A 57,671-nucleotide genomic window follows, 5' to 3' on the forward strand; every position below is an offset into this window, starting at 1 on the left:
CAGCGCAGCATCGCCGCGCTACGGCGCCGCGCGACTGCCCTTGGCTTCCAGATCCATCCCGTGGGGACAGCTTCATGATAATGGCCCCCTCACGGCAGCCGTCTTCAATTCGTTTCTCTGGAGTCTTCCGAAAAACCCGAATTAAGGTATCCCTTAAATAGTATCCGGCCATTTCCGTCGGGCCGCATCCTGGCTGCCTTCACGGCCGTCTGAGTCACTTTCAGGGCCGGCAAAGTATGCTGCAAGATACAAGGCCAGGTGGTCGACATGGGCTTGCACGACTTCCAGCGCCCGGGCCGCACCCAACTCCAGTTCGCGGCACAGTTCGACAATCTCCTCGCCGTCGCCGACATGCGCCATGGCCCCGCGCATGCGATGGGCGTGACGGCGGATCGCATTGAATTCGCCCTTGCCGGCCGCGGCGGACAATTGCTCGAAATCCTCGCGCATGGTGCGCTCCAGCAACGCCAGGCCCGCGACGTTGTCTTCGATATGGGCGGGGGCAGCCGTCCCGGCGGCCGGGGGCACCAGGGCTGCATGCGCTGGCAGCACGGCACGCAGGCACTCGACCAGGTCGCCCAGCAGGATGGGCTTGGGCAGGTAGCGGTTCATGCCGGCCTCCAGGCAGCGCTCCGCTTCACCCTGGGCGATGCTCGCGGTGAGCCCCACCACAGGCAGCGTCGCACCCTCGGCGCGTAGCCGGCGGCTCAGTTCATAGCCGTCCATCCCCGGCATATGGACATCCGTCAGCACCACGTCGAACTTGTGCCGGCGGTACGCCGCCAACCCTTCTTCGCCGCTGGTTGCCAGCGTCGGCCGGCAGCCAAGGCGCTCGAGTTGCTGCTGCATCAGCAGCCGGTTGTAGGGATGGTCGTCGACCACCAGGATTTCCAGTCCCAGCTGCGGCGTGGGGTCGATGGGGGCTGCCACCGGCGGCGCACTGACCGGCGTCATGCCGGCTGCCTTGCAGAACGCTCGCAGGATTCCGCCCTGGTGATAGGCACTGACCAGCCAGCCGCCGGCGAAGGGTTGCGGTTCCGCCGGACCATCCGCGCGCGCAACGACCACGCCGACATAGCCTGCGGGAATGGCCTCGATATGGCGGGTGGCGACGAACAGCACCATCCCCGGTTCCGGCGCCGGCCCACGGCAGGCAACCGCCCTGCACCCCAGTGCGCGCAGACTGTCGATGGCATTGTCGCGGATGTCATCATCTTCCGACAGCACGGCCACCGGCGGCAGCACCGGCTCCACCGGTCTGCGCGGCGCGCCTTCCGACAGCATCAGCACGACACGGAAGACACTGCCCTTGCCTGGCTCGCTTGCCACGGCAATACTGCCACCCATCAGGGCGGCCAGACGCCGGCAGATCGACAAGCCCAGGCCGGATCCGCCAAAACGCCGCGCCGTGGTCGCGTCGGCCTGCATGAAGGGCTCGAACAGCCGCGCCTGGACCTCGGGGGAAATGCCCGGCCCGGTATCCGCAACCTCGAGCAGGATACCGATCCTGCCAGCTGCGGCCGGGGCTGCGCTTTGCGCGGCACGCTGCAGGCGCACGATGACATGCCCGTCTGACGTGAACTTCAGCGCGTTGCCGAGCAGGTTGCCGATGATCTGGCGCACCCGCACCGGATCACCGATCAGGCAGGGCAATCCCGCCTCAGGATAGGCCGTCAGCGCAAGGCCCTTGCGCAGGGCAATCGGCGCCTGGGCGCGCACCGCCGATTCCAGCAGCTCCACCGGGTCGAATGGCACGGCGTCCAGTTCCATCTGCCCGGCTTCCGCGCGGGAGTAGTCCAGCAGGTCATCCAGTATCTGCAGCAGTACCTGCGACGACGACTGGATGGTTGCCAGCATCTCGCGCTGGCCGTGCGCCAGCGCTGTCAGCGACAAGAGTTCCAGCGTGCCCAGCATCCCGTACAGCGGCGTACGGATTTCGTGGCTCATCGCGGCCAGGAATTGCGATTTGGCGGCGCAGGCCTCGTCCGCCAGCTGGCGCGCGCGCGCCAGGGCGCGGTTCGCTTCGCGTTCGTCGGTGACATCGTGGATGGCACACAGCAGCACTTCCTCGCCCTCGAAGCGGGTGTGGCGGCCAACCACCAGGACGTCGCGCGGCCCCCCTTGCCCGGACGGCACCTGCAACTCCAGCCGGGCGGACCCGGCGCCCTGCCGCGCGAGCATCGCATCCAGCCAGGGCCGCCCTGCCACGCTTGTGTCGAGCGGCAACCACTGCGCGGCCAGGGCATTCTCGGCCCGTACATGCCCGTCGGCCGTACGCACTACCCGCAGGCCGACCGGCGCGGTCTGCATCACGGTACGGTTGAAGCGCTCGCTGTCCTCGATCCGTTGCGCATTGCGCTGCATCGGCATCAATACCCGGCGCCGCACGAAATCGGCACCGGTCAGCACCCCGGCAAAGCCAAGCCCGTAGAGCAGCAGCGCCGCCGCCAGCGCTGCACCGTGGTCCGCCAGCGCCAGCGACAGCGGATACGCGTAGGCCGCGCGCCAGTCGCGGTCCCGGCCCATGTTGCCGATCATCAGGCTGCCTTGCTCGAACCAGTAGGCAACGCCCTGCTGGCTGCCGTCCAACTCACGCGCCACCCGCTCACCCAGCCCTTCCGTGCGCAGCCAGCTCGCGTCGCTGCCCTGGTAAAGCAGGTGCCCGCGGCGATCGAAGAACATCGCCCGCGCGCCCGACGCTGCGTGCAGGGCCCCCGCCACACTGGCGCCGCTCATCAGCACGCGTGCGGGAATGGCGGTCGCGGCATACGCCACGAGATTGCCGGCGGCGTCATGGACCGGCAGGAAGCAACTCAGGATCTCGCCCTGCTCGATGGTGCCCTGGTACGGCCCGACCCACAGCGGTGAGCCGGCCGGCGTCTTGCGTTGCGCCTCGCGGGATCGGTTCGACAGCGCCTTCGCCCAGTTGCTGACGACATCGGCAACCAGCGGCCCGCTCAAGGCCAGCGCACCGGGAAGCGCCGGCGTCACGAACGCCTCGCTCCCGTCGGCAGCCAGGAACACCGAGCGCACGCCCTGTGGCGCCGTGCCCCAGTACGCGCGCTCGAAAATCGCGAAACGAACAATGTGAGAAGCCGTGGCATGGTGCCCCGCCGCTGGCGCTGGAGCGCCCATCATCAGCGTGGCCGGATTGATCAGCCCGGGCACCTCGACGGAGCGGGCACTTCCGGCAGGCACTGCCCGCAACATGGCCTCAAGCTGGCCAGCCGGGCGGTCGCTGCGCACCAGCCGGTACTCCGGCCCGGTGATCTCCGCCATGCGCCGGATAAAGTACTCATGCGTGGCCTTGACCTCCAGCACCGTGCCGAAGTGCAGGCGGCTGGCCGATGCCTGTTCCCAGAGGATGCGCTGGAACAGGCTGTGGAGGAACAGGGCAAGGAAGCTGCTGATCACCAGGATCAGCAGGACAACCACAACGGTGAGCAGGCGGCCGTGAACCTGCTTGTTCGCGCGCGACAGCCAGTTGACCATTGGCGGGCTCCGTCTCGGCAGCCTGCCTGGCGCCGCGAAGCGCGCGACGCGGGAATCAGCTGGCGCCCAGGGTGAGTGAAGAACTGACTTCGGGATTATGCATGACATTGAAATCCGGGTAGTCGACCTGCCCAACTACCGGCGGCCAATGCACTGAGCCCCCGCGAGGCCGGTCCACCGGCACCGCAGGGGCTCATGGGTGAGGATCGGATGACTCGTTCCTACTGATAGTTCATAGTGAACGTCATTGCCGAGTCGGCCGTCCCGCCTGTCACGCGGCTGCCTGTCTGGTAGTAGCGCGCTTTGAGCGGGATCGTGAAGTTCCCCCCGCTCGAGTTGTATCCGGCAAATGCGATCGGTTGGCCCAATGGCAGTACATTGCCTGCGTTGTCCAGAACCTGCACTCCCACCCCGGTCGCGGTCGATGTGGCGGTCAGCGCCACAACCGACTTGCTTGCATCGAGAACGCTGGTAACCGCATCGACCTGATACTTCACGGAGCCGATCCCGGATGGGCAATTATTCAGGGCGATATTGAAAGCGGTGGCCGAAGCCGCGCTGCCCTGGCCTGAAAATTCCTTGCTGTCGTGCGTGCCCAGGTCTGCGGTGACATCCGGGGTAAGGCAGGCGCCGACGCCGATCGTTCCGGTAGCGGATCCGCTGTACATGTTGTTGAGTGGCCAGGTACCGGTCTGGTTGTTCAATGCATAGGACATCGTCACCGCCGGAACTGACGTGACCGTACCAGCACCAATTGGACCGGTCTTGATGAATTCAACCGATGTACCCCATGACCAGGTCAGCTTAGTTCCTGCCGGAATATGACAGGCGATCGTGTAGGCAGAATTTGGGATGGTCTTGTCAAACGGAATATTGCAACCGGTCCCGGAGTTGGCAGCAAAATGGTACTTCGCACCGAGTCCAGGAATATTGGTGGGGTAAACATCCGTGTACCCAGCAACGGGCGCAGACGCGACTGTAAACGTCACAGACGCATCACGATCCTGGTTGCTGTCGCCAGGACAGTTCATTTGATAGGCACTGTAGCCGGTGTCTATCTTGGGGATGACAACCTGCCCAACGCTCGCGTCCCGCGGGATCGTCCTTGGGCCGACGGCCACGCTAAAACTGCCACCCTGGGATTCACATGATGCCGCGGATGCCAAGACCGCCAATCCGCTTAGCCCGCAAAATACCAGCAGCAAGCCGATGATTCGTCTTGGTGTTGCAGCGTTCAATATAGAAAACATAGGAAAGCCCAGAAGCGATAGGTATATCAAGATGGCAGCAGTTCTGTGGCCTTCTCACTGCAATATAAGAGAGCGCCTGGATACCAAATAAGGTAAGCCCTAAATCGAGCTAGAAGAATTCGTCGCTCCTACTGGTAGGTCATAGTGAACGTCATTGCCGAGTTGGCCGTACCAGCTGTCACGGTCGCGCCTGTCTGATAGTAGCGTGCCTTCAGCGGAATGGCATAGCTGCCGCCCGTGCCGGTGCTATAGCCACTCATAGTCTTTGCCGTTCCCAGCGGAAAGACACTGCCGGTATCGTCGAGCAATTGCACGCCGACCCCGGCCGCCGTTGATGAGCCATCCAGCGCGACAACCGAATTGCTGGCATTGACGATAGTCGTCACCGCATCCACCCGATAGCTCACTGAATTCATGCCGGCCGGGCAGTTGTTCAGCGCAATATTGAATCCAATGGGAGACGTGAAAGTTCCAATGCCGGAGAACTCGTCGCGCCTGTGCGTGCCCATATTGACTGTCACGTCCGGCGTCGTGCAGAGGAGGGGGACAATCCTGACATTCGTTATGTTGACGTTGTCCAGCAGTGACGTAACGGTATTGACATCAATCGAAGCGATCTGCGCTACCGTCCCGCCAACAATACCCCCGCTCGGCACTTGCCCTGTCTTGACCAACGCGACCGAGATCTGCACGCCTACAGGGCTACTGTGTGGAGTCGTGTCAGTCACCAAACATGCGACCCCTGCCCAAGAGCTCATTATGGAGGCCCATCCCGTCCAGGCACCCTTGTTGTATGTGCAACCAATGGTATTGAAGATAACGCGGGTGCCGACGATGATACCCACGCCACTTACATTGGTGTTCCATACCGTGTAGCCTATGCCTCCACTGAAATAGGTTTGGCCTGAAGGCGTGGAAAAATTCGGCCCAATGATGCCACGACCACCGTAGAGCCCCGGGCTGGACCAGCTGCACTGCCACGGACTAGCGTTTTGAGCAGAATAGGCCCACGGGGTCAGAAGGGTCCCTGCCGCTGCGTCACGCGGAACTGATACAGTCGCCGGCATGGAGATCGTGAAAGTCTGATTGCCGCCCGTGCAGGTAGCCCACACCCCCTTCGCGCTCAGCAAGAAGAAAAAGACCGACAGCACCTTGTACAGGACGCCACCGCGCCGGGCTTGAAATAGATTAAGAATATTCGTCATCTTGATCTCATGCGCATGCCGTACCAGGCATGCTGTAAAACGAGGCAGGCAAGACTGCCTGCCGGGCTAATCGGCTGACCATTCAGCGGCAAACGGCATCCACGGTCTGGTATGACGAATTCGCTGCTTTGTCGCCCTTCGGCAAGACATAATCCAGCTTGCAAGCCTCCGCAGCGGCACTACCCCACTTCACGTTCAACTGGCCCGCATCCGCCTTCAGGCCACGCGCAATGATGCGACCGCCCTGTGCGACGGTGCCCATGCTCTGGTTCTGCGCATCGAAGACCTCCGCCCCAAACGGCAGCGGCTTGCCATCCGGGCCCTTGGCACGCAGGATCGCTGCACGCCCCGGGTTGTCCGTCTCAAACTTCATCTTCACGATCGCGCCCGCGGTCGGTGCCACGTTCTGCTGCGTGGTCTTCAACTCCACGCTCATCGGGAGCCCCTTCGGGTCAATCTCGATCTGGTTGGTGGAGAACGGCGTCAGGGTCGGCACGACGGCGTGGCCCCAGGGGTCCACGCGCAGGCCGCTGCCATTGGTCAGGCGCGCGCCGGCGGCATCCTTGGCCTCGATGATGGCCATGGTGTCGCCCGCCGTCGGCGTGAACGCCACGCCGCCCGCATAGGCAACGATGCCGCCGCTGATGCCGAGGCCGGCCTGCGAGAAGTTGCGGCCCGTGCTGGCGCTGCCCGTGAACGTCGCCATCGGCGACACGTAGCCGACGTTGGCGCCGATGGTGCCCGAATCCTTGGTATTGCCACCACCGGTGTAGCCGGCGTTCACACCGTAGGTAAAGGCGTTGTCCTCGCCCAGCGTGCCGGTCACCGATTCCTGCAGCGATGTCCCGCCGGTGGAATCGTGGGTCAGGCTGGTCATCGAGTACGGCGCGTGCTGGCCCTTGCCCAGCGGGATGCCCACGTTGAGCATCACCCGGGTATCCCACCTGCCCGAGCCCACGTTGAACTGGCGCGACGCCGAGACACCGTAGTTGATGCGCTTGTAGCTGTTGTTGTAGCCCGCCTGGAACTGGGTGTCGCTGCCACTGCGGTTCCAGTAGTTTTGCGTGGAACCGGACAGGTAGAACGAGCCATAGCCCTGCGGCAGCGCCTGGTTGATGGTCATCTGCAGGCGTCCGCGCTGGATGCCGCCCATGTACATGCCCGCGCCCAGGCCGCGCTGGTCCAGGTCGCGCAGCGCCATGGCGTCGGCCATGCTCAGGTAGCCGCTGCTGGAATAGCGGTAAGCGGCCAACGTCAGGTTGGTGTTGGTTGGCGCCACCAGTTTGCTGTACGACAGCCGCACGCTCTGGCCACTCCGGTTGGACGCGTTCTGCAGGTTGGTCCAGGCTTGCGTCACGTCAGCGCCGAAGGCACCGTAGTCCGTGTTCAGTGCCCCGCCACCCAACACTGCCGCGTAGTCCTGCGCCGCAATGAAGCCGCCGTAGCCGGTCACCATATTGCTGATGCCGTACTGGAACGTCGCCTGCATCAGCATCGGCTTGCTCTGGATCGAGGTATTCCGGTACTGACCGACGGTCATGCTGTAGCGCGCGACGCCCGGGCGCAGCGCATTGACGGCCGCGGCATAGGCCATGCGCGAGGTATGCACGCTGCCATCGGCTTCGGTCACCACGATCTCAAGATCGCCGCCGTAGCCGGTCGGGTAAAGGTCATTGATCTCGAACGCGCCGGGGGCAACTGTGGTTTCGTAGATGATGTTGCCGTTCTGGCGGATCTGCACCCGGGCATTGCTGTTGGCAATGCCATGTACCGTCGGCGCATAGCCGCGCTGCGATTCCGGATACATCCGGTCATCGCTGACGATCTGCACGCCGCGGAAGCCAAAGCTGTCGAACATAGTGCCGTCGGTATAGGCCTCACCGATGACCAACTGGCTTTTGATCGGCGCAATCGAGCGCTGCAGGTTGGTCTGCACGCTCTGGTAGCGCGTGCCCTCCACATCGCCGTGCGTCAGGTTGCCCTGATGGCGCAAGCGCCAGGCACCGAAGTTGAGCCCGGCGTTCACCCCCACGTAGCTCTGCGTGGTCGACATCCCGCTCGAATCGGAGTGATAGACGTTGGCGTTGTACTGCAGGCGCGCCGCCGTGACACCTTCATCCCAGTACTTGGGGTCGACATAGCCGCGCGCCGATCGCGACATGGCGATCTGCGGCACCGAGACATCCAGGCGCTGCTCGCCGTTGTCGAAGCTGGCGGTGGCATCGGGGATCAGGTTGGGCAGCGATACGCAGCCCGCGTCCAGCCGTGCCGATGCCTCCGGCGAGAGCTTGGCCAGGTCGACACCCATGCGCTCGAGCACGGCGCGGTCGAAGCACGGCTGCACATTGCGGCTGTCTTCGCCCATCTGGCGCAGCGTCACTTCGGCACCGCCCAGCCAGGCCTGGTTGACGTACAGTTCTGCGCGATACGTACCCGGCAAGGCCACGTTGCCCTTGTTGAAGCGGCTCACATCGATGCGGCTGCCGCCGGGCTGCTGCAGGAAGGTGTCGTTGAACTCCACTTCCGCTACCAGCGTCGATCCGCCGGTACCGCCGGGCGCTGCCCACGCACCAATGCTTGCGAACAAGGACAATACCACCGCACTGACCGGACGCAGCCGGGACGGGAAGGAAGAGGTCTTCTGGGTTTTCATCGGTTTATGCCGGATATCGGGCCATGCACGGGCAAGACTTGCCCCTGCCGCTTGCGCAGCATCGTCAATCGGAGAAATCAGCCTGGAAGATCGCCGGGCGCGGCCCGGCGTGAGGTCAGCGCGTGATCAGTGCACAGCGGCCTGGGCAGCGCCGCTGCCCAGTGCGGCTTCGCCATCTACGGCGCCGCCGTAGTCATTGATGGCGTGGTAGTGAACCTTGGCCTCGGGGCCCTGCGCAACATCGCCGGTCAGCGGGAACGTCTTGGTTTCGCCCGGGCCGACCATGCCGCCCTCTTCAAACTTCGCGTTCTTGCCGCCGCCAACCAGTTCGAGGCTGGCGAAAGAAACGTGATACTTGCCGGGGTTGCTCGCTTCGAGCGCAGGCTTGCCGCCGGCCTGGGTGACGCGCCAGCTGATGCTGCCAGGGGCATCGTCGGCATTGCCCTTCAGGCCCACGGGGCGGAAGAACAGCTTGATGCGCGAGCGGAAGGCCAGTTGCAGCTTGTTGACATCGGCTTCTTCGGCGGTAGGCTTGGGCGGGACCTCCAGCACATTGAGCCAGAATACGGTCTCGCGGTCCTGCGCCAGCGGCTCGCCGGTGTAGATGATGCGCAGCGTCTGGCCCTTTTTCGGGTCGATGCGCGACACCGGCGGCGTCACGGTGAACGGTACATCTATGGACGACGGTGCTGCCTTCGGGTCGCCCTTGTCGATCCACGCCTGGGTCAACGCCGGCGACTTGCCTTCGTTGGTCAGCTTGATCGTGGTTTCGGTGTCTTTTGCGTTGTAGATGACCCGGGTGCCCGCTATGACCACGGAAGCTTGCGCGTGCAGCGCGCTCATGAGCCCCAGCGCAATAACGCCGGCTGAAATCAGGGACTTGATGGTCGTTTTCATGATGGTAGCGGGGGGACTTGTTCGGGTGAACCGGCAAAACTGTCGTATTCGGAAGGCGCGGAGCGCGCCGGTAACACGCTCCGCACTCTTGGGTACTACGGCTTACTGGTAAGCGACGGTGTACATCACGCTCGAATTGGCGACACCGGCCGTTGCTGCGCCGGTTGCCACGTACTGGGCGGCGTACGGCAGCGTGGCGGCGCCGCTGGTGATGGCAACGACCGTCGAGTTCTGCGATGCATCCGCAAAGCCGGCCTTGATCGCGGTGAAAGTGCCGCCGTTCAGCAGGCCGATCTGCACGTTGGTGGCACCGCCGGTGTTCAGGATCAGGTTACCGGTGGAGGCGTCGGTGGTCGGGCCGGCTTCGAAGAAGGTATGCACATTGCCGGTGTTCGGCGTGCAACCGGTCAGCGCGATCTGGAATGGCGTGCGGCCGGCGGTGTTGCCGGCAACATTCAGCGTCGAGGCCGAAACCGTCGGCAGCGCCACGGTGAAGTCCTTGGAGCCCGAACCGTTGCCGTTGATCGTGCAGGTCTGGGCCGTGATCTTGCCGGTGAATTGAATGGTGCCGTCAGCGGCGTGTGCAAACTGCGCGCCCATGGCGGTACCGGCGACGATCAGAGCGGCGAGGAGCTTGGTATGAGTCATGATGAATGAGTCAGATAAGTTGATGGTCAGTTGGCGATCGGATCATCGGATCCGGCCCCGCCCCGTACCGCCATTCGACTGCCAGACTGGTCTTGCAGCTGCCGGTGGCCCCGGGGACAGCTGAACTATAGGGACGGGGCTTAGTGCCACCAATCAGGCAAGCCTTAGATCTGGCTCAGATTTTTTTCCTTCGGGGCTGAAAGGCGTCGCCGTGGTTCTCAGACGTCACGACGCACGAATCTGGCTTGCGGGCGTATGGCAGATGTGGCTGGGAAGGGCGTGGGCAGTGGCGGGACAGGCAGCCACGGACAGGAGGAATGACGTGCCGCGCCGGGCGACGCCGGCGGGAAACAGCGGCGCTCTGGCCAACGCCATGCGCGCCTCACGGCGCCGTGTCATCCGCCCCCGCACGTGGCCGGCACGTCTCCATAGAGCGCCATCAGCGCACTGGCGATCCCGTTGGTCCAGCCAAACCCGTCCTGCAACGGGTATTCGCCCCCGCCCCCGCCTTTGGCCCGCCCCGCGCCATGTTTGATGCGGTATTTCTCTACCAGCTTGCATTCATGGATATAGAGGCTGGCCACGGTCGCCAGCCAGCGCTGCGCGATCTCGCGCGCCAGGTCGTCGTGGCCATAACGCGCCAGGCCGCGCACGGCCAGCCACTGCAGCGGCGCCCAGCCGTTGGGATGGTCCCATTGCTGGCCCGAGTTGGATTCCGTGGTGGCCAGGCCGCCGGCATCCAGCAGCCGCTCCGTCACCGCCCGGGCCACGGCTTGCGCCTGCGGTGCCTGGGCCAGGCCAAGATAGAGCGGCATCACCGTTGCCGCGGTCAGGCACGGGCGCGGCGCGCCGCGGCACCAGTCATAGTCGACAAAGGCGCCCGCGCTGCCGTCCCACATGTATTGCTGGATGGCCGCCTCGCGCCGCTGCGCCGCGGTACGGTAAGCCTGTGCCGCGGCGTCGCCCGCCTGTTCGCACAGCGTGGCCAGGCGCATTTCCAGGTGCCAGAGCAGTGCGTTCAGGTCGACCGGCAACATCGCCGTGGTCCGGATGGTGGCCAGGTCGGCGGGCTGGCCGGCTGGCGTGGAGGGCGAATCGAGCCAGCGCGAGCTGAAGTCCCAGCCCGACTCCGCCGCGGCGCGCAGGTCGCGGAACACCAGGTGGTGCGGCCGCCCGCTGCGCATCGCGGTCTCTATGTCTTCCAGGAAGGCTTCTTCGCGCGGCCACGGGCGGTCGTCCCAGTAGCGGTTCTGCACGGCGCCGTCCGGCAGGCAGACCACCCGCCGGTGCGCATGGCCGGGCCGCACGCCGTCGGCACCGTCCATCCAGAAGTCGTATTCCCGGCGCAGCTGCGGCAGGAAGTCGATGGCGCTGGCCAGCTGCTCGCGCTCGAGCAGGTCCACCATCAGCGCAAACACCGGCGGCTGCGAGCGGCTCAGGTAGTAGTTGCGCGTGCCGTTCGGCACCAGGCCGTAGTGGTCGATCAGGTAGGCAAAGTTGCGCGCCATCTCCACCATCAGGTCGCCGCGCCCGCTGCCGGCCAGGCCCTCCATGGTGAAGTAGGAATCCCAGTAGTACAGCTCGCCGAAGCGGCCGCCCGGCACCACGTAGCGGTGCGGCAGCGGCAATAGCGACGACTGCGGCGGATGGGCCACGGGCTCGCGCGTCAGCACCGGCCACAGGCTGTCGATATGCTCGCGCAGGGTGCTGGCGGGATCGGACACGTAGTGGCTGTCCGGCACCGTGGCGCGGGTGAAATACGCCTGCACGAAATCGGCCAGCGAGAAGCCGGGCGTGTCGCGCAATTCACGGTAGCGCGCCACGATCAGGTCCGGGTCGCAGTTGGGAATGCAGTCTGGGAAGGTCTTGCTGTCGGCAAACAGGCCGCTGTGCTGGACATCGACAAACAGCTCGCAGTAGCGCGCCGCGGGCGACAGCATGTCGGCGCAGGCGCAGCCGGGCAGCGCGTGCGGCGGCGGGCAGTCGCGGTGCGTGACCAGCGCGGGCCGCGCTGCCGCATGGACCTTGCCGGGCGCGGCAGCGGGCCCCGGCACAGCGCCGGCGCCGTCAGGCGTGGCCGGGGCGGTGTGCGGCACCATGCTGCCGGCAGCCGGGGCTGGCGACGGCGGGATGGCGGGTGCCGGCTCGGACTTGGCTGTCGGCTGCATGGGCGCCTCCTTGTACCGGGTGCTGCCGGCGCATATGGGATAGAAATAGGAGCCGGAAGGTGCGGGGTAAGTTCGCAGCCGCCGCGCAAAGCGGCGCATGTGTCACGCAGGCAGCAAGGCGCAGCGGCTTACACCTCCTTCTCCCCGTGCCCGCCCGCGAGCGCGGGCGGGGCCTCGCGGACCCCCAGCTGCATGAAGATCCAGGCCGACGCGCAGGTGATCAGCCCCATGCAGACAAAGGTCGCATGGAAGGCAGGCAGCACCGCCGCGGTATCGCCGCCGAAGCGGGTCTGGAAGGTCGCCAGCAACGCGCCCGCCGAAGTCACCGCCAGGCTCATCGACAGCATCTGCACCATCGACAGCATGCTGTTGCCGCTGCTGGCGCCGGCGCCGCTCAGGTCCTTCAGCGTGACCGTGTTCATGGCCGTGAACTGGATCGAATTGACCATGCCGAACACAGCCAGCAGCGGAACCAGCAGCCACAGCGGCAGCTGCGGCGTGATCAGCGCGAAGGCCGCCATCACCAGGCCCACCATGAAGGTATTGCCGACCAGCACGCGGCGGTAGCCATGGCGTTGGATCAGCCGCGTGGCCAGGCGCTTCGACGCCATGCCGGCGGCGGTCACCGGCAGCATCATCAGGCCCGCGTTGAACGGCGAATAGCCCAGGCTGATCTGCAGCGTCAGCGGGATCAGGAACGGCATCGAGCCATTGCCGATGCGCGCGAACAGGTTGCCCAGCAGCCCGACGCTGAAGCTGTGGATGCGGAACAGCCGCAGCGCGAACAGCGGCTGCTTGCGGCGGTTGGCGTGCAGCCCGTAGGCGGTCAGCGCGGCCATGCTGGCGATCAGCAGCATCAGCACGGTGGCATGCTGGAACCCCAGCCCCGCCAGCCCGTCGAGCGAGAACGACAGCGCCAGCATGGCGATGGCCAGCAGCAGGTAGCCGGCGATGTCGAAGGGGCCGATGCCGGTCAGCCGCGCATTCGGCATGTAGCGCACCGTCGCCAGTGCGCCCAGCACGCCGACCGGCACATTGATCAGGAAGATCCAGTGCCAGGACAAGGCCTGCGTCAGCCAGCCGCCCAGCGTCGGGCCGATCAGCGGGCCGATCATGCCGGGGATGGCAACGAAGCTCAGCGCCTGCAGGTACTGGTCGCGCGGGAAGGTGCGCAGCACCGCCAGGCGCCCCACCGGCAGCAGCATCGCCCCGCCCACGCCCTGCACCACGCGCGCGCCGATCAGGAAGTTCAGCGTGGGCGCGTAGGCGCACAGCAGCGAGCCCGCCACGAACAGCCCGATCGCGGTCTGGAAGATGGTGCGGGTGCCGAAGCGGTCCGCCAGCCAGCCCGAGGCCGGGATCACCACCGCCATGGTCAGCGAGTAGGCAATCACCACCGACTGCATCCGCAGCGGGCTCTCGCCCAGGCTGTGCGCCATCGACGGCAGCGCGGTGTTGACGATGGTCGAGTCCAGCGTCTGCATAAAGAAGCCGACCGCCACCACCCACAGCATGATGCGGCGGGTGTGGTCGTCGGGCTGGGGCGTGGTCATATGGCGGGCTCCGGTCCGGCCAGCCCCCCCGGTACCCCGGTGTGCGCCGGCCAAAGCCGACACCTTAATTGCCTATCGCGGAACAGGCAAATCACGATCAGGAAGCCGGGGGCTTGCCGGCCGGTGCCCGGTTCGGCACCTGCCTCGACAATTTCCGCACGCAGCCTATCTTAGGGGTGTCAGTCCAGGCGTCATCAGGCAGGGCCAGCCAGCACCCGCCCGCCGATGCGCGTGGAAAAGGCTAGACGCGCATGGAAGAACACTCATCTCCGAGGCAGAATTACGAGGATGCCTTGCTCGGCATCGTGCGAAAGATGTCTGCGGCCATGCACCCGGCAGCGGAGGCCGAAGCCGAAGCAGCGATCTCGCTGGACAGCGCGCTCGAAGGCGACCTCGGCTTCGACAGCCTGACGCGCGCCGAACTGCTGACGCGCCTCGAGCACCGTTTCGATGTCAGCCTGCCGGAGCAGGTGCTGGCCCAGGCCGACACGCCGCGCGCCCTGCTGCGTGCCTTGCTCGCCGCGCAGGACCTGCCGCCAGGCGCCAGCGCCACGCACCTGCGGCAAGCCCGCCCTGCCCCGGCGGCACAGGCGCCCGACGGCGCCACCACCTTGCCGGACGTGCTGCGCTGGCACTTGCGCAGCCACCCGGAGCGCACCCATATCGTCTTGCAGGACGGCGACGGCGCAGACACGCCAATCAGCTTTGCGCAGTTGCAACACCGCGCCGCGGCCATCGCTGCCGGGCTGGCCGCCCGCGGCGTGCGGGCAGGCACGACCGTGGCCATCATGCTGCCGACCAGCCCCGAGTACTTCTACAGCTTCTGCGGCATCCTGCTGGCCGGCGGGATTCCGGTGCCGCTCTATCCGCCGGCGCGGCTGGCGCAGATCGGCGACCACCTGCAGCGCCACGCCGGCATCCTGGCCAACGCGCAGGCGCCGATCCTGATCACGGTGGCGCAGGCCCGGCCGCTGGCTGCCCTGCTCAAGGCCGGCACGGGAACGCTGCAAAGCGTGCTCACGCCGCAGGAGCTGGAGGACACCGCCGGCGCCCCGGTCCAGGCGATGCCGCGCACGCACGACATCGCCCTGCTGCAATACACCTCGGGCAGCACCGGCTCGCCCAAGGGGGTGGTGCTCAGCCATGCCAACCTGCTGGCCAACCTGCGCGCCATGGGCAAGGCCCTGGCAGTCGGCTCGCAGGACGTCTTTGTCAGCTGGCTGCCGCTCTATCACGACATGGGCCTGATCGGCGCCTGGCTGGGCAGCCTGTATTACGCGTACCCGCTGGTGGTGATGTCGCCGCTGGCCTTCCTGGCGCGGCCCGAGCGCTGGCTCTGGGCAATCCACAAGCACCGCGGCACGCTCTCGGGCGGGCCCAACTTTGCCTACGAGCTGTGCCTGCGCAAGCTGGCCAGTACCAACCTCGCCGGGCTGGACCTGTCCAGCTGGCGCTTCGCCTTCAATGGCGCCGAGCCAGTGAGCCTGCAGACCATGCGCGCCTTCCTGGAGCGCTTTGCCCGCTATGGCCTGCGCCCGCAGGCCGCCGCACCGGTGTACGGGCTGGCGGAGGCTTCGCTGGGCCTGACCTTTCCGCCGCTGGGCCGCGCGCTGGCTGCCGACTGCATCGACCGCGCTGAATTCACGCGCGCTGCCGTGGCCGTGCCATCCAGGCCCCTTGGCGAACGCGGGTCCCCTGGCCAGCGCGAGACCCTGGAGTTCCCGTCCTGCGGCCGGCCGCTGCCTGGCCACGAAGTCCGCATCGTCGACGCCACCGGGCACGAACTGGGCGAGCGGCATGAGGGATTGCTGCAGTTCCGCGGCCCTTCGGCCACCAGCGGCTATTTCCGCAATCCCGTGCAGACCCGCCAGCTGTTCGACCGCGGCTGGCTGAACACCGGGGACTACGCCTATATCGCCGCCGACGAGGTCTATATCACCGGGCGCGCCAAGGAAACCATCGTGCGCGGCGGCCGCAATATCTACCCCTACGAACTGGAGCAGGCGGTCGGCGCCATCCCCGGCATACGCAAGGGCTGCGTGGCCGTGTTCGGCAGCCCCGATCCGGAGAGCGGCACCGAACGCATCGTGGTGATGGCGGAAACCACCGAGAAGGATGTGCAGGCGCGCCGCGCGCTGCACCGGCAGGCGCTGCAGACCGCGCTGGACGTGCTGGGCATGCCGCCGGACCATATCGCCCTGGTGCCGCCGCACAGCATCCTGAAGACGTCGAGCGGCAAGATCCGGCGCGCCGCCTGCCGCGAGCGCTTCGAGCACGGACGCCTCGGCCGCGGCGTGCAAGCGCCCTGGCTGCAGATCGCGCGCTTTGGCTGGCGCGCGCTCCGGCCGGAGCTGCGGCGCGGCCGGCAGACCGCCGCGGGCCTGTCCTACGCTCTCTACACCTGGATCCTCTTCGCAACGCTGGCGCCCGTGACGTGGCTGGCAGCGGTTGCGCTGCACCGGCCGGCACTGGGCTGGACGTTCAGCCACCACGCCGCCCGGCTGTTGCTCAGGCTGGGCGCGGTACCCTGGTTCGTGCAAGGGCTTGAACACCTGCCGCGCGACCGGCCCTGCGTCCTGGTCTCGAACCACGCCAGCTACCTGGACGGCATCGTGCTGGTGGCGGCTCTGCCCACGCCGGTGCGCATGGTCGCCAAGCGCGAGCTGCAGGGCCAGCGCATTCCCGGCACCTACCTGGCCAGCATCGGCGCCGACTTTATCGATCGCTTCGACACCGTGCGCGAGCACGAGGACGTGGAGCGCGTGGTGGCGGCGGTGCGTGCCGGGCATTCGGCACTGTTCTTCCCCGAAGGCACCTTCAGCCGCGCGCCGGGGCTGCAGGCCTTCCGCTCTGGCGCTTTCCTGGCGGCCGCGCGGGCCGGCGCGCCGGTAGTACCCATCGCCATTCGCGGCACCCGCTCAGTGCTGCGCGACGGCCAGTGGCTGCCGCGCCGGGGACCGATCGGCGTGGTCATCGGCAGTCCGCTCTGGCCGGACGGCGCAGACTGGCCGGCCGCCATGCGCCTGCGCAACACCGCCCGCGCCGAGATCCTGCACTACTGCGGCGAACCGGATGCGCGGCGCACGACGCGCCGGGATGCAAGGCAGGGCTAGTGTCCTGAGTCGGAAGCTCGTTGCAGAAATAAGTCTGTCGAGAAGGTGCGCGAGCCTAGGAGCGAAGCGCAGCAAGGCTGGAGCCTTGCGAGCATTCGCGACGACGGATCGTGCAGCTTATCGGCAGACTTATGCAACGAACTTGCGATTCAGGACACTAGTGTCCTGCCGCAACCTATGCGCGACTCAGAGCGCAGCGCGCAGGCCCACGAAGAAGCGCCGCCCCGGCGCCGGCTCGAAATACCGCCCATTGGCCTCGTTGACGATCACCGAGCCGATGTAGCGCCGGTCAGTGAGGTTGTCGACGCGGCCGAAGACATAGAGGCGGGTCGGGCCGACGCGGAATTCATAGCCGGCGCGCAGGTTGAACACCGCATAGCCGGGCGCCGCCTGCGTATTGAGGTCGTCGGCGTAGACGCGGCTGTCGACACGCAGCTCGGCCCCCAGCGTCAGCGGCGCGAGCGGTCGCCATGACAGGTCGGCGGCCAGGCTGTGGCGCGCGGTGCCGGGCAGGCGATTGCCGGCGGCCACGGTCTGGCCCTGCGCGTTGACGAAGCTGTCGCCAAAATAAGCATCGAGCCAGGTATAGGCCAGCCCCGCCTCGATCCGGCTGCCGCCGCCCTTGCCCGGCGTGCCCACCTCGCCGAGAAAGCCGCCGCGCCAGCCCAGCTCGAAACCGCGCCGGCGCACGCCGCTGACATTCTGGTAAACCGTGCGCCCGGCGTTGTTCGATTGCGGCACCACCTCGTCATGGCTGTCGGCATCGAACAGCGCCGCCTCCAGCCGCTGCCCCGCCGCCTGCCACTTGATGCCGATCTCGCCCTGGCGGCTGGTGGACGCCTGCAAACCCAGGTTGCTGCCAACGCCGCCGGGGCCATAGGCGACCTCGGTCAGGGTCGGGGTCTCGAAGCCGCGGCCAAGGTTGGCGTAGACATTGAGCGAATCCAGCGCGTGCCACACCACGCCAAGCACCGGGCTGACGTTGTGGTAGGTCGCGGTGCCGCTGTCATCGGGACTGGCCGCATTGATGAAATGGTCGTCGATGCCAAGCCGCACCCGGCTGGCGCGCACGCCGCCCACCAGTTGCCAGGCCGGGTGGAAGGTCCAGTCGAACTGCGCGAAGGCGCCGAGATCGGTCGCGGTATCGGTTTCATCGCGGCGCAGCGCGCCCTGCGTGCCGTTCTGGTTGACGTAGCCGTTGCGGCCGTCGCGCATGCCGTTGGCTTCAAGCCCGGCGCTCCACAGCAGGGGCAGGCCGGCGGTGGTGGTGGTGCGCCGGGTCCAGGACAGCGCGGCGCCGCCGTAGGTGCGGCCCAGGTCGACAATGCCGCCGGCCGAACTGGGCGCGGCGCCGCTGAGGCCCAGCCGCTGGTACAGGTTGCGCGTGCCGCCGTAGAGCCGTGCCGACAGGCTGTCGGTCTCGGTGAGCTGGTGGTCCACGACCACGCCGGCCTGGGTCTGCTCGACGCTCTTGCCGGTATCGAACTGGACCGCGGCGGGCACGGCCTGGCGCGGGCTGGCATCGGCCTGCGCGCGCGTCAGCCCCAGCGGGTCCTGGGCCAGCGGCTGGTTGAAGTAGTTGAACTGGCCGGTCACGCGCGTGCCGCTGGCCGGCTGCGCCACCACCCTGGCATTGAGCTGGTAGCGGCGCGCCGCGCTGTGCTCGCGGTAGCCGTCGGTCTGGTAGGTCCAGGCATCAATGGAGCCGCCGAGCCGGTCATTGCCGCCGGCCAGCGCCACGCCGGCCTGCCACTGGCCGTCCGAGCCCAAGCCTGTGGACGCGCGCCCGGTAAAGCCATCCTTGGGCGGATCGGGCGTGAACACCTGCACCACGCCGCCCGACGCATTGCCATACAGCTGGGCGAACGGACCGCGCAGCACCTCGACGCGGCCGGCGTTGGCAAGGTCGGCGGTGGAGGCCTGCCCCTGCCCGTCGGGCATGGTGGCAGGAATGCCGTCGACATAAAGCCGCACGCCGCGCACGCCAAAGGTCGAGCGCGTGCCGAAGCCGCGCACCGCAAGCTGCAGGTCCTGCGAATAGTTCTGCCGGTCGCGCACCGCCACGCCCGGCACGCCGGCCAGCACCTCCGACAGGTTCACCAGCGGCGTGGCGCTGCGCAGGGGATCGACCGGCACGCTGTCGACCGCGGCGGGCGCATCAAAGCGGCGCTGTTCGCTGCGGGTGGCGCTGACCACCACGTCGGGCAGGGTTTCGGCGGTAGCGGCCGCCACCGCCGTGCCGGGCGGGTCCGCGGCACGCGCACCGGCGCTGACCAGGACCAGCGCGGCAAGCGCCAGTGCGCAGCGGGCCGGGAATGGAATACCGGAGCGGCGCCGCCGCCGGACCGCCAAACTCTGCCTGCCGCCTGGTTTCATGGGGATCGGAAGCGGTTGCGGGTTCTGCCGCGGATGCACGAGCGCCGGGCACAGGTGGATGTGCCGCAACTTTATCGCGTCGGACCCGCTATTGCCACGCGCCGGGGCGCGGGGAAAACCCGCGGATGCGACGGTGCCTGCACCTCCGAATGATGTTCAGAGAATTTCAACAAGTGATTGCGGGATGGCTGAAGCTGCCGCTGCCGTGGCGCCCTACACTTCATTCACCACCCGCCGCACCCGCACCAATCCAATACGCGATGCAGCATAAGGGTATTCAGATTTTCGCAATCACCAAGGGAACCACCATCATGACCACCGCCTCCACCCGCGTCGCCATCGTCTACCACAGCGGCTACGGCCACACCGCCAAGCAGGCCCAGGCCGTCGCACGCGGCGCCGGCAATGTCGAAGGCGCTGAAAGCCTGCTGATCCCGGTCGAGGACATCGACCAGCACTGGGACACGCTGGAACAGGTGGACGCCATCATCTTCGGCGCGCCGACCTACATGGGCAGCGCCTCGGCCCAGTTCAAGGGCTTTATGGACGCCACCTCGCCCAATGTCTTTGCCAAGGGCGGCAAGTGGGCCAACAAGGTTGCCGCCGGCTTCACCAACTCGGCCTCGCGCTCGGGCGACAAGCTGGCCACGCTGCAGCAGATCTCGATCTTCGCGGCGCAGCACGGCATGCACTGGGTCAACCTGGGCCTGCCCCCGGGCCACAACAACTCCAAGTCGACCGAAGACTCGCTGAACCGCCACGGCTTCTTCCTGGGCGCCGCCGCGCAGTCCAACGCCGACGAAAGCGCCGACGTGGTGCCGCCGCTGGCCGACTTGCGCACCGCCGAGCACCTGGGTGCCCGCGTGGCCGAAGTGGCGCAGCAACTGGTCGCGGGCCGGCGTGCGCTGGCGGCACTGAAAGAAACCGCCTGATCCCGTCACACGCAGACTGATCGGCCTCACATGGGGCCGATTTTTTTTGGCCAGGGCAGTTGCGGGCCCCTGCCGCTCAGTACAAGACTTCCAGTGCGTCGAACAACTCGCTGTCCTTCGCCGCCGCCGAGCGCGCGCGGCGCCGGATTTCCTGCAGCAGGCAGACGGTGAAGCACTGCGCCGCGGGACTGCGCATCGCGTTGTGGCGCGTGATGATGCCAAGCCGGCTGGTCTCGAACTGCTCGGCCAGTTCAAAGGCGTGGACCCAGCCGCGCATCGACTCGGTCAGCAAGAGCGGCCGCGGGCAATAGCTGATCATGCCGGCATTGCGGATCAGCTCCAGCAGCAGCGCGGTGGAGTGCGCGCAATGCAGCCGTGCCGGGTCGATACGGGCGTCATGCTGCCAGAACAGGTTGCGCATGAAGGACTCGTAGCTGGCCGCGGTGTAGTTGACGACCCAGTCCTGCTCCAGCAGTCCGTGCAGCGACCGCTCCCCGGCGCTCGGATGCCCGCGCCGGGCGATCACGCATGAGGTGTACGCCAGCAACGGCTCGCACTCGAATTCCTGCGTAGACATCGCGGCCGTAAACGGCCCCACCGCGAAGTCCAGCGTGCCTTCGCGCAAACGAGGCAAGGCCACCGCGGTCAGGCCTTCGAAGATCTCCACCTGCACACCCGGCATGCGTTCGCGAAAGCGCAGCAGCACGCGCGGCAGGAACGTCAGCATGACCCACGGCGTGACGCTGATGCTCAGCCGCCCCACCCCTTCGCCGCGCAGCCAGCCAGTTCTTCACTGGCGCGGGCGAGCTGCCCGACCACCAGCCGGGCATGGCCCAGCATCCGTTGTCCGGCCTCGGTCAGCGCCACGCCGCTGGCGGTACGCGACAGCAAGGGCAGCCGCGCCTCGCCTTCCAGCTCACGCAGCGCCTTGGTCACCGCCGCCTGCGACAGCCCGACCAGCCGGGCGGCGGCGCGGATGCTGCCGGCATCGGCCACTGCGACCAACGCCTGGATCTGGTGGAGTTTCATGGTCATGGCGGTTCGGGATGGTGACAACCAGTGGTTGTCAGGATAACAGCATTGCGGCTATCGGCACTTGTGCGCGCTGCATAAGATCGGCCCAGACAATCCCCCGACAAGACCCCGGAGACCTCATGCATCCAGATCCCGTCCTGCCCGGCATTCGCGCCATCGAAGCCGAGATGGTGGACCTGCGCCACCGCATCCACGCCCATCCCGAGCTCGGCTTCGAGGAATTCGCCACCAGCGATCTGGTGGCGGAGTGCCTGCAGGCCTGGGGCTATGCCGTGCATCGCGGCCTGGGCGGCACCGGCGTGGTGGGCACGCTGCGTCACGGCGAAGGCCGCGCCATCGGCCTGCGTGCCGACATGGATGCCCTGCCGATCCACGAAGCCACGGGCCTGCCGTATGCCAGCAAGATCGACGGCAAGATGCATGCATGCGGCCACGACGGCCACACTGCCACGCTGCTGGCCGCGGCGCGCTACCTGGCCGTTCACAAGCCCTTCCAGGGCACGCTGCACGTCATCTTCCAGCCGGCCGAGGAAGGCATGGGCGGCGCGCGCGAGATGATCCGGGACGGCCTGTTCCGCCTGTTCCCGTGCGATGCGGTGTTCGCGCTGCACAACATGCCCGGCCACCCGACCGGCAAGTTCGGCTTCCTGGGCGGGCCGTTCATGGCGTCGTCCGACACGGTCACGATCCGCGTCACCGGGCGCGGCGGCCACGGCGCGGTGCCGCACCGGGCGGTCGACCCGGTGGTGGCCTGCGCGTCGATGGTGATGGCCTTGCAGTCGGTGGTGGCGCGCAACGTGAACCCGCTCGACATGGCCATCGTCACCGTCGGTGCGATCGAGGCCGGCAAGGCGCCCAACGTGATCCCCGAGAGCGCCGAGCTGCGCCTGTCGGTGCGCGCGCTGAAAGCCGAGGTGCGCGACCTGCTGCAGGCACGCATCACCGCGCTGGCGCATGCCCAGGCCGAAAGCTATGGCGCCAGCGCCGAGGTGCATTACGACCGTCGCTACCCGGTGCTGGTCAACGACCCCGCCACCACCGGAATGGCACGCGAGGTCGCCCGCGAATGGCTGGGCGAGGACGGCCTGATCGACAACATGGTGCCGCTGACCGGCAGCGAGGACTTCTCTTTCATGCTGGAAGAGTGCCCGGGCTGCTACCTGATCGTCGGCAATGGCGATGGCGAGGGCGGATGCATGGTGCACAACCCGGGCTACGACTTCAACGACGCCTGCCTGCCGCTTGCGGCCACCTACTGGGTAAAGCTGGTCGAGCGCTACCTGCGCTAAGCCGCGCCCGCCATCGACAAAGACCGGCCCCGAGGCCGGCGCCACCCCACCCACGGAGACACCGAATGTCCACTTCCCTGCCCGCGCAGCCGCTCGACGGCAAGTTTGCCCCGCGCCCGGCCAGCCGTGCCGCGCCGCGCCGGCGCGTGATTGCCGCCATCACCATCGGCAACGGCCTCGAATTCTACGATTTCACCGTCTACAGCTTCTTTGCGGTACTGATCGGCAAGCTGTTCTTCCCGGTCAGCGGCAGCTTCGGCCAGCTGATGCTGTCGCTGGCTACGTTTGGCGTGGGCTTTGTCGCACGCCCGCTCGGCGGCCTGCTGATCGGGCTCTATGCCGACCGTGTCGGACGCAAGCCGGCCATGGCGCTGACGCTGTGGCTGATGGGGCTGGGGTCGTTGCTGTTCGTGGTTTCGCCTACCTATGCGCAGGCCGGGCTGGCCGCGCCGCTGCTGATCGTGGTGGCGCGGCTGCTGCAGGGCTTTGCGCTGGGGGGCGAGGTCGGGGCCTCGACGGCGCTGCTGATGGAGTACGCCGACGACCATTCACGCGGCTACTACGGCAGCTGGCAGCTGTTCAGCCAGGGCGTCAGCGTGCTGCTCGGTGCGGTGGTCGGGCTGTCGCTGACCAATGGGCTGTCGCCTGACGCGCTGCAAAGCTGGGGCTGGCGCGTGCCGTTCGCCATCGGCATCCTGGTCATACCGCTGGGCCTCTATATCCGCCGCCACCTGGAGGAAACCGCCGAAGCCCCCGCCGCCGGCGCGCCGGGCCACGAACGCGCCGGCCTGTCGGAGATCTTCCGCGGACACGGCCGCGTGGTGGTGGCCGGCGTGCTGGTGACGATCGGCGGCACCTCGGCCACCTATATCGTGCTGCACTACATGACCAGCTACGCGGTGACGGTGCTGAAGATCCCGCTCGGGCTCAGCATTGCCGCCGGCTGCGTCGCCGCGCTGGTGCAGGTGGCACTGTCCGCGTATGCCGGCAGGCTGTCCGACCGCATCGGCCGCAAGCCCGCCATCCTGTGGTCGCGCGTGGCGATGCTGGTGCTGGTCTATCCCGCCTTCCTGCTGCTCAACGCACGGCCGTCGCTCGGCAAGCTGCTGGCGGTGGTCGCGATGCTGGCCCTGCCGCTGGTGCTGAACGTGGTGCCGTCCGTGGTGCTGATCACCGAACTCTTCCCGCGCCGCATCCGCGCCAGTGGGTTATCGGTGGTCTATTGCATCGGCGTGCTGGTGTTCGGTGGCTTCGCGCAGCTGATCGCCACCTGGCTGATCGAGCTGACCGGCAATGCCAGCGCACCGGCGCTGTATGTGATCGGCTGCGGCCTGATTTCGCTGATCGGGCTGGCGATGGTGCCGGAGACGGCTGGCAAGCGGCTGGACTGACGGTGCCGGAACAGGACACTACGCGCCGGCCAGGATCCGGCGCGCGCGTTCCAGCACCGGGCGGTCCACCATCTTGCCGTCGACTGCCACCGCTGCGCCATCCGCGGCGGTGGCCGCGGCCATGACACGCCCGGCCCAGTGCCGTTCATCGGCCGACGGCGCCAGGCCGTCGTGCACGCCGCGGACCTGGCCCGGATGGATCAGCAGCTTGGCGCCAAAGCCGAAGTTGCGGGCGCGGCGCGTTTCCGCGGCAAGTGCGGCATCGTCGCCGATCGCGGTGCAGACGCCATCCACGGGCGCGGGCAAACCCGCCGCGCGGGAATGAAGCACCAGCCGGCTGCGAAAGTAGTGCAGCGCTTCGCCGTCGTCCTGCACGTCGAGATCGAACATCAGGTCGATGCTGCCGAACAGCAGCCGGACCACGCTGCCGGCACGGGCCAGTTCGCGCAAGCCGGCGAAGCCGGCGGCGTTCTCGACCAGCGGGAAACAACGCACACCGGGCAATGCCGCAGCCAACGCATTCACGCCGGCCGGATCGGCCTTCGGCAGCACGATGCCTGAAACACCCTGCGCGCGGCACCAGGCGAGGTCGTCTTCGTAGTACGCGGTATCGGCCCCGTTGATGCGCACCAGCATGGCGACGCCAGCCGCCGCTGCCTGCTCATATAGCGCGCCCCATGGGGCGGCAAGCCCGTCGCGGGCCTGCCCCTTGTCAGCGGGCGCGACCGCATCCTCGAAATCGACGATGACGGCATCGGCACCCGAGCCGATCGCCTTGGCGATGCGCTCCGGGCGCGAGGCCGGAACAAACAGGTAGCTGCGCGGATTGGTGATCGACATGACTGCTTCCTCTCAGACTGCGCCGGCCGAACGCAACGCGGCAATCTGTTCCGCGTTCTGGCCCAGTTCGGCCAGGATGGCATCGGTGTTCGCACCTAGCGACGGAATCGGGTCCATGCGTGCTTCGGTCATGCCCGGCGGCAGCAGCGCCGGCACGGGGCCCACCGGCGTGTCGACCTGGCGCCAGCGCTGACGCGCGGCCAGTTGCGGGTGGTCCCATACATCGGCAATGGTGTTGACGCGCGCATTGGCAATCTTTGCGGCCTCTAGCCGGTCGACCACCTCGGTGGCGCTCAGGCCCGAGAAGCTTTCGACGATGCGCGCGCGCAGCGCCGCGCGGTTCTGGTTGCGCAGGCTGTTGCTGGCAAAGTCCGGATGCGTGGCCAGATCCGGTTCCCCCAGCACCGCCTGACAGAACACGACCCACTCGCGCTCGTTCTGCAGCCCCAGCATCACGGTCTTGCCATCGCCAGTGGGAAACGGGCCATAGGGATAGATGGTGGCGTGCGCCGCGCCCGCGCGCGGCGGCGGTTCGGCGCCATCGAAGGCGTAGTAGAGCGGAAAGCCCATCCACTCCACCATCGACTCAAGCATCGAGATGTCGATGCGCTTGCCGCGCCCGGTCTTGCCGCGTTCCAGCAGCGCGGCAAGGATATTGGTGTAGGCATACATGCCGGCCGCGATGTCGGCCACCGAGGCGCCGGCCTTGACGCCGTCCTCCGGCGTGCCGGTCACGGAGACAAAGCCGGACTCGCTCTGGACCAGCAGGTCGTAGGCCTTCTTGTCGCGGTACGGGCCGTCGCTGCCATAGCCCGAGATATCGCACACGATCAGGCGCGGGTACTTCTCGCTCAGGCTGTCGAAGTCCAGGCCCAGGCGCGCGGCCGCGCCGGGCGCGAGGTTCTGCACCAGCACGTCCGCGCGTTCGAGCAGGCCGGCCAGCACGGGCGCGGCCGCTGCGTGCTTGACGTCGAGCGTCAGGCTCTCCTTGGAGCGGTTGGTCCAGACGAAGTGCGAAGACAAGCCCCGCACGCGCGTGTCGTAGGCGCGGGCAAAGTCGCCGCTGCCGGGCCGCTCGATCTTGATGATGCGCGCGCCCAGGTCCGCCAGCTGGCGGGTGCAGAACGGGGCTGCGATCGCCTGCTCCAGGGAAACGACGGTAATGCCTTCGAGTGGGTGGGCCATGGTGGTATCTGGTTTTGCGCAATGTCCTGACGCCAATCTACCGGACCGGGCCGCACCTGGGAAATACCGATTGCCGAGGGGATCATAAGTAAAATGAATACTTTGGAATTCCCCCGGAGCCTGTCATGGACCTGCGCGCCATGCGCTATTTCATCGCCATCGTCGACCAGGGCAGCCTGACACGGGCCGCCGAAGTGGTCTGCGTGGCGCAGCCCGCACTCAGCCAGCAACTGGCGGCGCTGGAGAAAGAGCTGGGTGTGCCGCTGGTCCAACGCGGCGCCAAGGGCGTCAAGCCGACGGAAGCCGGCCGCACGCTCTATCGCCACGCGCGCAATATCCTGCGCCAGGTGGAGATCGCAGGCGCCGAGGTCCGGGTGGCGGGCACGGATGTCACCGGCATGGTTGCCATCGGCCTGCCCACCACCGCGGCAGCGGCATTCGGCATGCCGCTGATCCGCGTCGTGCGCGCCCGCTATCCGCAGATCCGGCTCCAGCTCTTCGAGAGCATGAGCGGCTATATCTCGGAGCTGCTGGACCACAACCGGCTCGATTTCGCGATCCTGTTCCGCGATGTGCCGTCGCGCGCGGTGGAACTGGAGCGGCTGGCGAGCGAATCGCTGTACGTGGTCGGGACGCTTCCCGTGGCGCGCGGACGGGGGAAGGCTCGGCCGCAGGCCAGCACGGAAGGTGCTACGGTCGCGATCAAGGCCCTGGCTGATCTGCCACTCGTGCTGCCAAGCGGCTCGCAGGGTCTGCGCGAAGTGGTCGAACTTGCCTTCGCGCAGGCCGGCGTGCCGATGAACGTGGTGGCCGACCTGGATTCGCTGCCCTTCCTGCTGGCGACCGCGCGTGAGGGCCTCGCCTGCACCGTCCTGCCTGCATCGTCGCTGTCCGAGGCGGACAGCGAGGTGCCGCGGCACCTGATCGTGCCGGAGCTGCGCCGCACGCTGTCGCTGTGCTGGCCACGCGCGCTGCCGCGCACCAGCGCGGCCGAGGCCGTGGCGGAGGTGTTGCGCGAACTGGTGGCCGGGCGCATTGCGGCGGGCGGGTCGCTGAAGCCACCCCCCATGGCCGATCAATAAAACTTATGCCCGTAGTCGGCGATTGAATTTCACGCCAGCGCGGCAGTCGGCTAGAGTTGCCACCAGCCCGGGCCGGGATTCACGGCCCCGCAACTCCTGGAGACACCATGCAATGCACCCGCCGCGCCCTGGCAGCCGCCGCTGCCCTGGCCGCCTGCCTGCCGCTGTTCAGCGCCAAGGCCCTCGCCGCCGACCCCTATCCGTCCAAGCCCATCCAGATGATCGTGCCGCAGGCACCGGGCGGCACCAACGATATCGTCGCGCGCCTGGTCGCGGTGGCCCTGTCGCAGCGTCTCGGCCAGCAGGTGGTGGTGGAAAACCGCCCCGGCGCCGGCGGCAATATCGGCACCCAGGCCGCGGCGCGCGCCACGCCGGACGGCTACACGCTGCTGATGACCATCAGCAGCACGCAGGCGATCAATCCGTCGCTGTACCGGAGCATCCCGTTCGACCCGATCAAGGATTTCGAGCCGATCGCCCCGGTGGCGAGCGTGCCGAACGTGCTGGTGGCCAATCCCGCCTTCCCCGCCAGGTCGCTGTCCGAGCTGATCGCGATGGCCAAGGCAAAGCCCGACTACTACCGCTTTGCCTCGGCGGGAAATGGCACGCTGAACCACCTGCTGGGCGAGATGCTCAACAGCATGGCCGGCATCAAGCTCGAGCACGTGCCGTACAAGGGGGTCGCGCCGGCGCTGAACGATGTGCTGGGCAACCAGGTGCCACTGGCCTTCGCCAGCCTGCCGTCGGTGCTGGCCCATATCAAGGCGGGCAAGGTGCGCGCGCTCGGCGTCAGTTCCGCCAGGCGCTCGCCGTTCGCGCCGGACATTCCGGCGATCAGCGAAACCGTGCCCGGCTATAGCGGCGACCTCTGGGTCGGCCTGTTCGCGGTCAAGGGCACGCCCAAGGACGTGACCCAAAAGCTCACCCAGACCATGCAGGAGATCCTGGCGGACAAGACCCTGCGCGACAAGCTGGCCGCACAGGGCGCGGAAGTCATGACCGGCACGCCGCAGCAATTCAGCAAGATGCTGGTGTCCGACATGGACAAGTGGGCGCGCATCGTGAAGGCTTCGGGCGCGCAGGTGGACTGAGCCCGCGGCCATACGGACTACGCTGTCGCCGCATAGGGCGGCTTGCCCAGGAATCTGCTAAAGACTACGCCCACCCTGCCGTTAAGTATGAGTTGGCCAGCCAAGACATTTGGCAAGACAGCCAGCCGGCACGCCGGTGCCTGCATTTCTGGGGTGGTGGAGTCTGAACAGAACGGGGAGAGAGACATGCAGAACCTGGGGATTCGCATACGCCTGGGCGCGGCGTTTGGCGCCATGTGGTCGCTGATGGCGATCGGGATCGCGGTGGCATTGCCGCGGATGCAGGATGCGGACGATGTGCGCCGCCTGCTGATCGCGCTGGGCGTGGGCGGGCTATGCCTGGCGATGGGCGCGGTCTGGGGACTGGCGCGCAGCATCGAGGCGCCGCTGTCCGAAGCGGTCTACATTGCCGAGACCGTGGCGGCAGGCGACCTCAGCCAGGAGTTCAACACCGAGCGTGGCGGCGAGTTTGGCCGGCTGCTGGGTGGCCTGGGCGAGATGGAAGACATGCTGACCGACCTGGTGACGCGCATCCGCGCTTCCACCGATTCGATCACCACCGCTTCGCACCAGATTGCCGCGGGCAATACCGACCTGTCGCAGCGCACGGAGGAGCAGGCGGCGGCGCTGGAAGAGACGGCGTCGAGCATGGGCGAGCTGACCTCGATGGTGCAGCAGAACACCGAACGTGCACGCACCGCCAACGGGCTGGCGGCAACCGCATCGGGCATCGCTGCGCGCGGTGGCGAAGTGGTGGGCAATGTGGTGCAGACCATGTCGGCGATCAGCGCCAGCTCGCGCAAGGTCACGGACATCATCGAAGTGATCGAAGGCATTGCCTTCCAGACCAATATCCTGGCGCTGAACGCCGCGGTGGAGGCGGCGCGCGCGGGCGAGCAGGGGCGCGGCTTTGCCGTGGTGGCGGGCGAGGTGCGCACGCTGGCGCAACGCAGTGCGTCGGCGGCGCGCGAGATCAAGCAGCTGATCGACGATTCGGTGCAGCAGGTGGACAGCGGCTCGGCGCTGGTGGGCCAGGCCGGGGAAACCATGCAGGAGATCGTTCAGGCGGTGGCCAGCGTGACCGGGCTGCTGGGCGAGATCACCGCAGCGTCTGAACAGCAGAGCGCCGGCATCGCACAGGTCAATGAGGCCGTGGCGCAGATGGATACGGTGACGCAGCAGAATGCGGCGCTGGTGGAGCAGGCGGCCAGCGCGTCGCACGAGCTGGCGGGTCAGGCTACGGAGCTGCAGCGCGTGGTGGGTGAGTTCAAGCTGGATGCTGAACCGGCGTCAGCGGTGGCCTCGGGGCATGGTGCATTCAGGCAGGTCGCGGCATTCGCCTGATGCGGGCGGCGCTGCCGCCACGGACCGCTGACCGCTGGTGTGGCCTTTCAGCAATTCAAGCCGTGACGCCAGCCGGCAGCACCGCCTGCACCGCCCCCGCAAAACGCTCCACAATCCGGTCGATATCCTGCGGCGTGCAAATAAACGGCGGCGCGAACAGCACGTGGTCGCCACGCACGCCATCGACCGTGCCCCCCATCGGATAGACCAGCAGGCCATTCTGCATCGCGGCAGATTTCAGCCGCGCATGCGTCTTCAGCGCCGGATCGAGCGTGGCCTTGCTGTCGCGCTCGGCCACGAACTCCACGCCAACGAACAAGCCGCGTCCGCGGATATCGCCCAGGTTGGGATGATCGCCCAGCGCCTCGCGCAGCCGCTCGCGCAGTTGCTCGCCGCGCGCGAGCACGTTGGCCAGCAGCTTGTCTTCGGCAATGGTGCGCTGCACCGCCAGCGCCGCGGCGCAGGCGGTAGCGTGGCCGATATAGGTGTGACCGTGCTGGAAGAAGCCGCTGCCGCCGACGATGGCGTCGTAGATCCGGCGCGTCGACAGCATGGCGCCGATCGGCTGGTAGCCGGCGCCCAGGCCCTTGGCGATGGTGACGATATCGGGCACCACGCCGTCCTCTTCGCACGCGAACAGGTAGCCGGTGCGGCCCATGCCTGACATCACTTCGTCAAGGATCAGCAGCACACCGTATTTGTCGCACACGGCGCGGATGCGCTTCAGGTAATCGCCCACCGGCGGCACCGCGCCGGCAGTGGCACCCACCACGGTTTCGGCGACAAAGGCGGCCACGGTATCGGGGCCCAGTTCCAGGAACTTCGCTTCCAGCTCGTCGGCCAGGCGCTGTGCGTACTGCGCGTCGGTCTCGCCGGCTTGCTGGTCGCGGTACGCATAGCACGGCGACACGTGGTGCGCCGGCACCAGCAGCGGCAGGAAGGGCTCGCGCCGCCAGGCGTTGCCCCCGATGGCGAGCGCGCCCAGCGTATTGCCGTGGTAGCTCTGGCGGCGCGCGATGAAGTGGCGGCGGCTGGGCTGGCCCACTTCGACAAAGTACTGGCGCGCCAGCTTCAGCGCCGACTCCACCGCCTCGGACCCGCCCGAGACAAAGTAGACATGGTCAAGCTCGCCCGGGGCGGCCTGCATCAGGGTCTCGGCCAGCGTTTCCGACACCTCCGTGGTGAAGAACGAGGTGTGCGCGTAGGCGATGGTGTCGAGCTGCGCCTTGATCGCCTCGATCACGCGCGGATGGCCGTGCCCCAGGCAAGACACGGCAGCGCCGCCGGAGGCGTCAAGATAGCGGCGGCCTTCGCTGTCGATCAGTTCGATGCCCTGCCCGGCAACGGCAACGGGCAGCTTCTGGCGCGGATTGCGATGGAATACGTGGGTCATGATGGATCTCCTCCTGGTACAGGCGCGAGGGGTCCGGCGCTGTGGGAGATGCCATCATAGCGGAACGCGAAACAAACGCTCCACAACTTCCTTATCTGCAACAAACGATTTTATGCCACCGCATGACGTGAAAGGCCCGTCGCAATGAAAAAGGGCGGCAATACATGCCGCACTCGCCCCCTGTCAGGCTGATGTGCGTGGCTTGTCCGCCGCACGCTTGCGCGGGGCCTTGGCGCCGCCGGCTGGCGCTGGCGCAGCCGGAGCGGTGACATCCTGCGAGGCGCCGACCATGGTCAGGGCGTTGCCGTTCTCGTCCAGCGTGACCTCGCCTTCCTCATGGATATCGCGATGGCTGCCGTCGGGCAGCAGGATGCGGTAGTCGACACTGTACGGCGCCTTGTCGACGATGGTTGCGCGGATGGCGGCCTGCACGCGGGCGCGGTCTTCCTCGATGATCGACGCCAGGTAGCGGTCCATGGTCACCTTGAACGCCTGCGGGGCCCAGCCGAAGATGCGGTAGGCCTCGTCGGTCCAGGCGCAGTCGTCGGTCTGGATATTCCAGTACCAGCCGCCCAGGTGGGCAATCTCCTGCGCCTTGGCCAGCAGCGCCTCGTTCTGGCGCAGTGCGGCCTCGGCGCGGCGCCGTTCGGTGATGTCCAGGCTGACGCCTATCATCTTGACCGGGCGCTGGTCGAAGTCGCGCACCAGCGTGGCCCGCGAGGAAATCCAGCGCGTGGTGTCCTCGTGCACGACGCGGAACTCCCACTCGTGCATCTCCTGCGCGCCCAGCGTACGCGCCAGCACCTCGCGCAGGCGCGCCACGTCGGCCGGATGGACGCAGGCCCAGAAGTCGTCCATGTTGCGGATATGGCGGCCGAACAGCGTGACGTCGTTGGACGAGTAGGTCAGGCCATCGGTCAGCACATTCCATTCCCACGTGACGATGCCCGAGACCTCCTGCGCGAACTTCATGCGCGCCTCGCTCTCCATGATTTCCGCCAGGTGCTTCTGGCGCAGCTCCTTGATATGCGGGTCAGAGGCGGTGCTGGCCTCCAGGTCGGCAATGGCCTGCTCGCCGTAGCGCAGCCACAGCCAGTTGACGCCCAGGAAGCGCGCCAGCGCTAGCAGCCGCTCGTATTCGATCTCACCGCCTCGCGTCCACTTGTGCACCGCCGACGGCGACACCGAAAGCGCCTCTGCCACCTGCTTGAGCATGATCCTTTTGCCTTCCAGCACCCCCTTCAGGCGCGTGGCAAAAGTGTCTTCCGTCATGGGCATCTCTCCGCTTTTTTTCAACCGATGGTGAATTGAGTAACTCGAACCTTACACCATCACCGCAAATCGCGCGAATTGATAGTCATAAACCATCGTGCGAAACATTTTCATCGATTTTTTGAATTGCAGCACCCCTGCGCTCCTCACTAGACTTCCTCACACATCACCAATAGTAATTTAATTAACTACTGGTGAATCTACAAAGCACCGAGACCAACGAGGAGACAACCCCATGCAAGAGACCACCGCCCCCGTCTGTGGCACCACCCCGCCGCTGGCCTACACGCTGCCGGCCCACTACTACACCTCGCAGGAAGTCTTCGAGCAGGAGAAGAAGACCATCTTCGCGCGCAGCTGGGTGTGCGTGATGCACAAGAGCCAGGTGGCCGAGAACAACCAGTACGCCACGGCGCAGGTGGCCGGCGAGAACGTGTTCGTGGTGCGCGGCCGCGACGGCGTGCTGCGCGCGTTCTACAACGTCTGCCCGCACCGTGCCCATGAGCTGTTTGCCGATGGCGCGGGCAAGGCCAAGAACGTGATCACCTGCCCGTACCACGCCTGGTCGTTCGGCCTGGACGGCAAGCTGATCCACGTGCGCAACGCCGAGAACGTGCCGGGCTTCTGCAAGGACAACGCCGGCCTGACGCCGGTGCGCGTGGAAGAGTTCTGCGGCCTGGTCTTCGTCAACCTCGACATGGACGCGAAGCCGCTGGCCGAGCAGGCCGCCAGCCTGAACGACGAGATCCGCGCGCGCTGCCCAGACGTGGACAAGCTGGTGCCGGCGCACAAGCTCACCTATGAGATGAAGGCCAACTGGAAGGTGGTGGTCGACAACTACCTGGAATGCCTGCATTGCCAGACCGCGCACCCGGCGCTGGTGGAGTCGATCAGGATGGAGACCTACAAGCACGAAGTGCGCGGCCTCTACACCAGCCAGGTGGGCCAGACCCGCTCGGGCAGCGACGCCTTCACCTACGACAGCGACGCCCCCAACACCGACTTCGCCGCGTACTGGCTGTGGCCCAACGTGACGCTGAACGTGCTGCCGGGCGACGGCAACTACGGCGTCTTCTACATGTTCCCGGTCGACGCCGACACCACCATCCAGCACTTCGAGTTCTACTTCCGCGACAGCACGCCCACGGCCGAGCAGGAGCAGCTGATCGAGTACTACAAGAACGTGCTCAAGCCCGAAGACCTGAGCATCGTCGAATCGGTGCAGCGCGGCCTGAAGTCGCGCGGCTACCGCAACGGGCAGGGCCCGCTGCTGGTCACCGACGACAAGACCTCCGCCATCGGCGAGCACGGCGTGCAGCACTTCCAGCAGATGGTGCTGGACGCCCTGGCCGCCTGACACGAACGCACCAACCGGAACCGCAGCATGATCCAGACCCAGCTCTATATCGACGGCCAATGGCAGTCGCCCATCGACCACGGCACGCGCGCCATCCACAACCCGGCCGACGAAGCCGTGATCGCCCAGGCCGCCGAAGCCACCCGCGCCGACGCGCGCCTGGCCATCGCCGCTGCCCGCAAGGCCTTCGACGGCCCGTGGCGCCAGACCACGATCCGTGACCGCGCGAAACTGCTGAACAAGCTCGCCGGACTGATCGACCGCGACGCCGAGCAGCTCGCCAGGCTGGAATCGATCAATACCGGCAAGACGCTGACCGAGAGCCGCACCGACATGGGCGACATTGCCGCCACCTTCCGCTACTTTGCCGGGCTGGTGGCGTCCGAGTCGGGCGCGGTCAACGAAGCGCCGCACCATGTGATCAGCCGCACCCTGCGCGAGCCGGTGGGCGTATGCGGCCTGATCACGCCATGGAACTACCCGCTGCTGCAGGCCGCGTGGAAGATCGCGCCGGCGCTGGGCGCCGGCAACACCGTGGTGATCAAGCCCAGCAACCTGACCCCGCTGACCACGCACCATTTCACGCAGCTGGTGGCGGAACTGGACCTGCCCGCGGGCGTGTTCAACCTGGTGACGGGCGGCGCCGAAGTGGGCGCCGAACTGGCCGAGAGCCTGGACGTGGACCTGGTGTCCTTCACCGGCGGCGCCTTCGCCGGCGAGAGCATCATGAAGGCCGCCACCGGCAACTTCAAGCGCATCGGCCTGGAGCTGGGCGGCAAGAACCCGAACATCGTCTTTGCCGATGCCGACCTGGACGCCGCGGTGGACTACGCGCTGAATGCCGCGTTCTTCCACGCCGGCCAGGTATGCTCCGCCGGCTCGCGCCTGATGGTGGAGGACAGCAGCTATGATGAATTTGTCAGCCGCCTGGCCGAGCGCCTGCCGCGCATCGTGATCGGCAATGGCTTCCATGCCGAGACCCAGATGGGCCCGGTGCAGTCGGCGCAACAGCACGAAAAGATCCTGGGCATGGTGCAGGCCGGCATTGCCGAGGGCGCGCGCCTGGTGCACGGCGGCAAGCGGCCGGCGGGCGACGTGTTCAAGCAGGGCTTCTGGCTGGAACCGACGCTGCTGGCCGACGTGACGGCCGACATGAAGATTGCGAAGGAGGAGATTTTCGGGCCGGTGATCACGGCCGAGCGCTTCCGCGGCGAGGCCGAGGCGCTGCGTGCCGCCAACGACACCCCGTACGGCCTGGCCGCCGCGGTCTGGACCCGCGACCTGGACAAGGCCAACCGGATGTCGCGCGCGCTGCGCTTCGGCACGGTGTGGGTGAACGACTACCACCCCTACTTCCCGGAAGCGCCGTGGGGCGGCTACAAGGCAAGCGGCATCGGCCGCGAGCTGGCCCGCATCGGCCTGGACGAGTACACCGAGCTCAAGCACAGCTATATCAACCTCGCGCCCAAGGCGATGGGGTGGTTCGGCGCCTGAGCCCACGCCCGGCGCACCCGCTGGCTTACTTCGCAATCACGTGCGCGGCCGCCGCCCCCGGGCAACCGCGCACGGCGTCAAGCAAACAAGGAGATTGCACCATGCAGGCAATCCATGAATACGACTACATCATCGTCGGCGCAGGCTCGGCCGGCTGCGTGCTGGCCGCGCGGCTGACCGAAGATGCCGGCGTCTCGGTGCTGCTGCTGGAAGCCGGCGGCCCCGACTGGCGCCTGGACTGGCGCACCCAGATGCCGGCCGCGCTGGCCTACCCGCTGCAGGGCACTACCTATAACTGGGCCTATGTGACCGAGCCCGAGCCGCACATGAACAACCGCCGCATGACGCAGGGCCGCGGCAAGGGGCTGGGCGGCTCGTCGCTGATCAACGGCATGGTCTATATCCGCGGCAATGCCATGGACTACGACGGCTGGGCGCAGGAAAAGTCGCTGGAGAACTGGAGCTACGCCGACTGCCTGCCCTACTTCCGCAAGGCCGAGACCTACGACAAGGGCGCCAACGACTACCACGGCGGCAACGGCCCGCTGCACGTGACCACGCCCAAGGCCGATATCAGCCCGCTGTTCAGCGCCTTTATCAAAGCCGGCGAGCAGGCGGGCTACGGCCAGACCGACGACCTGAACGGCTACCGGCAGGAAGGCTTCGGCCCGATGGACCGCACCACCACCGCGCGCGGGCGCCGCTGCAGCACTTCGCTGGCTTACCTCGACCAGGCCAAGGACCGTCCGAACCTGACCGTGCATACGCGCGCGCTGGCGGACCGCATCCTGTTCTCGGGGCAGCGCGCCACCGGCGTCTCATACATCCAGGGCGACCACGTGCGCGAAGCGCGCGCGCGCCGCGAAGTGATCGTCAGCAATGGCGCGATCGCCTCGCCGCAGTTGCTGCTGCGCTCGGGCGTGGGCAATGCCGATGAGCTGCGCGCGTTCGGCATCGACACAGTGGCGGACCTGAAGGGCGTCGGCGAAAACCTGCAGGACCATCTGGAGATGTACCTGCAGTACGAATGCACCAAGCCCGTGTCGCTGTACCCGGCGCTGAAGTGGTGGAACAAGCCGGCGATCGGCATCGAGTGGTACCTGCGCGGCACCGGCACCGCGGCCTCCAACCACTTCGAAGCGGGCGGCTTTATCCGCAGCAGCGATGACTTTGCCTGGCCCAACCTGCAGTACCACTTCATCCCGCTGGCGATGAACTACGACGGCAGCAACCCGGTGCAGTCGCATGGCTTCCAGTGCCATGTGGGCTCGATGCGCTCGCCCAGCACCGGCTTTGTCAAACTGGCCAGCCGCGACCCGCGCGTGAAGCCGCGGCTGCTGTTCAACTACATGGCGCATGACGTCGACTGGCGCGAGTTCCGCGCCGCGGTGCGCCTGACGCGCGAGATCATCGGCCAGCAAGCCATGGACCAGTTCCGCGGCCGCGAGATCAAGCCCGGCATGATGGTGCAGAGCGATGCCGAGATCGACGCCTTCGTGCGCGAGCACGCCGAGACCGCGCTGCACCCGTCCTGCACCTGCAAGATGGGCGATGCGTCGGACCCGATGGCGGTGGTCGACAACCAGGGCCGCGTGCACGGGCTGTCGGGGCTGCGCGTGGTCGATGCCTCGATCATGCCGAAGATCATCACCGGCAACCTGAACGCGCCCACCATCATGATGGCCGAGAAGCTGGCCGACGTGATCCGCGGCCGCGCGCCGCTGCAGCGCTCGACGGCGCCGTACTACAAGGCCGCCACCGCCGGCAGCAAGGCGGAGGCGGCGCGGCAGCCGCCAGCCACCGCGCGAATGCCGATGCCGATGCCTGCCTGACCAGGCGGCGCGGCGCGCGGGCTTCCCGCCAGAACCCCTGACCGACGCATGTGCTGCCGGGACTACGGTCCCCGGCGGGCAGCGTGCGTCCGGTCGGCGCGCCGCGCACCCACACCACCAAGCCGGCTACCCAGAACAAACCCAGACCGGCTGCAAGGAGGAGACTTCCATGCTGCGCAAATGCTTTGCTGCAAGACGGGCCCTGCAAGGCGCCCTGCCCCTGTTGCTGTGCCAGGCGCTGCCCGCGCTGGCGCAGGCCAATGCCGACACCACCCTGGCGGTAGCGCCAGTGCCGCAGGTCACCGCGACTGTGCCGCCGGCCGAAACCGCGGCAGCCACCTCGCCGCTGAGCGCCAACCTGACCCTGACATCCCAATATGTCTCGCGCGGCTTCCGCCAGACCTGGGGCAAGCCTGCCGTGCAGGGCGGCATCGACTACGCCCACCCGAGCGGCTTCTCCGCCGGCACGTGGATGTCGAGCATCAGCGACAAGTTCATCGAGGGCGGCACGGTCGAATGGGACCTGTATGCCGGCTACACCGGCACCGCCGGCGATGTCACCTACGCCGGGCAGATCTACTACTACCTGTACCCGGGCGCGAAACTGCAGTCCGCACAGACCAAATACAACTACGGCGAGGCGGTCGCGTCGCTGACGTACAAGTGGTTCAACGTCAAGTACTGGCTGACCTATACGCCCGACTACTTCGGCTACAACAGCGCCTCGCTGCTTACCGGCAATGACCTGCACAGCCGCGGCTCGGGCTACCTGGACATCAACGGCACCTTCGACCTGGGCTACGGCGTCTCGCTGCTGCTGCACTACGGCCAGGAGCGCGTGCGCAACTTCGCCGCCTACAGCTTCCGCGACGTGCGCGTGGCGCTGTCCAGGGCCTTCGAGGGAGGCTGGACCGTGACCGGCGCCTATACCCGCGGCTGGGGGCGCACCGACGTCTACGACAAGTACACCACCGGGGCGCTGGATTCATCCGGCAACCCGTCCGTTTCCAACCCGCTGAAAAGCACGTTCCTGGTCTCGGTGACCAAGACGTTCTGACGGCAATCCTCAACCGCTGTTCCAACGCTTTACTGAGCGCATACCACCATGGCCTCCCTGGGTCTTACCGACGCGACCGGACTTGTCGGCGTTGCCGCCTACGTTGCCGCGCACTTTGCCGTGCAGGTCCTGCACAAATCCCCGACCGGCAGGCTGGCCGTCGTCCTCAACGTGATCGGGCCGGGCTGCATCCTGATCTCGCTGACCGGCGCCTTCAACCTGGCGTCGTTCCTGACCCAGTGCTTCTGGCTGGGGCTGACGCTGCTGGGCTGGTGGCGCAACCGGCGGGCGGGGCGTGCGGTGGTGGAAACGCTTGGCGGGCCGCGCCCGGGACAGCCCGTGCAGCAGTAAGCAAGGGCCGGCCGGGACGCCTTGCAACGCGATACAAATCTTCCGTTGCCTTGGCTCCCCGCCGTTCCTATACTCACCCGAAACACCATTGGTAATGTAATTAACTTTTGGTGAATCGATAAAAACCGGCAAGCCATGCACCCTTGTAAATGGGCGTGTGGCAACCCCGGGATGACAACAGGAGACAACGATGAGAAACGCCCCCAGAATCCCCGCCAGACATTCCCGACCGTCGTAGCCCCCGGCAGGCAGTACCGCAACGTACCCACCCAGACCGCAGACGGCAGACCGTGACGGAGCCCAGCTCCAGATAAACGGCAACCCGGGAAGCAAGGAGACATCGTGTATTCACAGAAAGACGTGCTGTCGATCGGCGCGCAGGCGCCGCTCGCCCCCGCCCAGCAACCACAGCAGCAAACCCAATCGCATGAACTGCAGCGCACCCTGACCTGGAAGGATGCCTTCTGGGTCACCAGCGGCGTGCCCGCGGGCGTGCTCTTCACCATCGGCGGGGTGTCCGCCACCATCGGCAACCCGGCCTGGGTGATCTGGATCCTCGCCATCCTGGTCGGCTTCGCCCAGTGCTTCGTCTATGCCGAGATCTCGGGCCTGTATCCGCACAAGTCCGGCGGCGCCTCGGTGTACGGCGCGCTCGGCTGGGTGCGCTACAGCAAGTTCGTCGCGCCGGTCTCGGTGTGGTGCAACTGGATTGCCTGGTCGCCGATGCTGGCACTGGGCACCAGCCTGGCCGCCGGCTACATGCTGAGCGCGCTGTTCCCGCCCGATTCGGTCATCAACACCTGGCAACTGACGCTGCTGGACCTGGGCGTGGTCAGCAAGGGCCTGACGCTGCGGGTGAATTCCACCTTCGTCCTGGCCACCACCTTCCTGCTGATCACCTTCAAGCTGCAGCACAGCGGCGCTTCCGCCGCGGCCACCACGCAGCGCATCCTGGGCATTGCCTCGCTGACGCCGCTGGTGGTGATCGCGCTGGTGCCGATGTTCACCGGCGACATGCCGTCCACCAGCTTCCTGCCGCTGCTGCCGCTCACCCATGACGCGGCCGGCACTCCGGTGCTGGGCGGCTGGAACGCCGCGGGCATCAGCACGGCCATGGGCGCGATGTTCCTGGCCTGCTGGTCGACCTTCGGCTTCGAGACCGCGGTCTGCTACACCCGCGAGTTCAAGGACCCGCAGAAGGACACCTTCAAGGCGATCTTCTGGTCCGGCGTGCTGTGCCTGTTCATGTTCATCGCGGTGCCGATCGCCTTCCAGGGCTCGCTGGGCCTGTCGGGCATGCTGGAACCGGCCATCGTCGACGGCTCCGGCGTGGGCGCGGCCATGGCCAGGTTCGTCGGCGGCGGCGCGGTGGTGTTCAACGTGATCGTGGCGATGCTGGTGCTGGCCATCCTGCTGATCGTGATGACGTCGATGATGGGTTCGTCGCGCACGCTGTACCAGGCCTCGGTAGACGGCTGGCTGCCGCGCTACCTCTCGCACGTGAACGAGCACGGCGCACCGACGCGCGCCATGTGGACGGACCTGGTGTTCAACCTGTTCCTGCTGCTGATGTCGAACTACATGGCAGTGCTGTCGATCTCGAACGTCTGCTACATGATCTTCGTGTTCCTGAACCTGCAGTCGGGCTGGATCCACCGCATGGACCGCCCGGACTGGGCCCGCCCGTACAAGTGCAAGAACTGGCTGCTGGCGCTGGGCGCGTTCTTCGGCTTCTTCGACCTGGCCTTTGTCGGCGCCGGCGCCAACTTCCAGGGCGAGAATACGCTGCGCAACGGCCTGATCGCCGCGGTGCTGATCGTGCCGGTCTTCATCTACCGCCACTACATCCAGGACAAGGGCCGCTTCCCCGAGTCGATGCGCCGCGACATGGAACTGCCCAATGCGCGTGCCGGCGTGCTGCCCTACGTGGCGCTGGTCGTCGGCGGCCTGGTGGTGTGGATCGCTGCACGGCTGACGGTCATCACCTGATGGTCCCGGGCAGGCCGGCGCCATGCCGGCCTGCCTTCCCTTCCCGTATTCCCTGCATTCCCTGAATTCCGAGGTACCGCCATGACTGACACGCTCCGCGTGCGCGTCGGCCGCGTCGAGCCGCTGGCCGCCGGCATCAAGCGCTTCACCCTGCAACCCTGCCACGGCGGCACGCTGCCCGCCTTCGACAGCGGCAGCCACGTGGTCGTCCATATGGACGGCGGCCGGCTGCGCAACGCCTATTCGCTGACCAGCACGCTGGGCGAGCCCGGCCACTACCAGATCGCGGTGCGGCTGGAAGAAGCCTCGCGCGGCGGCTCGCGCTATATGCACGAGCAGGTCGGCGAAGGCGACGAACTGCATATCGGCGCGCCCGGCAACCTGTTCAGCCTGGACCACGGCGCCGGCCGCCACCTGCTGATTGCCGGCGGCATCGGCGTCACGCCTTTCATGACGCATATCCAGGCGCTGGCCGCGCGCGGCGCTGACTTTGCGCTGCACTACTGCTTCCGCAACGCGCAGTCCGCCGCCTTCCTCGACGTGCTGCCGGCCACGCTGCAGCCCGGCCAGCTTCACCTGTATGAGAGCGACAGCGGCAGCCTGCTCGACATCGCCGCGCTGATCGCCGCGCAGCCTGCCGATACGCACGTCTACGTCTGCGGCCCGGCGCCGCTCAACGACGCCGTGGTCAACGCCGCGCGCGCCGCCGGCTGGGACGCGGGGCGCATCCATTTCGAGCAGTTCCGCAACGAGGTCGATGCCACCGGCGGCGCCTTCGAGGCCGTGCTGCAGAAGAGCGGGCTGACGCTGCAGGTCGGCGCCGACGAGCCGCTGCTGCGGGCCATCGAGAAAGCCGGCATCAAGGTGGACTGCATGTGCCGCGAAGGCATCTGCGGCTCCTGCGAGACCGCCATCCTGGCGGGGCAGGCCGATCACCGCGACCAGTACCTGTCGGATGCCGAAAAGGCCGCGCAGAAGACAATGATGCTGTGCGTGTCGCGCTGCAAGGGCCAGCGGCTGGTGCTGGATCTCTGATCCATACTGCTTTCATTCGCAACCTTTTGGTTGCGTTTCCCCGTCCGGTCTCCTAACATGCAACCACAACGTTGCCCATTCAAGCCTGAACAAGGAGACCGGACATGGCTTCATCCACCGACCGCATCGAGCGCAGCATCCTCCTGGCCGCCCCCATCGAGCGCGTCTGGCACGCGCTGGCCGACGCCGACACCTTCGGCAGCTGGTTTGGCGTGAAATTCGACGGCGTGACCTTCGCGCCCGGCAAGCGCGCAGTGGGCGGCATCACCTATCCCGGCTACGAATACCTGAGGTTCGACGTGGTGGTCGAGCGCATGGAGCCGCCCCGGCTACTGTCGTGGCGCTGGCATCCGGCGCCGATGGAGCGCGGCCGCGACTATTCGGCCGAACCGCCCACGCTGGTGGTGTTCGCGCTGAAGGAAGCCGAAGGCGGCACGCTGCTGACCGTGGTCGAATCCGGCTTCGACCAGATCCCGCCTGAACGGCGCATGGAAGCCTTCCGCATGAACAGCGGCGGCTGGGACGGCCAGATGGAAAACATCGGCAAGCATGTCAGCGGCGCAGCCTGATTCCTCCCCCGCGCTGGCGCTGCAGGATGCCGCGACCGTCTTCGCCGCGCTTGGCGACGAAACCCGGCTGCGGCTGGTGGCAGCGCTGTGCGCGGGCGGCGCGATGTCGATCGCGCAGCTGACCGCGGGCAGCACCATGACACGGCAGGCGGTCACCAAGCACCTCGAAGTGTTGTCCCAGGCGGGGCTCGTGCGCGACAGCAAGGCCGGGCGCGAGCGCCTGTGGCAGTTCGAGCCGGGGCAGGTCGAAGCCGCGCGCAGGTCACTGGAAGCGATCGGGCGGCAATGGGATTTCGCGCTGGCGAAGCTAAAGCTGGCGGTGGAGACCAGTCACTAGCTGACAACGCTGATTGCGCTGCCGGTTCGCTCACCTCGCGGGCCATGGACACCCTCTCGCTCGCCGCTATACTGGGAGCCCCGCCCATCACAGCGAGAGGAAGCGCGCAGTGGCTGACCACGACCTGTCCAGGCTCAAAATCGACCGGAGCGCCGCCGCGGCCGGCGTCCGCATCCGCCCCCGGCGCAGGTGGCTGCGCTACGCGGTCATTGCGCTGGTCCTGCTGGCCCTGGTCGGCATCGGCGTGCGCCTGGCCGGCCCGCAAGCAGTGCAGACCGCCACCGTCACCTCCGCCTATCCCACCCAGAATTTCACACTGCTCAACGCCACCGGCTATGTCGTGCCGCAGCGCAAGGCGGCGGTCGCGTCCAAGGCGCAGGGCCGGCTGGAATGGCTGGGCGTGCTCGAGGGCTCGCGCGTGAAGAAGGACGAGATCATCGCGCGGCTGGAGAGCAAGGACGTCGCCGCCTCGTTCGCACAGGCCCAGGCCCAGATCCAGGTGGCACAGGCCAGCCTGGCGCTGCAGCAGGCCGAGTTGAAGGACGCTGAGGTGAACCTGCGCCGCTCGAAGATCCTGATCGTGCCGAACGCCATCTCGCGCACCGAGTACGACGCCGCCGCGGCGCGCTTTGACAAGGCGCGGGCCTCGGTCAACAGTTCGCGCGCGTCGATCGCCTCGGCGCAGGCCAATGCCCGCGTGGCCGAGGTGGCGGTCGAGCAGACCGTGGTGCGCGCGCCGTTCGATGGCGTGGTGCTGATCAAGCATGCCAACGTGGGCGACAACATCACGCCCTTCTCCGCCGCCGCCGACACCAAGGGGGCGATCGTGACCATCGCCGACATGGAGACGCTGGAAGTGGAAGCCGACGTCGCCGAATCCAATATCGCCAAGATCCGCGCCGGCCAGCCATGCGAGCTGCTGCTGGATGCGCTGCCGGGGCTGCGGATGGCCGGTCAGGTGTCGCGCATCGTGCCGACGGTGGACCGCTCCAAGGCCACCGTGCTGGTCAAGGTGCGCTTTGTCGACCGCGATGCGCGCGTGCTGCCGGACATGAGCGCCAAGATCGCCTTCCTGTCGCACGCGGCCTCGGCCAAGGACCGCCAGCCGGTGGTGGCGGTGCAGCCCGCCGCGGTGGTCACGCGCGATGGCGGCCGGCAACTGGCCTATGTGGTGAGGGACGGCAGGGCGCATGAAGTGCAGGTCATGACCGGCGACAAGCTGGGCGAGCTGGTGGCCGTGCAGGGCGTCAAGCCCGGCGATGTGCTCGTGCTGTCGCCGGGCGACAAGCTCAGCGACGGCGACCGCATCACCGTGGCCAAGCCGTGACGAGGCCGGCCGAAGGGAAGCGCATGAGCGCCCCGCCCCTGGTGCAGATCAGCCACGTCGCCAAGTCCTACCGGCGCGGCGTGCAGATTGTGCCCGTGCTCACCGATATCTCGCTGGAAATCGGCGAAGGCGATTTCGTTGCGCTGATGGGGCCGTCGGGATCGGGCAAGAGCACGCTGCTGAACCTGATTGCGGGCATCGACCGGCCCGACAGTGGCACCCTGAGCGTGGCAGGACTGGATATCACGCGACTGCCCGAAGCGGAACTGGCGGACTGGCGTGCGGCCAACGTCGGCTTTATCTTCCAGTTCTACAACCTGATGCCGGTGCTGACCGCGTTCGAGAACGTTGAGCTGCCGCTGATGCTGACCAGCCTGCCGCGCGCGGAACGGCGCGCGCGCGTGGAACTGGTGCTGGACATGGTCAACCTGGCCGACCGCATGAGCCACTATCCGTCGGAGTTGTCGGGCGGCCAGCAGCAGCGCGTGGCGATCGCGCGCGCGCTGATCACCGACCCCGCGCTGATCGTCGCCGACGAGCCCACCGGCGACCTCGACCGCACCTCCGCCGCCGAGATCCTGGCGATGATGCAGCGGCTCAATGCCGACGCACGCAAGACCATCATCATGGTCACGCACGATGCGCACGCCGCGGCCGCGGCCGGGTCGCTGGTGCACCTGGAGAAGGGAGAGCTGATCCGTGGCGAGATGGCCTGACCCCTCATGTACGCGCTCAAACTGATCATCCGCAACGCGCTGCGACACAAGCTGCGCACCGCGCTGACGGTGTTCGGCCTGGTGATCGCGGTGCTGGCGTTCGGGCTGCTGCAGACCGTGATCGATGCCTGGTACGCGGGCGCCTCGGCCGCGTCAAGCGCGCGGCTGGTCACGCGCAATGCGATCTCGCTGGTGTTTCCGCTGCCGCTGAGCTACGAGAGCCGCATCAAGGGCGTCGACGGCGTGACCTCGGTGGCGCGCTCGAACTGGTTCGGCGGCGTCTATCGCGATCCCAAGAATTTCTTTGCGCAGTTCGCGGTATCCGACAACTACCTCGACCTCTACCCTGAGTTCATCGTGCCCGCGCAGCAGCGCGCGGACTACCAGCGTGACCGCAAGGGCGCGCTGGTCGGGCGCCAGCTGGCCGACCAGTTCGGCTTCAAGGTGGGCGACGTGGTCCCGATCAAGGGCACCATCTACCCCGGCACCTGGGAGTTCGTGGTGCGCGGCATCATGGAGGGGCGCGACGAGAGCACCATCACGCGCCAGATGGTGTTCCACTGGGAATACCTGAACGAGACCGTGCGCAAGCGCACCTCGCGCCAGGCCGACCAGGTCGGCGTCTATGTGCTGGCCGTGGACAACCCTGACAACACCGCCGCGATCTCGCGCCAGGTGGACGCGGTGTTCCGCAATTCGCTGGCGGAAACGCTGACCGAGACCGAGCAGGCCTTCCAGCTGGGCTTTGTCGCCATGTCCAACCAGATCATCGCGGCGATCCGCGTGGTGTCCTACGTGGTGATTGTCATCATCATGGCGGTGATGTCCAACGCCATGGCGATGAGCGCGCGCGAGCGCACCGTGGAGTACGCCACGCTCAAGGCGCTGGGCTTCGGCCCCGGCTTCCTGGCGCTGCTGGTGTTCGGCGAATCGCTGGCGATCTGCGTGGCCGGCGGCGCGCTCGGCATGCTGGCCACGCCGCCAATGGCCGCGGCCTTCAAGCAGGCGGTGGGCGGCGTGTTTCCGGTCTTCACGGTGTCGCCGCAGACCATGCAGCTGCAGGCCGCCTGCGCGCTGGCAGTGGGTATCTTTGCCGGCATCGTGCCGGCAGTGCAGGCCGCGCGCGTGCGCATCGTCGAGGGCCTGCGGGCCATCGGCTAGCGCCCGGAGGCTGACATGGCGATCCCGCTCACCTATATCGCGCGCAACCTGTGGGCCCGGCGCCTGACCACCACGCTGACCGCGGCCGGGCTGGCGCTGGTGGTCTTTGTCTTCGCCACCATGCTGATGCTCGATGCCGGCCTGAAGAAGACCCTGGTCACCACCGGCGAGCGGAACAACGTGGTGGTGATCCGCAAGGGCGCCGAGACCGAGATCCAGAGCGCGGTCGCCCGCGACCAGGCCAGCATCATGGAGATGCACCCGGCCGTGGCCATGGGCGGCGCGGGCCGGCCGCTGGCCTCGCGCGAGGCGGTGGTGCTGATCTCGCTCACCAAGGCCAGCACCGGGCAGCCGTCCAACGTGGTGATCCGCGGCATCTCGCCGCCGGGCATGGACCTGCGCCCGCAGGTGCGGCTGGTGGCCGGGCGCATGTTCCGGCCGGGCTCGTCCGAGATCATCGTCGGCAGCAGCATCGCCGGCGGCTTTGCCGGCGTGCAGATCGGCCAGTACCTGCGCTTTGCCCAGCGCGACTGGACCGTGGTGGGGCATTTCGATGCCGGCGGCAGCGGCTTCGACTCTGAAATCTGGGGCGACGTGGACCAGCTGATGCAGTCGTTCCGGCGCAATGCGTATTCGTCGATGGTGGTAAGGCTGGCGGATAGCGCGCTGTTCGAGCGCTTTCGCGCCGATATCGACGTCGACCCGCGCCTGGCCGACGAGGCCAAGCGCGAGCAGACCTTCTACAGCGACCAGTCCAAGGCCCTGTCCAGCTTTATCAATATCCTCGGCTTCACGCTGTCCACCATCTTCTCGATCGCGGCAATGATCGGCGCCATGATCACCATGTATGCGTCGGTGGCCAACCGCGTGGCAGAGATCGGCACGCTGCGCGCGCTGGGATTCAAGCGCGTCAACGTGCTCACCGCCTTCCTGATCGAAGCCGCGCTGCTGGGGCTGGTGGGCGGCATCGCGGGCCTCGCGTGCGCGGCGCTGATGCAGTTCGCCTCGTTCTCGACCACCAACTTCCAGACCTTCGCGGACCTCTCGTTCCGCTTCATCCTGACGCCGGGCATTGCCTTGCAGACGCTGGCGTTCTCGATGGTGATGGGGCTAGTGGGCGGCTTCCTGCCGGCGGTGCGGGCGGCGCGGATGAATATCGTGGACGCGTTGCGGGCGCGCTAGGTCAAGCGTCGCCGGCCAGGGCGCTGGACGCACTGCGCCAACGCGGCAGCAGCCCGGCAACGGCAAAGCCTGCCGTGGCGCCTGCGGCGTCCGGGACGCGGACGAAGTTGCGGATGCGCTGGCCGGCTTCAGCGCCGGCCTGAAACTCCGTAGAAAGTCCCGGCGCGTGGATTAGACACCACATAAGCGTGGCGCTGCGCCCAGAACTGTGCGGTACGGAAGGCATCGGCCTCGCGCTCGCTCCATGCCGTCGCAAGCAACGGCATGGCCTCGGCATCGGTGGTGAGATAGACGCGCGCCTGATAGCGGGCGGATTGCAGCGTGCCGGTACGGATGGTGCGGATCGTGACGTGGAGGGTCATAGGCAGCTTCTCGACTAGGCGACTACCAAATCATAACCATTTCCGTGTGTTGGATTGGTGAAACCGTTGCGAATGTGCTAAGGCGCGACAGTGTCTGTCGGGTTTTGGCCCCGGGCGCTGAAATACCTCCGTCGCCCTTGTTCTGAGCCACCTTGCTGTGCTTCTTGGGTCACCTATCGTGCCTACGGCGGGTATCTGTCGATGAATCGACGGCCCCGTTCCGCCCTGAAGGGCGGGTCACTTTTTGTCCGAGCGACAAAAAGTAACCAAAAAACGCGTCGCCTCTGGCGGCTGGCCATCAATTTGGCGGTGTTGGTGGTTCGGGCGGTGGTGCTTGCCGTTTGACGTGGTTGGCCGTTCGGGCCTGCTACGCACCCTGTCTGTGCCCACATCAACGGACTATTGGACGAACCCGACCTTAGGCCGTTGGCAGCCTGCTAAGCACCGCGTCGGTGGGACGCCTTCGGCTGCGCTTCGCGCCGGCCCTAACGTGGCAGAACGAACGACCACGTCCCGATTTGCGCTCTTTTTTTTGGGGCCCGGCATCCCGACCGCGCCGTGTGAGCGCAGCGACGCACTCCGTGCCCGAGCACCCGACCTACGATACTGAGTGCGCGCAGCGCAGCCGTAGGCGTCCTACCGATGACCTCGTTAGCAGGCTGCCAATAGCCTAAAGTCGGGTTCGTCCAATAGTCCGTGGACGCAGGCACCGGACAGGGAGCGTAGCTGGGTCGAACGGCCAACCACGCCAAACGGCAAGCACCGCCGCCCGAACCACCCCCAACACCAAATTGGTGGCCAGCCGCCAGAGGCGACGCGTTTTTTGGTTACTTTTTGTCGCTCGGACAAAAAGTGACCCGCCCAGCAGGGCGGAACCAGGCCGTCAAACCTACGACAACATCGAACCCGACCTGCATAACCAAGCTAACGAGCAAGAAGCCCGCCGCCTACACCGGCCAAGAGCCACAAACCAACCACATAGCAACAACAAAAACACCCCGCAACCAACGCGAGGACCAGAGAAAAAGAGGCCGATCAATCCAAAAACCGGCCCAACGAACCCCGCAATACCAGCCGCAGGTGTCGATATGAGAGTTAAGCGCCCACCCATGCAGGTATCACAACCTGCCAGGCGGGCATCAGGCGGTTACGCTCAGAAGCGGTGACGCAGGCCAATAGTGGCACCGGTCTGGTTCTCGCCAGCCACCACGGTACCAACCCCGTTCAGCCCCAGCGCCGAGCCGGACTTGTTCTTCGAGTAGCCAACATTCAGGTACACGTCGGTACGCTTGGACATCGAGTAGTCCGCCGACAGCACGAACATCCACGGATCCGCATCGCTGTTGCGCGTGTCGTTGTAGTACGCCGCGCCGGTCAGCTGGAATGCAGGCGTGAAGCGGTACTGCGCGCCGGCCCAGTACACGTTGCTGCGGGTCGAGGCAGCGGCGGCGCCGGACACGCCGTCGTCGCTCAGCCAGCGGTAGCCGGCGAACACCTTGGCTTCGCCGAAGGCATAGGCAGCACCCACCGCGGCACGCTTGGCGGCACGGTCCTGCAGCGCCACGGTGGCACCCTGGTACTGGTCATAAGCGGCGCCGACGGAGAAGCCGCCCGCGGCGTACGACAGGCCGCCGCCGAAATTGCGCGCGACCTTCGGTGCGCCCGGGACTTCGCCGTTGTTGTCGCGGCCGAAACTATAGAAGCCGGTGGCGGTCAGGCCGCCGAACTTGCCGGTGTACTTGATGGCGTTGTCGGCGCGGCCGTTGAAGGCCGAGTCAACGCTGTTCAGCGAGTAGCGCGGACCCACGGCCATCGGGTCGAAGGCGCCGAACAGGTCGTACAGCGCGTTCTGCTGGCGGCCCAGCGTGACCGCGCCCCAGCCGCCCAGCAGGCCGACATAGGCCTGGCGGCCGAACAGGCGGTTGCCCTGGCCCGAGGTGCCGGTGTCGATGTCGAAGCCGCTCTCCAGCACGAAGATACCCTTCAGGCCGCCGCCCAGGTCTTCGGTGCCGCGCAGGCCCCAGCGCGAACCCGACAGGTTGCCCGAGTTCAGGCGCGTTGCGGTGCCTTGGGCGCCGTTGCTGCCCGGCACGTGGCTGATCACTTCGACGCCGGCATCAACGATGCCGTAGAGCGTCACGTTCGACGCGGACTGGGCCGACGCCACCCCGGATGCGGCCGACGCGGCCGCTGCTGCCGTCATTGCAAGGAGAGCTTTCTTCACTGTAATTTCTCTGTGTTCTGTTTGAGGCACGACACCGCGCCGGACCCAAGCCGGGTCGGCAAGAGGGCCAACCCGATCTAGCCGGGCAACCCGGCAACGGCGCTTCGTCCGCACAAGTTGCGGCCGCGGCATTGTGGCGGCGCAATATGAAACCTTTGTGACCCATGCTTTGCGGCAGGAAGTAGCGGATAGCCCCCGAATGGGGGTTTTCCCTGTAACCAAGGGGAACGTTTTGGTAGGATGCAGGCTTTTCCGACGACGGTAATGCCAGTGCCCCGTGCCGCCATGCGCCTGTGCCTCGACCGCTTCGCCTCATGAAGCTGGCTGAGATCAAGACCCGGCTTGCCCCGCTGCTCGCCTCGCTGCAGGCCTGGCTGCCTGCCCCCCTCCGGCAATGCTTGTCAGGACTGGCCGCGCGCACCGCACGCGCCGGGCTGACCCGGCCCGGGACAGTGCGCCCCACGCCGCGCGGCGTGCTGGTCGGGCTGGCGGCCATCCCCGCGGCCTTCCTGCTCTATGTGCTGATCCTGATCCCGTTCACCCCGGGCATCAGCGATATCCGCAAGGCCAAGTCCGAGCAGCCGGCCCAGGTGCTGTCCGCCGACGGCAAGGAGCTGGCGGTGTTCAAGTGGGCCAACCGCGACTGGGTGCCGCTGTCGCAAATCTCGCCCAACGTGGTGGCCGCGCTGATCGCCACCGAGGACCACCGCTTCTACCAGCATCACGGGCTGGACTGGCGCCGCCTGGCCTCGGCCGCGGTGCATACGTTTTCCGGCGACCGCCAGGGCGGGTCCACCATCACCCAGCAGCTCGCGCGCAACCTCTATCCCGATGAGATCGGCCGCGCGCCCACGCTGACGCGCAAGCTCAAGGAAGCCATCACCGCGCTGAAGATCGAGGCGCTCTATACCAAGGACGAGATCCTCGAGACCTATCTCAACACGGTGCCGTTCCTGTACAACGCGTTCGGCATCGAGATGGCGGCGCGCACGTACTTCGACCGCCCGGCCCGTTCGCTGGACGTGCTGCAGAGCGCCACGCTGATCGGCATGCTCAAGGGCAACAGCTACTACAACCCGGTGCTCAACCCCGAGCGCGCGCTGGACCGGCGCAATACCGTGCTGGGCCAGATGGTCAAGCGCGGCAAGCTGGATGCGGCGCGCTACGAGCAGCTGAAAAAGCGCCCGCTGCGCATCGACTTCGAACGCCAGACCGAGCCGCCCGGCCCCGCGCCGCACTTCGCGCAGCAGCTGCGCAAGTGGCTGATCGGCTGGGCCGACCGCAACGGCTACGACATCTACGCCGACGGCCTGGTGGTGCACACTACCATCGACGCGCGCCTGCAGGCCATGGCCACGCAGGCCGTGGTGCAACAGGGCAACCGGCTGCAGGCCATCGCCAATGCAGCCTGGGCGCCGCGCGCGGGCTGGGCCGCCAACAAGCCGCTGGTGCAGGCCTTCGTGCGCGAGACGCCGGAGTACCGTGCCGCCATCGCCGCCGGCACCGCGCCGGAAGAGGCGCTGCGCCAGCTGATGGCCGACAGTGCCTTCATGCGCGCGCTGCACCAGCAAAAGACACGCATCCAGGCCGGCTTCCTGGCGCTCGACCCGCGCAGCGGCGAGATCCGCGCCTGGGTCGGCAGCCGCGACTACACCCAGGACGCGTTCGACCACGTGCAGCAGGCGCGCCGCCAGCCGGGCTCGACCTTCAAGCCCTTTGTCTACGGCGCGGCCTTTGAAGACGGCAAGACGCCCGACGACACGCTGGTGGACCAGCCCGTAGAGATCAAACTGGCCGGCGGCGAAATCTGGCGCCCGAGCGACGAAGGCCGCCCCACCGGCCGCGCCATGACGCTGCGCGACGGCCTGGTCTATTCGCGCAACACCATCACCGCGCAGCTGATGCAGGAAGTGGGGCCGGCGCGCGTGGCGCGGCTGGCCCGCGACATGGGCGTGCGCGACAGCCAGCTCGACCTGGTGCCGTCGCTGGCGCTGGGCACCAGCCCCGTCACGCTCAAGGAGATGGTGGCCGCCTACGGCACCATCGCCAACGCCGGCGACTACATCGCGCCGACCATGGTGACGCGCATCGAGGACCGCCAGGGCAATGTGCTGCAGGTATTCCGCCCGGCCCGCGCCGAGCACGCGCTGCCCGCCGCGACCTCGCAAACCCTGCTCGATGTGATGCGCGACGTGATCGACCGGGGCACAGGCGCCAGCATCCGCTCGCGCTTCGGCATCCGCGCCGACGTGGCCGGCAAGACCGGCACCACCCAGGACAATGCCGACGGCTGGTTCATCCTGATGCATCCGGAGCTGGTGGCGGGCGCCTGGGTCGGCTTCAACGACAGCCGCGTCACGCTGCGCAGCGACTACTGGGGCCAGGGCGCGCACAGCGCGCTGCCGATGGTGGGCGACTTCTACCAGCGCGCGCTGCATGCACGCATCGTCGACGGCCGCGCGCGCTTTGCCGAGCACGAGGAGACCAGCCTGTTCGCGTCGCTGGGCACGCAGCTGCGCGGCTGGTTCAGCCAGATGTTCACGCGCGACAAGGCCAGCGAGACCCCGGCACCGCGCCCGGCACCGCGCCGGCCGGCGCTGCCCGCGCCGGAGGCTGAGGTTGCGCCGCCGGCCGGCGCGGCATCGGCCGCTTCGGCGGATGTCGGCCAGGATGACTCCAGCCTGGCGCTGGACCGGGGGGAGACGGTGATTGCGGTGCCGCAGGACATGCGCGCAGGCAGTGCCCCGGTGGCGCCAGCGCCCCAGGCCGAACCGGCCCCTGCCTCGCCGGCTTCCGCGAATCCGCCCGCCCCGCCCTCACCGGCCGCGCCCCCGGCACCCATCACGCCCCTTGCGCCAACCATCATCACCCCGGCCAACGGCAGCAACTGAACGTCGCCTCCGGCCTGCGGAGCGGGGTTCTAGATCAACCCGATATCCCGCCCCCTCACCCCCGGAAACACCTGCGCCAGCCGCGCATCATCCAGTCCGTACAGCCTGCGGAACACCCCGCCCAGCACCGCCCGGTACTCATTGCGCACCGGCCAGTCGCGGTTCTGGTTGAGCGTGGCCTGTTCCACCGCCACCTGTTCGCCGGCGATGCGGCCGCCGCGCACGGTGCCGCCCGCGACCCAGTAGACCGTGCCGTGGCCATGGTCGGTGCCGCGCGTGCCGTTCTCGCGGAAGGTGCGGCCGAATTCGGACAGCACCACCACAGTGGTCTTGTTCCATGCGGGGCCCATCTCGGCGGCGAAAGCAGACAGGCCGCGGCCAAGGTTGTCGAGCAATCCGGCCAGTTGCCCCTGCGCGCCGCCCTGGTTGACGTGGGTATCCCAGCCGCCCACGTCGATAAAGCCCAGGTTGAAGCGCTCGCGCATCAGCCCGGCCATGCGCGTGGCCTCGACTTCGAAGCCACGCGCGCTGAGCGAGCGGCGGTTGGCGGCCTGCATCTCCTGCTGGCGCGCGGCCATGGTGCCAGCGTCGCTGCCTGACATGCCGGCCTGCGGCTGCGCCTGGCGCGCCACGGCTTCGCGCAGCTCGAAGCCCTCGTCGATCAGGGACTCGAAGCGGGTGCCGCTGTACATCTGCGCCAGCAGCTTCGCCTGGCGCGCGTCGAACGGCGTGCGGCCGGTGCCCTTGAGCGACACGTTGGGCACGTCGCGCGGGCCGGACAGCACCATCGGCAGGCCGTCGGTGAATGCCACCGGCGCGGCCTGCCCGCCCACGGCCTGCGCCAGCCGGTTCAGGAAGCCGCTGCCGCGCAGCGTCGCCACGGCCCTGCGGTCCTCGCCTTCGCCCGGCAAGCCGGCCTCGATCGCGTCCTGGGTCTCGAAGTGGCTGCGCGACAGGTCGTGCGTGCCGGCGAACGGCACGAAGGCCAGCTGGCCGCGCTGCCAGAGCGGCAGCATGGTCGCGGCCAATGCCGGGTGCAGCGCCCAGTCGCCGATGCCGCGCGCGGCGCTGTCGGCGGCAAAGGCCGGTGCCAGCGCCACGGCCGCGTTGGGGTCTGCGTCCGCTCCGGCCGCGGGCGGGCGGCGAATGGCGATACTGGGCCGCGCGGCGTAGTAGAAATCGCTGCCGGCCGGCACCAGCACGTTGGCGGCGTCATAGCCGCCACGCAGGAACACCAGCAGGAAGCGCGCGTCGGCCTGCGCCGGCAGCGCGTAGACGCGCGAGGTGATGGCGGGCAATGCCAGCCCCAGCGTGGCACCGCCCATCGTCTTCAGCCATTGTCGGCGTTGCATGGTCTGCTCCCTGTCAGTCCGCGTCAGCGCTGCATCCACTCGGGCGAGCCGAGCAGCACGGTATTCCATTCGGCCTGCGATTCGGCCTGGGCCAGCGCGGCGCGCGTGGCGGGGCCGAGGGTGGCTTCGATGGTGTCGTAGTACAGCTTGTTGCCGATCATCGGGAAGCGCGCGCCACGCGGCCTCGTGCCATCGCCGGCGAACAGCCCCGCCGGCCCCGAGCCGATCGCGCGCGCGATCTCGAAGCGCCGCACCATCTGGCCCGAGCTGGCCCACGCGCTTTCCGCCGACGGGTAGCCGTCCGGCGCCACGTGGCCGTACAGCGGCTCGCCAAGCTGGTTCAGCCAGTTCATCACCGGGCGCAGGTTGGTCACGGGGCGGCCTTCATAGGCGAGCCGCATCGACGACACCACATAGACCATCGGATCCTTGAACTTGCGCGTCGGCGCGGCCAGTTGCCGGTCCAGTTCCGGCGCCAGGAACAAGGTGCGCAGCACCGCGGCGATATCGCCATCGGTGCGCGTGAAGGTCTGCGCCATGCGCTCGACCAGCGCCGGCGGCGGGTTGTCGGCGATGAAGTACGTCGCCAGCTTTGCGCTGATAAAGCGCGCCGTGGCTGGCTCGCGCGCCAGGATCGAGACCGCGCGCGCCACCTCGTCGAAGCCGGCCGGCTCGATGCGCTGGCCCAGCAGCGTCTTAGCGCCGAAGTCATGGCGCGCGGGATTGAATTCGAACAGGCCATCGCTGCGGTACAGGCCCGCGCGCGCCGGCGGCAGACGCGGCGGCGGCGCGCCGCGCAGGTTGACGCCCACGCCGGTCAGCACGCGCGCCAGCTCCTGCACATCCTGCTGGGTGTAGCGCGAGCCGCTGGGCCCGCCCGACACGCCCATGGTATGCAGCTCCATCAGCTCGCGCGCGTAGTTCTCGTTGATGCGGTTGGCGCTGCTCTGGGCGTTGTCGAGGTAGACCAGCATGGCCGGCGCGGTCACGGTGGCCATCAGAAGGTCGCGGAAGCGGCCCAGCGCGTGCGGGCGGATGGCACGTTCCTCGTAGTCGGACAGCAGCAGCCGGACCTGGCCCTTGCCCGAATAGACATTGAAATGGTTCATCCAGAACCACGTCATCTGTTCGCGCAGCTGCGCCGGCGAATACAGCGCGCGCAGCAGGTGGCGCCGCGCGGCGTCGGCCACGATCTCGCGCCCCTGCGCGTTCAGCGCCTGCCGGGCCTGCTGCTTGCTATCTTCATCGGACAGTGCGTCGATGCGCTGCCGGGCGTCACGCGCGGCCTGGATCTGGGCGCCGGCGTCAGCCTGCACGCCGGGCAAGGCCGCGATGGCGGACGCCAGTTCGGGCGGATCGGCCGGCGGCAGGGTCAGTTGCTGTTCGAGGAAGGCCTTGCGGCCCAGCCGGCGCAGGTCGCCAAGTGTGGCCTGGTCGGCGCCGTAGGTCACGGTATTGAGCCAGCGCAGGTCGGCGGTGGTGCCAGTGCTGCCAGTGGCATCGGCCGGCGCCTGTGCGCAGGCGGCCACGCACGCGGCCAGTGCCAGCGCCGCGGCGGCGGCGCGCCAGGCGGCGAACCCGCCACGGCCGGATTGTCTCGGGTGCTGCGCCGGATGCATGCCTTTCTCCTCGCCCCTTTTCGAGCAGAACACGACCGGACCATGACCAGTCCATCACCATGTTACGTGGCAAGCGGCCATCGGTTGACCTGGAGGGGCGCTGGGAGTGTTACCAATACTTTCAGCGCGCGATTGCCGGATTTGCCAAGACAGCGGCGCAACGCCTGGCTAGCCTTGCGCTTTGCCATCCTGATCCCGCCCCGGGCGGAAGTCCCTGCTTTTATGTCGCGCCCCCTGTCCGCTGCAGCCTGGCTGCCCACCGTTGCCTTTGTCCTGATCTGGTCCACCGGCTTTATCGTCGGCAAGGCCATCGTGCCGCTGGCCGACACCAGCCTGTTCCTGCTGGACCGCTTTGCCGTGGCGGGGCTGATGTTCGTGGCATGGTCGCTGGGCGCGCGCGCGGCCTGGCCGCCGCTGCGCGAGGCGCCGCGCCACCTGCTGGCCGGCGCGCTGATGCAGGGCATCTACCTGTGCGCCGGCTACGGGGCCGTGGCCAGGGGCCTGCCGCCGGCGATCATGGCCTTGCTGGGCGCGCTGCAGCCGCTGCTGACGGCGCTGCTTGCCATTCCCCTGCTGAAAGAGCTACCTTCCAGGCGGACGTGGCAGGGCCTGGCGCTGGGTGCGCTCGGCGTCGCGCTGGTCGTCGCCCCGGCGATGCAGGCCGGCATGCACACCGCCACGCCGCCCGTGTCACCGTGGATCGTGCTGCTGGGCGTGCTGGCCATTGTCTCCATCACGATGGGAACCCTCTTGCAGAAAACCGCCATCGCCGCCTGTGACCTGCGCGCCAGCTCCGCATGGCAGAACCTGGGCGCCATGCTGGTGGCCGCCGCGATGGTGGCGATCCAGGCTGCCGGCGCGCCGCTGCACTGGCACGGCGGCGTGGCGCTATGGGCCGGGCTGGCGTGGGCGGCGATCGGCCTGTCCGGCGCCGGCACCTGGCTGCTGGTCAGCCTGGTGCGGCGCGGCCAGGCCGCCAATGCCGCGGCGCTGATGTTCCTGGCGCCGCCGCTGGCCGCGCTGCAGGCCTGGCTGCTGTTCGGCGAACGGATGGATGCTGTGCAGGCGCTGGGCATGGCGGTGGCCGGGGCGGGTGTCTGGCTGTGCCAGACCCCTGGCAGGTTGCGGCATGCCGAAGCCCGCTGAACCCCACACCTGCCCGCTGGTCGAGCACCGGCGCTACCGCCCGCAGCCGGATGGCCACCAGCATGGCTACCACCAGCTGCTGTTCGGACTGGCCGGCGCCACCGAGCTGGAGATCGACGGCCACGCCTACCGCGTGGACGAGCGCACCGGCCTGATCGTGCCGGCCGGCAGCCATCATGAATTCCTGGGCTTCGACGGCAACCTGCAGCTGGTGGCGGACTTCCCGGCGCGGTCGGTGGCGCTGCCCGCGCGGCTGATGGCGCGCCCGCGCACGTTCGCGCTGGACGGCGCCTTCGGCAGCCGGGTGCGCGCGCTGGCCGCGTGGCGCGCCGCCGCCGCGGCACGCGGGCCGCAGACCGACTGGCAACTGGCGGCCACGCTGGCCGCGGCGCTGGCGGACTGCCTCGGCATGCCCGGCGACCAGGGGATATTCCCGCTGATGGCCGTGGATGCCTACCTGCGCGCCAACCTGGCGTCGCCGCTGCGCGTGGCGGAAGTCGCCGGGCATTTCGGCTGGAGCGTGCGGCGCTTCCAGACCCTGTTTGCCGAGGCCTTCGGCGATACCCCGCACCGCTACCAGACCCGGCTGCGGCTGGACCGCGCGCTGCAGCTGCTAACGCAGTCGGCGCTGCCGCTGGCCGACATCGCGCTGGCGTCCGGCTACCCGGACCAGACCACCTTCACGCGCAGCTTCACGCGGCGCTTCGGGCAGCCGCCCGGGGTCTGGCGGGCGGCCGCACGCGGATAGCAAGGCGGCTGCGCGCCGTCCATCGCGCCACACCATTGCGCGCGGGGCGGCCTCTGCTTGCACCATCAGCAATTTCCCCGGAATTTCGCCGCGAATTCAGCAACAAATATCCCTGCGATCTGATTAACCTGCCCGCTATTTTCCGTTTGCGGCCCGCCGTGGACGAGAAAATGCTGCTCCCGCCGGCCCCACGAAGGCCGGCGCGGCCATTCTGATGACACGGAGACAACGACACATGAGTGCAAGCGCAGAACATCTGCAACGCGGCCTGGGCGAACGGCATATCCGGCTGATGGCGCTGGGTTCGGCCATTGGCGTGGGCCTGTTCCTTGGCGCCGGCAACGCCATCAAGATGGCCGGCCCCGCCATCATGCTGGGCTACCTGATCGGCGGCGCGATGATCTTCCTGATCATGCGCGCGCTGGGCGAAATGGCCGTGCACAACCCCGTGGCCGGCTCCTTCTGCCGCTACGCGCAAGACCACATGGGCCCGCTGGCGGGCTACCTGACCGGCTGGAACTACTGGTTCCTGTGGCTGGTGACCTGCGTGGCCGAGATCACCGCAGTGGCCATCTACATGGGCATGTGGTTCCCGGACGTGCCGCGCTGGATCTGGGCACTGGCCGCGCTGGCGGCGATGGGCTCGGTCAACCTGATGGCGGTCAAGGCCTATGGCGAGTTCGAGTTCTGGTTCGCCATGATCAAGATCGTCA

General features: G+C 67.5%; 41 protein-coding genes and 1 pseudogene (1 of these 42 running past the window's edge). 24 read left to right on the forward strand and 18 right to left on the reverse strand.

The features are described from left to right. Positions 1–153: 153 nt before the first annotated feature. From DN412_RS18920 to mdtD, 8 genes are all read right to left on the reverse strand, one after another. On the reverse strand, positions 154–3,492 hold the full coding sequence (locus DN412_RS18920) for a hybrid sensor histidine kinase/response regulator (protein WP_115213006.1): 3,339 nt from the start codon (positions 3,490–3,492) through the stop codon (positions 154–156). Positions 3,493–3,713: 221 nt separating this feature from the next. Continuing rightward, entirely contained in the window at positions 3,714–4,742 is a 1,029-nt protein-coding gene (locus DN412_RS44050; protein ID WP_208647619.1) for a fimbrial protein, read from the reverse strand. Between the two features lie 128 nt (positions 4,743–4,870). Then, on the reverse strand, positions 4,871–5,947 hold the full coding sequence (locus DN412_RS44055; protein ID WP_208647620.1) for a fimbrial protein: 1,077 nt from the start codon (positions 5,945–5,947) through the stop codon (positions 4,871–4,873). A gap of 82 nt (positions 5,948–6,029) precedes the next feature. Continuing rightward, entirely contained in the window at positions 6,030–8,600 is a 2,571-nt protein-coding gene (locus tag DN412_RS18935) for a fimbria/pilus outer membrane usher protein (protein WP_115213008.1), read from the reverse strand. A gap of 126 nt (positions 8,601–8,726) precedes the next feature. Continuing rightward, complete coding sequence (locus DN412_RS18940; RefSeq protein ID WP_115213009.1) at positions 8,727–9,497, reverse strand: fimbria/pilus periplasmic chaperone; 771 nt, start codon at positions 9,495–9,497, stop codon at positions 8,727–8,729. A 102-nt stretch (positions 9,498–9,599) separates the two neighbouring features. Further along, complete coding sequence (locus DN412_RS18945; RefSeq protein WP_115213010.1) at positions 9,600–10,145, reverse strand: fimbrial protein; 546 nt, start codon at positions 10,143–10,145, stop codon at positions 9,600–9,602. Positions 10,146–10,540: 395 nt separating this feature from the next. Further along, positions 10,541–12,313, reverse strand: a complete 1,773-nt coding sequence (gene treF / locus DN412_RS18950) for an alpha,alpha-trehalase TreF (protein ID WP_115213011.1) — start codon at positions 12,311–12,313, stop codon at positions 10,541–10,543. A 128-nt stretch (positions 12,314–12,441) separates the two neighbouring features. After that, the gene (gene mdtD / locus DN412_RS18955; protein WP_115213012.1) at positions 12,442–13,866 is read right to left on the reverse strand and encodes a multidrug transporter subunit MdtD; all 1,425 of its coding nucleotides are present in this window, start codon (positions 13,864–13,866) and stop codon (positions 12,442–12,444) included. A 251-nt stretch (positions 13,867–14,117) separates the two neighbouring features. Between mdtD and DN412_RS18960 the strand changes: the two genes are divergently transcribed. After that, a complete protein-coding gene (locus DN412_RS18960; RefSeq protein WP_115213013.1) occupies positions 14,118–16,979 on the forward strand; it encodes an AMP-binding protein in 2,862 nt (953 codons plus the stop codon). 186 nt (positions 16,980–17,165) lie between these two features. Here the strand turns inward: DN412_RS18960 and DN412_RS18965 are convergent, their stop codons facing one another. Beyond that, positions 17,166–19,355, reverse strand: a complete 2,190-nt coding sequence (locus DN412_RS18965; protein WP_115213081.1) for a TonB-dependent receptor family protein — start codon at positions 19,353–19,355, stop codon at positions 17,166–17,168. Between the two features lie 311 nt (positions 19,356–19,666). Here DN412_RS18965 and DN412_RS18970 point away from each other — a divergent pair, with 311 nt between their 5' ends. Beyond that, complete coding sequence (locus tag DN412_RS18970; RefSeq protein WP_115213082.1) at positions 19,667–20,287, forward strand: flavodoxin family protein; 621 nt, start codon at positions 19,667–19,669, stop codon at positions 20,285–20,287. Between the two features lie 76 nt (positions 20,288–20,363). Here the strand turns inward: DN412_RS18970 and DN412_RS18975 are convergent. After that, a pseudogene (locus DN412_RS18975) lies at positions 20,364–21,322 on the reverse strand (LysR family transcriptional regulator). A gap of 119 nt (positions 21,323–21,441) precedes the next feature. Here DN412_RS18975 and DN412_RS18980 point away from each other — a divergent pair. Together DN412_RS18980 and DN412_RS18985 are read left to right on the forward strand one after the other, a co-directional pair. Continuing rightward, the gene (locus DN412_RS18980) at positions 21,442–22,611 is read left to right on the forward strand and encodes a M20 aminoacylase family protein (RefSeq protein WP_115213014.1); all 1,170 of its coding nucleotides are present in this window, start codon (positions 21,442–21,444) and stop codon (positions 22,609–22,611) included. Between the two features lie 65 nt (positions 22,612–22,676). Beyond that, the gene (locus DN412_RS18985) at positions 22,677–24,002 is read left to right on the forward strand and encodes an MFS transporter (protein ID WP_115213015.1); all 1,326 of its coding nucleotides are present in this window, start codon (positions 22,677–22,679) and stop codon (positions 24,000–24,002) included. 18 nt (positions 24,003–24,020) lie between these two features. Here DN412_RS18985 and DN412_RS18990 read toward each other — a convergent pair whose 3' ends face one another. Next, on the reverse strand, positions 24,021–24,842 hold the full coding sequence (locus DN412_RS18990) for an HpcH/HpaI aldolase/citrate lyase family protein (RefSeq protein WP_115213016.1): 822 nt from the start codon (positions 24,840–24,842) through the stop codon (positions 24,021–24,023). A 12-nt stretch (positions 24,843–24,854) separates the two neighbouring features. Further along, on the reverse strand, positions 24,855–26,027 hold the full coding sequence (locus tag DN412_RS18995) for a CaiB/BaiF CoA transferase family protein (protein WP_115213017.1): 1,173 nt from the start codon (positions 26,025–26,027) through the stop codon (positions 24,855–24,857). A 125-nt stretch (positions 26,028–26,152) separates the two neighbouring features. Here DN412_RS18995 and DN412_RS19000 point away from each other — a divergent pair, with 125 nt between their 5' ends. From DN412_RS19000 to DN412_RS19010, 3 genes are all read left to right on the forward strand, one after another. Beyond that, complete coding sequence (locus DN412_RS19000; protein WP_115213018.1) at positions 26,153–27,109, forward strand: LysR substrate-binding domain-containing protein; 957 nt, start codon at positions 26,153–26,155, stop codon at positions 27,107–27,109. Between the two features lie 107 nt (positions 27,110–27,216). Next, positions 27,217–28,200, forward strand: coding sequence for a Bug family tripartite tricarboxylate transporter substrate binding protein (locus tag DN412_RS19005; protein ID WP_115213019.1), 984 nt, complete (start codon positions 27,217–27,219; stop codon positions 28,198–28,200). Between the two features lie 186 nt (positions 28,201–28,386). After that, a complete protein-coding gene (locus DN412_RS19010; RefSeq protein ID WP_115213020.1) occupies positions 28,387–29,544 on the forward strand; it encodes a methyl-accepting chemotaxis protein in 1,158 nt (385 codons plus the stop codon). 55 nt (positions 29,545–29,599) lie between these two features. Here DN412_RS19010 and DN412_RS19015 read toward each other — a convergent pair whose 3' ends face one another. Both DN412_RS19015 and DN412_RS19020 read right to left on the reverse strand, forming a co-directional pair. Further along, complete coding sequence (locus DN412_RS19015) at positions 29,600–30,937, reverse strand: aspartate aminotransferase family protein (RefSeq protein ID WP_115213021.1); 1,338 nt, start codon at positions 30,935–30,937, stop codon at positions 29,600–29,602. Positions 30,938–31,120: 183 nt separating this feature from the next. Next, entirely contained in the window at positions 31,121–32,209 is a 1,089-nt protein-coding gene (locus DN412_RS19020; protein WP_115213022.1) for a helix-turn-helix domain-containing protein, read from the reverse strand. Between the two features lie 235 nt (positions 32,210–32,444). Between DN412_RS19020 and DN412_RS19025 the strand changes: the two genes are divergently transcribed. From DN412_RS19025 to DN412_RS19085, 13 genes are all read left to right on the forward strand, one after another. Further along, positions 32,445–33,566, forward strand: coding sequence for an aromatic ring-hydroxylating oxygenase subunit alpha (locus tag DN412_RS19025; protein WP_115213023.1), 1,122 nt, complete (start codon positions 32,445–32,447; stop codon positions 33,564–33,566). 27 nt (positions 33,567–33,593) lie between these two features. Beyond that, positions 33,594–35,060 carry an aldehyde dehydrogenase family protein gene (locus DN412_RS19030; protein ID WP_115213024.1) on the forward strand — a complete coding sequence of 489 codons (1,467 nt, stop codon included), beginning with the start codon at positions 33,594–33,596 and terminating at the stop codon, positions 35,058–35,060. Between the two features lie 101 nt (positions 35,061–35,161). Next, positions 35,162–36,892: a choline dehydrogenase gene (gene betA, locus DN412_RS19035; RefSeq protein WP_115213025.1), complete on the forward strand. Its 1,731-nt coding sequence runs from the start codon at positions 35,162–35,164 to the stop codon at positions 36,890–36,892. Positions 36,893–37,061: 169 nt separating this feature from the next. After that, the gene (locus DN412_RS19040) at positions 37,062–37,949 is read left to right on the forward strand and encodes a TorF family putative porin (RefSeq protein WP_115213026.1); all 888 of its coding nucleotides are present in this window, start codon (positions 37,062–37,064) and stop codon (positions 37,947–37,949) included. 48 nt (positions 37,950–37,997) lie between these two features. Continuing rightward, positions 37,998–38,300, forward strand: a complete 303-nt coding sequence (locus tag DN412_RS19045; RefSeq protein ID WP_115213027.1) for a CBU_0592 family membrane protein — start codon at positions 37,998–38,000, stop codon at positions 38,298–38,300. Between the two features lie 369 nt (positions 38,301–38,669). Then, on the forward strand, positions 38,670–40,289 hold the full coding sequence (locus tag DN412_RS19050; protein ID WP_425267427.1) for a trimethylamine N-oxide permease: 1,620 nt from the start codon (positions 38,670–38,672) through the stop codon (positions 40,287–40,289). Between the two features lie 81 nt (positions 40,290–40,370). Continuing rightward, positions 40,371–41,324, forward strand: a complete 954-nt coding sequence (locus DN412_RS19055) for a PDR/VanB family oxidoreductase (protein WP_115213029.1) — start codon at positions 40,371–40,373, stop codon at positions 41,322–41,324. Between the two features lie 104 nt (positions 41,325–41,428). Then, on the forward strand, positions 41,429–41,893 hold the full coding sequence (locus tag DN412_RS19060; protein ID WP_115213030.1) for an SRPBCC family protein: 465 nt from the start codon (positions 41,429–41,431) through the stop codon (positions 41,891–41,893). Continuing rightward, positions 41,874–42,230: an ArsR/SmtB family transcription factor gene (locus tag DN412_RS19065; RefSeq protein WP_115213031.1), complete on the forward strand. Its 357-nt coding sequence runs from the start codon at positions 41,874–41,876 to the stop codon at positions 42,228–42,230. Before DN412_RS19060 ends, DN412_RS19065 begins: the two co-directional genes overlap by 20 nt. Before the next feature lie 109 nt (positions 42,231–42,339). Next, a complete protein-coding gene (locus tag DN412_RS19070) occupies positions 42,340–43,557 on the forward strand; it encodes an efflux RND transporter periplasmic adaptor subunit (protein WP_115213032.1) in 1,218 nt (405 codons plus the stop codon). Between the two features lie 23 nt (positions 43,558–43,580). Beyond that, positions 43,581–44,273 carry an ABC transporter ATP-binding protein gene (locus DN412_RS19075; protein ID WP_078200986.1) on the forward strand — a complete coding sequence of 231 codons (693 nt, stop codon included), beginning with the start codon at positions 43,581–43,583 and terminating at the stop codon, positions 44,271–44,273. Positions 44,274–44,279: 6 nt separating this feature from the next. Further along, complete coding sequence (locus tag DN412_RS19080; RefSeq protein WP_115213033.1) at positions 44,280–45,434, forward strand: ABC transporter permease; 1,155 nt, start codon at positions 44,280–44,282, stop codon at positions 45,432–45,434. A gap of 15 nt (positions 45,435–45,449) precedes the next feature. Next, positions 45,450–46,616 (forward strand): ABC transporter permease, encoded by a 1,167-nt coding sequence (locus DN412_RS19085; protein ID WP_115213034.1) that lies wholly within the window; start codon positions 45,450–45,452, stop codon positions 46,614–46,616. A gap of 128 nt (positions 46,617–46,744) precedes the next feature. On the opposite strand, the gene DN412_RS19090 is transcribed toward DN412_RS19085, so the two are convergent. Together DN412_RS19090 and DN412_RS19095 are read right to left on the reverse strand one after the other, a co-directional pair. Continuing rightward, entirely contained in the window at positions 46,745–46,978 is a 234-nt protein-coding gene (locus DN412_RS19090; protein ID WP_078200989.1) for a CDP-diacylglycerol pyrophosphatase, read from the reverse strand. A 1,153-nt stretch (positions 46,979–48,131) separates the two neighbouring features. Next, the gene (locus DN412_RS19095; protein WP_115213035.1) at positions 48,132–49,202 is read right to left on the reverse strand and encodes a porin; all 1,071 of its coding nucleotides are present in this window, start codon (positions 49,200–49,202) and stop codon (positions 48,132–48,134) included. Positions 49,203–49,516: 314 nt separating this feature from the next. Between DN412_RS19095 and DN412_RS19100 the strand changes: the two genes are divergently transcribed. After that, the gene (locus DN412_RS19100; RefSeq protein WP_115213036.1) at positions 49,517–52,093 is read left to right on the forward strand and encodes a penicillin-binding protein 1A; all 2,577 of its coding nucleotides are present in this window, start codon (positions 49,517–49,519) and stop codon (positions 52,091–52,093) included. A gap of 29 nt (positions 52,094–52,122) precedes the next feature. Here DN412_RS19100 and DN412_RS19105 read toward each other — a convergent pair whose 3' ends face one another. Further along, on the reverse strand, positions 52,123–53,445 hold the full coding sequence (locus tag DN412_RS19105) for a DUF1501 domain-containing protein (protein WP_115213037.1): 1,323 nt from the start codon (positions 53,443–53,445) through the stop codon (positions 52,123–52,125). A gap of 23 nt (positions 53,446–53,468) precedes the next feature. Continuing rightward, positions 53,469–55,064 carry a DUF1800 domain-containing protein gene (locus tag DN412_RS19110; protein ID WP_115213038.1) on the reverse strand — a complete coding sequence of 532 codons (1,596 nt, stop codon included), beginning with the start codon at positions 55,062–55,064 and terminating at the stop codon, positions 53,469–53,471. Between the two features lie 222 nt (positions 55,065–55,286). On the opposite strand from DN412_RS19110, the gene DN412_RS19115 reads away from it, so the two are divergent. The 3 genes from DN412_RS19115 to DN412_RS19125 all read left to right on the forward strand — a co-directional run. Continuing rightward, a complete protein-coding gene (locus tag DN412_RS19115) occupies positions 55,287–56,210 on the forward strand; it encodes a DMT family transporter (protein ID WP_115213039.1) in 924 nt (307 codons plus the stop codon). Beyond that, positions 56,194–56,958, forward strand: a complete 765-nt coding sequence (locus DN412_RS19120) for an AraC family transcriptional regulator (protein WP_115213040.1) — start codon at positions 56,194–56,196, stop codon at positions 56,956–56,958. The genes DN412_RS19115 and DN412_RS19120 overlap by 17 nt, the downstream gene beginning before the upstream one ends. A 235-nt stretch (positions 56,959–57,193) precedes the next feature. After that, on the forward strand, positions 57,194–57,671 hold the 5' end (the start) of the coding sequence (locus DN412_RS19125) for an amino acid permease (RefSeq protein WP_115213041.1). 902 nt of this gene lie beyond the right edge of the window; the window shows 478 of its 1,380 coding nt (coding positions 1–478); it begins with the start codon at positions 57,194–57,196; its stop codon lies beyond the right edge, outside the window.

Source organism: Cupriavidus lacunae, assembly GCF_003353055.1.
Taxonomy (GTDB): domain Bacteria; phylum Pseudomonadota; class Gammaproteobacteria; order Burkholderiales; family Burkholderiaceae; genus Cupriavidus; species Cupriavidus lacunae.

Coding starts and splice junctions, on each gene's coding strand:
- DN412_RS18960 (WP_115213013.1), top strand. CDS start 14,118: ATGGAAGAACACTCATCTCCGAGGCAGAATTACGAGGATGCCTTGCTC.
- DN412_RS19100 (WP_115213036.1), top strand. CDS start 49,517: ATGAAGCTGGCTGAGATCAAGACCCGGCTTGCCCCGCTGCTCGCCTCG.
- DN412_RS19025 (WP_115213023.1), top strand. CDS start 32,445: ATGCAAGAGACCACCGCCCCCGTCTGTGGCACCACCCCGCCGCTGGCC.
- mdtD (WP_115213012.1), bottom strand. CDS start 13,866: ATGACCACGCCCCAGCCCGACGACCACACCCGCCGCATCATGCTGTGG.
- DN412_RS18920 (WP_115213006.1), bottom strand. CDS start 3,492: ATGGTCAACTGGCTGTCGCGCGCGAACAAGCAGGTTCACGGCCGCCTG.
- treF (WP_115213011.1), bottom strand. CDS start 12,313: ATGCAGCCGACAGCCAAGTCCGAGCCGGCACCCGCCATCCCGCCGTCG.
- DN412_RS18945 (WP_115213010.1), bottom strand. CDS start 10,145: ATGACTCATACCAAGCTCCTCGCCGCTCTGATCGTCGCCGGTACCGCC.
- betA (WP_115213025.1), top strand. CDS start 35,162: ATGCAGGCAATCCATGAATACGACTACATCATCGTCGGCGCAGGCTCG.
- DN412_RS18995 (WP_115213017.1), bottom strand. CDS start 26,027: ATGGCCCACCCACTCGAAGGCATTACCGTCGTTTCCCTGGAGCAGGCG.
- DN412_RS19000 (WP_115213018.1), top strand. CDS start 26,153: ATGGACCTGCGCGCCATGCGCTATTTCATCGCCATCGTCGACCAGGGC.
- DN412_RS19005 (WP_115213019.1), top strand. CDS start 27,217: ATGCAATGCACCCGCCGCGCCCTGGCAGCCGCCGCTGCCCTGGCCGCC.
- DN412_RS19055 (WP_115213029.1), top strand. CDS start 40,371: ATGACTGACACGCTCCGCGTGCGCGTCGGCCGCGTCGAGCCGCTGGCC.
- DN412_RS44055 (WP_208647620.1), bottom strand. CDS start 5,947: ATGACGAATATTCTTAATCTATTTCAAGCCCGGCGCGGTGGCGTCCTG.
- DN412_RS19120 (WP_115213040.1), top strand. CDS start 56,194: ATGCCGAAGCCCGCTGAACCCCACACCTGCCCGCTGGTCGAGCACCGG.
- DN412_RS19085 (WP_115213034.1), top strand. CDS start 45,450: ATGGCGATCCCGCTCACCTATATCGCGCGCAACCTGTGGGCCCGGCGC.
- DN412_RS19065 (WP_115213031.1), top strand. CDS start 41,874: ATGTCAGCGGCGCAGCCTGATTCCTCCCCCGCGCTGGCGCTGCAGGAT.
- DN412_RS19115 (WP_115213039.1), top strand. CDS start 55,287: ATGTCGCGCCCCCTGTCCGCTGCAGCCTGGCTGCCCACCGTTGCCTTT.
- DN412_RS18940 (WP_115213009.1), bottom strand. CDS start 9,497: ATGAAAACGACCATCAAGTCCCTGATTTCAGCCGGCGTTATTGCGCTG.
- DN412_RS18970 (WP_115213082.1), top strand. CDS start 19,667: ATGACCACCGCCTCCACCCGCGTCGCCATCGTCTACCACAGCGGCTAC.
- DN412_RS18935 (WP_115213008.1), bottom strand. CDS start 8,600: ATGAAAACCCAGAAGACCTCTTCCTTCCCGTCCCGGCTGCGTCCGGTC.
- DN412_RS18990 (WP_115213016.1), bottom strand. CDS start 24,842: ATGTCGATCACCAATCCGCGCAGCTACCTGTTTGTTCCGGCCTCGCGC.
- DN412_RS19080 (WP_115213033.1), top strand. CDS start 44,280: ATGTACGCGCTCAAACTGATCATCCGCAACGCGCTGCGACACAAGCTG.
- DN412_RS44050 (WP_208647619.1), bottom strand. CDS start 4,742: ATGTTTTCTATATTGAACGCTGCAACACCAAGACGAATCATCGGCTTG.
- DN412_RS18980 (WP_115213014.1), top strand. CDS start 21,442: ATGCATCCAGATCCCGTCCTGCCCGGCATTCGCGCCATCGAAGCCGAG.
- DN412_RS19010 (WP_115213020.1), top strand. CDS start 28,387: ATGCAGAACCTGGGGATTCGCATACGCCTGGGCGCGGCGTTTGGCGCC.
- DN412_RS19110 (WP_115213038.1), bottom strand. CDS start 55,064: ATGCATCCGGCGCAGCACCCGAGACAATCCGGCCGTGGCGGGTTCGCC.
- DN412_RS19015 (WP_115213021.1), bottom strand. CDS start 30,937: ATGACCCACGTATTCCATCGCAATCCGCGCCAGAAGCTGCCCGTTGCC.
- DN412_RS18985 (WP_115213015.1), top strand. CDS start 22,677: ATGTCCACTTCCCTGCCCGCGCAGCCGCTCGACGGCAAGTTTGCCCCG.
- DN412_RS19075 (WP_078200986.1), top strand. CDS start 43,581: ATGAGCGCCCCGCCCCTGGTGCAGATCAGCCACGTCGCCAAGTCCTAC.
- DN412_RS19040 (WP_115213026.1), top strand. CDS start 37,062: ATGCTGCGCAAATGCTTTGCTGCAAGACGGGCCCTGCAAGGCGCCCTG.
- DN412_RS19060 (WP_115213030.1), top strand. CDS start 41,429: ATGGCTTCATCCACCGACCGCATCGAGCGCAGCATCCTCCTGGCCGCC.
- DN412_RS18965 (WP_115213081.1), bottom strand. CDS start 19,355: ATGAAACCAGGCGGCAGGCAGAGTTTGGCGGTCCGGCGGCGGCGCCGC.
- DN412_RS19020 (WP_115213022.1), bottom strand. CDS start 32,209: ATGACGGAAGACACTTTTGCCACGCGCCTGAAGGGGGTGCTGGAAGGC.
- DN412_RS19105 (WP_115213037.1), bottom strand. CDS start 53,445: ATGCAACGCCGACAATGGCTGAAGACGATGGGCGGTGCCACGCTGGGG.
- DN412_RS19030 (WP_115213024.1), top strand. CDS start 33,594: ATGATCCAGACCCAGCTCTATATCGACGGCCAATGGCAGTCGCCCATC.
- DN412_RS19090 (WP_078200989.1), bottom strand. CDS start 46,978: ATGACCCTCCACGTCACGATCCGCACCATCCGTACCGGCACGCTGCAA.
- DN412_RS19045 (WP_115213027.1), top strand. CDS start 37,998: ATGGCCTCCCTGGGTCTTACCGACGCGACCGGACTTGTCGGCGTTGCC.